Origin of the sequence: Streptococcus sp. FSL R7-0248, from assembly GCF_037967965.1 — a bacterium.
GTDB lineage: Bacteria > Bacillota > Bacilli > Lactobacillales > Streptococcaceae > Streptococcus.
Genome location: NZ_CP150201.1, coordinates 1,975,662 through 2,033,332, shown reverse-complemented (window position 1 = coordinate 2,033,332; position 57,671 = coordinate 1,975,662). Strand labels below are relative to the sequence as shown.

Sequence of the window (57,671 nt, the reverse complement as noted above, 5' to 3'; positions counted from 1 at the left end):
AGGCTTCCATTTTGGCAGCTGTCAAGGAGAATTATCAGGTTTCTGTTGATTTGTCCGCTGTCGGAGTTGCCAACCAGAAGAAATTAAAAAAAACATTGCATAAGTGGCATTCTGTCGGAGTAATCGTAGAAGGAGAATTATCATAGCAAAGAAAAAATCAACTTTTGTTTGTCGAGAATGTGGCTACAATTCACCCAAATATCTAGGGCGCTGTCCCAACTGTTCTTCTTGGTCCTCTTTTGAAGAAGAGGTTGAGGTGCAGGAGGTGAAAAATGCCCGTGTCAGTTTGACGGGTGAAAAGTCTAAACCAACTAAATTAAAAGAAGTATCCTCAATCAATTATGCCCGCATAAAGACTGATATGGACGAGTTTAACCGTGTTTTAGGTGGCGGTGTGGTTCCGGGCAGTCTGGTTCTTATTGGAGGAGATCCAGGGATAGGGAAATCAACCCTCCTCTTACAGGTGTCAATGCAACTGGCTAACAAGGGTACGGTCCTCTATGTATCTGGAGAAGAATCTGCCGAGCAAATCAAATTGCGGAGCGAACGTTTAGGTGATATTGATAACGAATTTTATCTTTATGCTGAGACCAATATGCAAGCGGTTCGCAGTCAAGTAGAGACCATCAAACCTGATTTCCTCATTATCGACTCTATTCAGACCATCATGAGTCCAGAGATTTCTGGCGTTCAAGGTTCTGTATCTCAGGTTCGTGAAGTCACTGCTGAACTCATGCAGATTGCTAAAACCAATAACATTGCCACTTTTATTGTTGGACATGTGACCAAGGAGGGACAACTGGCTGGGCCACGTATGTTGGAACACATGGTGGATACGGTACTCTATTTTGAGGGGGAACGTCATCATACCTTCCGTATTTTACGAGCAGTCAAAAACCGTTTTGGTTCAACCAATGAGATTGGGATTTTTGAGATGCAGTCTGGTGGTTTGGTAGAAGTGCTAAACCCTAGCCAGGTTTTCTTAGAGGAACGCCTAGACGGTGCCACAGGTTCTGCCATTGTTGTGACAATGGAAGGTAGCAGACCTATCTTAGCTGAAGTTCAAGCCTTGGTGACACCAACCGTCTTTGGTAATGCCAAGCGGACAACGACGGGACTGGACTTTAACCGTGTCAGCCTCATTATGGCTGTTTTAGAGAAACGTTGTGGCCTTCTTCTCCAAAATCAAGATGCCTATCTCAAATCGGCTGGTGGTGTCAAATTGGACGAGCCAGCTATTGACCTTGCTGTAGCCGTTGCGATTGCTTCTAGTTACAAGGAGCTTCCAACCAATCCACAAGAAGCTTTCATAGGAGAAATTGGGTTGACTGGAGAGATTCGCCGAGTAACTCGCATTGAACAGCGTATTAATGAGGCTGCTAAATTAGGTTTTACTAAGATTTATGCTCCTAAAAATTCGCTTCATGGCATGAAGATTCCAGAAGGTATCCAGATCATTGGGGTCACGACGGTAGGAGAAGTACTCAAAAAAGTCTTTTCTTAAAAAAATGCCTCAAAGCCAGAATTTGGAAGCGCTTGCAAAAATACCTGTTCGATGCTATACTTTTCTTAAGAATAGGGAGGTATTTATTATGCAATTTTTTACAGACAGCAACATGCAGTTCCCTTTAGTAGAGTTATCTCTTAATCAAGGTGAAACAGTCTTTATCCAGCGTGGCAGTATGGTATATCACACACCGAATGTGACACTGAGTACCAAATTAAATGCCAGTGGATCAGGTTTAGGTCGCTTTGTAAAAGCAGTTGGGCGTTCAATGGTTTCGGGCGAAAGTAGCTTTATTACTCAGGTTGTCTCGCAGTCCAATAATGGCTATATAGCCTTGGCCCCTGATTCTCCAGGTCAAGTGATTCCACTTTATTTAGGTGAAAAACAGTACCGACTCAACGACGGTGCCTTTCTAGCACTTGATGGCACAGCTTACTATACAATGGAGCTCCAGTCTGTTGGTAAGGCTCTTTTTGGTGGTCAGGGTGGTTTCTTTGTAATGACTACCCAAGGCCAAGGAACTCTCTTGGCAAATGCTTACGGCTCTATTAAAAAAATTGAGCTAAACAATCAAGAAGTGACTATTGATAATGCTCATGTCGTTGCCTGGAGTCAGACACTTGATTATAATATTCACCTGGAAAATGGTTTCTGGCAGTCTATTGGGACAGGAGAGGGTGTTGTTAATACCTTTAGAGGAACAGGTGAAATTTATGTTCAAAGTCTCAATCTTCAAACCTTTGCAGGCTTGCTTAATAGATACTTGCCAAAACGTTCATAATATAAATTGAAGGAGGATGGATGCTTGTTAGCATTTATTCTCCTTTTTTATGTTGCGGACTCAATAGCTGACAAGTTAATAAAAAGATGATAAGATAGTGTGTAAATAATTTGATAGTCAAATTATTTTCTTCATTAGAAAGTGAGTTATTATGTCTTATTTTGAAAACTTTCTCAATGCCAACAAAGCCTATGTTGACCTCCACGGGACAGCCCATCTTCCCTTGAAACCAAAGACTAAGGTGGCTATTGTGACTTGTATGGATTCACGCCTTCACGTTGCTCAGGCCTTGGGGTTGGCCCTAGGTGACGCTCATATTTTGCGTAATGCGGGTGGTCGTGTGACGGAAGATATGATTCGTTCTTTGGTCATTTCTCAACAACAGATGGGGACACGAGAAATCGTAGTTCTTCACCATACAGATTGTGGTGCTCAGACCTTTAAGAACGATGAGTTTACCGCCTATCTCAATAAAGAACTTGGTGTTGATGTTTCTGATCAAGATTTTCTTCCATTCACAGATGTAGAAGAGAGTGTTCGTGAAGATATGGCCATTCTTCGTCAGTCACCGCTTATCCCTGAGGATGTTATCATCTCCGGTGCGGTTTATGATGTAGATACTGGTCGAATGACTCAAGTTCAACCCTAATACCGAAAAGTTAAGCAGGCAAGGTTGCCTGCTTTTTTCATGGTTTGACATAAAAAACTCAGCACACAATAAATCTGCTGAGTTAATCTAGTTCTTAAGAAACAATAAAAATGAGAATCACGGTCCCCAAATAGAAAAGACTGGTGATAAAAAAGCTGATACGCCAGAACAACTTAAGAAAACGTTTAAATTTAAAGGATTGTGTTTTTCTCAGCATTTGAATCGTGATAATTATAGCCGCCAAGGATAATAAAATGGTGATGTAAGGCAAAAAGCTATGGGTAAAGAAACGGGCTGACACAGCAACTAGCTCAATAAAATAAAGAGGGAAGGTAAGGTCAGCAAAATTAAGCCCGAGGTATTTTAAACTGAAGAAGCGGTGGATAATAAAAGCAAAGATAGGTGTTAGAATCAAAAATGCTATAGCAAAGAATTTATATAGAATCATAAGTCTATTTTACCTCGAAAAGCCCTTTATGTAAATTTTTTCCTAAACTTAATAAGAAATTCTTGCATCTAAAAAGAATTTCTGTATAATAGATAAGGTATGTAAAAACATACTTGTGGGAGGTAACAAAACTTACTTACCGCCAAAACCACAATAGGAGGAAATTACAAAATGGCTAAAAAAGTCGAAAACATCGTAAAACTTCAGATTCCTGCTGGTAAAGCGACTCCAGCTCCACCAGTTGGACCAGCTCTTGGTCAAGCCGGAATCAACATCATGGGATTCACTAAAGAGTTTAACGCTCGTACAGCTGACCAAGCTGGTATGATCATCCCAGTTGTTATCTCTGTGTATGAAGATAAATCATTTGATTTCATCACTAAAACACCACCAGCTGCTGTTCTTTTGAAAAAAGCTGCAGGTGTTGAAAAAGGTTCAGGTACTCCAAACTCAGTTAAAGTTGCTTCAGTAACTCGTGCACAAGTACAAGAAATTGCTGAAACTAAAATGCCTGACTTGAACGCTGCAAACATCGAATCAGCTATGCGTATGATCGAAGGTACTGCACGTTCAATGGGATTCACTGTTACTGACTAATTCAGTTAACAAGAAAACCACAGACGTCGTCTCACTTCGCTGAGTGACGTGGAAGATGAAAGTCGTTATGACCACATTACACAAGGAGAAATAATTAACATGGCTAAAAAAAGCAAACAAATGCGTGCTGCTCTTGAGAAAATCGACAGCACAAAAGCTTACAGCGTAGAAGAAGCTGTAGCTCTTGCACAAGAAACTAACTTCGCAAAATTTGATGCTACTGTTGAAGTATCATACAACCTTAACATCGACGTTAAGAAAGCTGACCAACAAATCCGTGGAGCAATGGTATTGCCAAACGGTACTGGTAAAACTCAACGCGTTCTTGTATTTGCTCGTGGTGCTAAAGCTGAAGAAGCTAAAGCAGCAGGTGCTGACTTCGTTGGTGAAGACGAACTCGTTGCTAAAATCAACGGTGGATGGCTTGACTTTGACGTTGTTGTTGCAACACCAGACATGATGGCAATCGTTGGTCGTCTTGGACGTGTCCTTGGACCACGTAACTTGATGCCAAACCCTAAAACTGGTACAGTAACTATGGACGTTGCTAAAGCAGTTGAAGAGTCTAAAGGTGGTAAAATCACTTACCGTGCTGATAAAGCAGGTAACGTACAAGCTATCATCGGTAAAGTTTCATTCGAAACTGAAAAATTGGTTGAAAACTTCAAAGCATTTAACGATGCAATCCAAAAAGCTAAACCAGCTACAGCGAAAGGTGCTTACATCACAAACCTTTCAATTACTACTACACAAGGTGCTGGTATCAAAGTTGATCCTAACTCATTGTAAGAGTAGTAAAGGGCCTATCTTCGGATAGGCTTTTTTCTTGCTCTAAACACGAAATTTGAGTAGAAAATAAAAAATATTCAGAAAGTAGTGTTGCTTTTTCGAATTTATGGTATAATTTAAACGTATACACATAATTATTGATTTTTGAATTTTTTACGTTGCAAATTTAAGGAGGCAATGAATGAAAAAGAGTAAGGTATTTTTACTGGCAGCCGTAGGCCTGTTATCTGTAGGTGTTTTAACGGCTTGCTCGTCATCAAGTAAGACGTCTGGTAAGACTTATAATTATGTCTACGGTGGCGATCCTGCAACCCTAGACTATGTTTCTACAAATAAGAAAAATATGACGACAGCCGTTAGTAACGGTGTTGATGGTTTGTTTGAAAATGACCAATACGGGAATCTAAAACCTTCTGTCGCTGAAAACTGGTCTGTTTCTCAAGATGGTTTGACCTATACTTACAAGATTCGTAAGGGTATCAAATGGTACACTTCAGACGGCGAAGAATATGCCAATGTAACAGCTAAAGACTTTGTGACAGGACTTAAGCATGCTGCGGATACAAATTCTGAAGCGATTTATTTGCTACAAAACTCAGTTAAGGGCTTGAATGATTACCTTTCAGGTGCCAACAAGGACTTTTCAAATGTAGGTATCAAGGCTGTTGATGATTACACCTTGCAATATACGCTTAGTCAACCAGAACCTTATTGGAATTCAAAATTGACCTACTCTGTTACTTGGCCTGTTAATGGAGAATTCTTGAAATCTAAAGGTAAAGACTTTGGTAAGTCAACAGATCCGACTTCTATTCTCTATAACGGTCCATACCTTCTTAAATCTTTGACAACGAAATCATCTATTGAGTTCACCAAGAATGAAAACTATTGGGATAAGGATAATGTCTACTTTGATACAGTTAAATTGACTTATGATGATGGTACAGACCAAGAATCCTTGGAACGTAACTTCACAGATGGAGTCTATAACTTAGCTCGTCTATACCCAACTAGTTCAAACTATTCTAAAGTTGAAAAACAGTACAAAGACAATATTTTCTATACACAACCTGGAGCAGCTGTAGAAGGTGTCGGTATTAATATCGATCGTCAAACTTATGGTCATACATCTAAAGAAAATGACCAGCAAAAGACATCAACTAAGACAGCTCTTCTTAACAAAGATTTCCGTCAAGCATTAGGTTTTGCTATTGACCGTACGAATTATGCTGCACAACTTAACGGTAAAGAGGGTGGTAGTACTGCCGTTCGTAATATCTATGTTAAACCAGACTTTGTTCAAGCAGATGGTAAAGATTTCGGAACTATGGTAATGGATCAATTACCAAGCTATGGTGATGAGTGGTCTGGTGTGAATCTTGCAGATAGTCAAGATGGTCTTTATAATCCAGAAAAAGCTAAGGCTGAATTTGCTAAAGCTAAAGAAGCTCTTCAAGCAGAAGGGGTTCAGTTCCCAATCCATTTGGATGTTCCTGTCAATCAGTCAAATAAAATCTTTGTGAATCAAGTGCAGTCACTTAAACAATCTATTGAATCCGCTCTTGGAAAAGATAATGTTGTACTTGATCTTCACCAATTGTCAACTGATGATTTCTATAATATTACATACTCTGCTTCAAATGCAGCTGCAGAGGATTGGGACTTGTCAGTAGGTGTGGCTTGGGAGCCTGATTACCTTGATCCATCAACTTATCTTGATGTCTTGAAGACTACAAATAGTGAAAATACTAAATCTTTCATGGGTTATGATGATCCAAATAGTCAAGCGGTTCAAAAAGTAGGTCTTAAAGAATATGACCAATTGGTTGATGATGCTTCTAAGGAAACAACAGACTTGACGGCTCGTTATGAAAAATATGCAAAAGCTCAGGCATGGTTGACGGATAGTGCACTTTATATCCCAACGACTACTTATAATGGTGCAGCCGCTGTAATTTCTCGTATTAAGCCATTCTCAGGAGCATATGCTCAAGCTGGTGATAAAGGTTCTACATACTACTTCAAGTATCTTAAATCTCAAGATGATATTGTAACTAAGAAACAATACGACTCAGCTTATAAAGATTGGCTTAAAGAAAGAGCGAAATCTAATGACAAAGCTCAAAAAGATCTTGCCAAACACGTTAAGTAATCTATCGAAAACGTCTACCTTTAGGTAGTCGTTTTTTTAACAAAATTTCTCGAACCACCCCTAGATTGTGATATAATAAGAAAGATTGGTACTCGCTTCTAGATTTTTATTTGGAAAGTTTGGGGGATAGAGTTGCCTACTGGTACTTATCGTCTTAAGGTTGTTCCAAAGGGAAGGACTTTAGGCTTAATAGGTATCCAAAGACTGAAGAATGAAACATAAAAAGGAGATTTATCTTGGCTAAAGATATCCGCGTTCGTTACGCACCAAGTCCAACAGGACTTCTACACATTGGTAATGCCCGTACAGCATTGTTTAATTACCTCTATGCACGTCATCATGGCGGTACTTTCATTATCCGTATTGAAGATACTGACCGTAAACGTCACGTTGAAGATGGTGAGCGTTCACAGCTTGATAACTTGCGTTGGTTGGGGATTGACTGGGATGAAAGTCCTGAAACACATGCAAATTATCGTCAATCAGAGCGTTTGCCACTTTACCAAAAATATATTGATCAACTTTTGGCAGAAGGTAAAGCCTATAAGTCATATGTAACTGAAGAAGAGTTGGCTGCAGAGCGCGAACGTCAAGAAGCAGCAGGTGAAACACCTCGTTATATTAACGAGTTCCTTGGTATGACTGAAGAAGAAAAAGCTACCTACATCGCAGAACGTGAAGCGGCAGGTATTGTTCCTACAGTTCGTTTGGCGGTTAATGAGTCAGGAATTTATAAATGGCATGATATCGTTAAGGGAGATATCGAATTTGAAGGTGGCAATATCGGTGGCGATTGGGTTATCCAGAAGAAAGATGGTTACCCAACTTACAACTTTGCGGTAGTTATTGATGACCACGATATGCAAATCTCACACGTTATCCGTGGAGATGACCATATTGCCAATACACCAAAACAACTCATGGTTTATGAAGCTCTTGGCTGGGAAGCACCTGAGTTTGGACACATGACCCTTATCATCAATTCTGAAACTGGTAAGAAGTTGTCTAAGCGTGATACTAACACCCTTCAGTTTATCGAAGACTACCGTAAAAAAGGTTACCTTCCAGAAGCAGTCTTTAACTTCATTGCTCTTCTTGGTTGGAATCCTGGCGGTGAAGACGAAATCTTTTCTCGTGAAGAACTCATTAAACTTTTTGATGAAAACCGTCTAAGTAAGTCACCAGCGGCCTTTGATCAGAAGAAATTGGATTGGATGAGTAACGACTACATTAAGAATGCAGATTTCGATAAGGTCTTTGCTCTTTGCAAACCTTTCTTGGAAGAAGCTGGTCGTTTAACAGATAAAGCTGAAAAATTAGTGGAACTCTACAAACCACAAATGACAGCTGCAGAAGAAATTGTCCCTCTTACAGATCTCTTCTTTGAAGATTTCCCAGAATTGACAGATGCTGAAAAAGAAGTTATGGCTGGTGAAACAGTACCAACAGTACTTGAGGCTTTTAAAGCCAAACTCGAAGCTATGTCTGATGATGAGTTTGTTGTTGAAAACATTTTCCCTCAGATTAAGGCTGTTCAAAAAGAAACAGGAATCAAAGGGAAAAACCTTTTCATGCCAATCCGTATTGCTGTTTCAGGAGAAATGCACGGTCCAGAATTGCCAGACACTATTTTCTTGCTCGGTCGTGAAAAATCAATCAAACATATTGATCAAGTTCTTGCAACATTATAAAAACAAACCCAACAATTGTTGGGTTTTCGAATGCACATAAACAATGTATCAGCAATTAATGGGGTATTACTAAGAGTGTATTTGTAATATAATGATGATATTTCGTAATCATATCATCATTTTCAAAACTTTAAATTAGTTTTATAATAGATTGGTAATAAAAAGTAGGGAGGAGTGAGCATTATGAGAAGATTTGGTTGGTATTTCTACTACGTCATTGGCATGTACCCATAAAAAGAGGTAATGAGTCAGTTAAAGAGCTTAGAAAAACTAAGCTCTTTTTTATGTTTATGAAAAGTAAGGGATATGGGAAATGGTCTGACGCTCATATTAATAATTGATTGTTCTTAACCGAGAAAAATAAATTTATATTTTTAGCTTTTTCTAATAGGAATGACGCTAAATTATATATTTATGTTACAATAAAGTAGGTTGATTTTTGAAAGGAAAGGGGGAGTCTAGAGATGATCGTTTTGTTTACGGTTCTACGTCTATTGGCTATTTTAATTGTTAGTCACGATATGTCAGCTTTGCTCAAAACTTGGAAGAGTAAATGCTGGTTTATCGCAGGGAGTCTCTTACTCTCTCTATTTGTCGGAGGCATTACAGGGTCGCTCTTAGCACTTTTGTTCTGCTATCTTTTCTTAAATAAAATATCAAGTAGTGAAAAGAATTCTTTTCTTTTCACCTTTTTGCCGTGGGTTTTTGTTGAAGTCACCTCGAAACTGCTTCAACTTTACTTTTTCCCATGGATTTTTCAAATTAATTATTTACAGGTCAAGGACACCCCAGTACTTATTGCTTTGTCTTATCTCTTGATTTATCCAATTTTTCATCTGATTGTCAAAGTATTCTTTATTGACTTTGGTGCTCTCAATGTTATGGGAAATAACCATACTTACCAAGTTAGGCAACGCTTATTGGTTGGGGTTACTCTGGCTTATATTGTTTTATCTTTAATTATTTTCTATGCCAGTAACATCTTTCCTTACACAGGCCTCTTTATTTATTTAGCAGGCAGTATTACGATTGTTTACTCCATTCTCTTTATTTTGCTCTTTGCTCAGCTTAATATCTATTCTAAGAGAAGAGTGAAAAACCAGTTGGCCGAAGAAATGGCTAGACATGAGGAAAGTTTAGAGGAATATAGCCACCGTTTAGAAAATCTCTATAATGATATTTCTCAGGTGAAGAAGGATTATCTTGAAGGACTTAAGACAATGGAGGTTAGTATCCAACGTCGAGACTTACCTGCTTTGAAACAAGAGTATGCAGAGCTTTTAGAGAAATCTGGAAATAGCTTAACTTTGTCAAATTATGAATTGTCACGTTTGATCAACTTAGAAATCACGTCTCTCAAGAGTCTCTTTTCTGCTAAAGTGCTTGAGGCAGAGAACTTAGGAATTAAGGTCAATTTGGAGTTACCAGATGTTATATCGTCAACTCAGATAGAGGCCTTAGATTTGGTTGTGATTTCTTCTGTCTTCTTAAACAACGCTATTGAGTCGGCAGTGGATTCTGAAAATCCTACTTTAACCATATCCTTCTTTAAAAATCAAGGTTATCTTATCTTGGTTATTGATAATACAACCAGAGAAGAACGTATTCCTGTGTCAAGGATTTTTGATGAAGGGGTTTCTAGCAAAGGTGAAGGCCGAGGACTTGGTTTGTCTAAGGTCGCAGATATACTTAATCGCTATCCAAAAGTAAATCTTGAGACTCGTAGTTGTGACCATCATTTTACTCAGGTCCTCTCTTTTCAGGATAATTGATAAATCAAAGATAATATTTGTGGAGGATAAGGGAAAATAGAAAGGGGAAAAGCATATGCAACTTGCGATTGATGGTCTTATTGCTTTGGTTGTTGTCGTTTCACATCTTGTGATTTTAGCTAGAATGGCTTATCTAGATGTTTTTACTTACCGTTATATTCCTTATGTAATCGTAGTAACTGCCGTTAAGTGGTTAGCCAAGGTGCTATGGCAAATTGATATTCCAGATGCAATCTATCTCCTAGTCTTTATTTTTCTTGAAAAACCTCAGGCTTTACGGGAAGAAAAGTATTTTTATGCTTTCTTTGCCCCTGTCTTTTGGACCTTGATTACAAGTTTCTTTAGTTTTTATCTTTTCCGAGTTTTCTTTAATAAGCCGGTCGAGTTGGTTCCAAACCATTTAGGAATCTTGGCTGTAGATAGTGTTGTTCTTCCTTTCTTTCTAGGCTTGCAAAAAATGTTCGGTTTAGATAGCTTTTTTAAGGAACCATATCAGGACTTGCAGGGTAAATATAAGAGCATGCTCTTGCAAGTTGATCATATTTTAATTATCAGTTATCTGCTTATCCTCTTTAAACAGGAGATATTCTCCTTGCTCCTGAGTCAGACCTACCTCCCGGGTTACCCTCAAATTTATATTTGGGTTGGTTTTCTTATACACATGTATATTCTTGTTCGTTTTGTTTCCTACGGTAAAGATGTTCGTGATAGTAAAATTCTTAGAGAACAAGAGGAGCATTTGAGGAGTCTGGAAGCTTATAATGAAAAAATCGAAACTGCCTATAAGAGTGTACGCTCATTTAAACATGATTATGAAAACATACTCATTAGTATGCAGACAAGTATTGATAGTGGGGATTTTGACCTTATTGAACAAACCTATCAGGATATTTTGAAAAAGGCGGGTCAAGAACTCATTGAAGAAGATGACGAAAATGTCTCTTGAGTATAAACAGGAAATATTATCATGAACTTACAACTTTGGACCATGGTATCCCTTGAAAATAGTATTATTCAAATTATTAGTTTTCATATTACCTGGTTTATTTATAAAAAACTAACAAGGAGCAAACTAGCTTACTGGAAAGTATTTTGTTTAAGTCTCTTAGGTATAGTGGTATCACTTGGTAAAGGTGATGGCTTCTATTATCAAGTTCTTATCTTTTTAGCTTTGGCCTTAAAGGAACGTCGGGAACATCGTTTGACGCTCTGGGCAAGCCTCTTTTTTGGAGCTTTCTCGGTTATTTTTACAGATTTATTTGCGACTTTTACCCCATTTTATGTATTCAATAATCTGTTTACAAATATGACTTTGGGTGATATTCAAGAAAACTTCTTCCTCAAATTGTTATCTTTTGTACTGATTTACCCATTCTTTCTCTATATCAATTATCTTTCCAGTTCAGATGTTGATAAGGTCAAGGAATTGATTTATTCACGTGGTCGTGAACGTCTGTTGATAGCCGTTGATCTGACCTTTGCACTCTACATTACTTGTAGTACTATTTTGGTATCAACAGGTAGTAATGTGGGAGGGCCAATTTTTATTGCAATGGCAGTTTATCTCCTAATGGTAACAACCTTGAACCGCTATTCTCATAAATTTGTCAGAGAACGTAGTAAGGAAGCTGTGGAGACCTATGTCTATAACTTGGAAGTCTATAATAAACATATTGAGGATCTTTTTACAAAAGTAAAGCCTATTGAAAAAGACTTTGAGAGTCTTTTGGTAGCTCTTGAGACTCCATTGGCTAAAAATCAATTATCAGAGGTTTTATCCGTTTATCATGAGCATTTGAATCATCTTAAACTTGATAATTTGGACTTAAATGATAAGTTGGCTCCTCTGTTCGAGATTCCTTATCCGGTATTAAGAAGTTGGATTGTAAACCAAATCATTCCTTTGGAACAAAAGGGTATCACCGTTAGGTTGGATGTCAACGTTGATGCTTATCCTAACAATTTAAATATTGCAGTTCTTATTAGAGTTTTAGAACGTTGCATGAACTTAGCTGAAAAACTTTGGGCCAAGGAACCGGAGACAGATATTGGTTTCCTTATTCAACAGAATGAGGATGGCAATCTCAGCTTTATTCTTGAGAATACCAACCAGGAAGCTGATCCTAAACTAGACGATAGTCTGGCTATTAGTCGTGATTTTGCTCAGTTTTGCTGGTCAAACGGTATCGGTTTAACAAATAAAAAAGAATTATTTAAAACCTATCAAATTGTCACGGTAGGACTATAATCGTAGAAAGGAGGATAACTATGCTGGGTAACATCTTATTTCAAATTTTGATGTTTGTCATCATTTGGGATATCTACTTACGTATTGGTGGGCAAAACACTAATCTTAAAAATCGTATGCTTTATTTGTTATTTGATGTTGCTCTATGCATTTGGGGACAACTCATTGGACGCTACATAGGCATAGTACCTCCCTTAGTAGCCATTGTAACATTGACATTTAGTTATCAACTGAATAAAAGTGTCACTTCTGTAGAGCGCTTTTTTCTAGGTTTTTACCCGGTGGTACTAGTCGATTTGGCAAGACGTTTTTTGGCTACCTTCTTCTTCCCGCCGATACTTGGCATAACTGCTGCTACTTTAAACAACAATATTTGGTGGTCTATGGTACCACTTTCCTTTGTCATGTTGACGGTCAGAATAGTAGATTTTATTTTGCGTCTAGACTTTACAGATATCTTGAAAGTTGCGACCCAACAAGAAAAAAAGAACCGTCTGGGTTTGGTCAACATGCTTCTTTTGCTTTATTATTTAGTTATCTTTTTGGTGTCGACATTTGATACTTATTTTCCAGAGTTACATCTTGAGAGTAGGTTTCGTGTACCATTGGTAATGGGATATCTCTACTTACTCCTCTTTGTACTAGGAGCTGTGAACCAGTTTGCTAAGGAAAAAATAGAGCAGGATTTGGCCATGAAGCAAGCCAACTATCTTGATGATTTGAAGCACGAGAATACTAGGGTGGAAGGTTTGTATAGAGACTTGATGCATGTTCGCTCTAACTATAATTTTCTGCTTAATAATTTGAGAGATATCGAAAGAACAGGAGATATTCGTTCTTACAAAAAAGATTTAGTTGATCTTTATGTCAATCGAGATCAGCACAGCTTTTCGACTCAGGTCACAGATTTGGATAATATCCAAAACCCAAGTATTCATAGTCTACTTTCATCAAAATATCATGAAGCTCAGATGTATCGACTCAATATTCATGCAGAGATTCCAGATCCAGTGACTCATAACTATCTAACTGATTTAGATTTAGCTGTGGTTTTGGGTCACCTCATGGATAATGCTATTGATGGTGCTCGTAAAGCCAGTGAGGGTTTCATTAGTCTGGCCTATTTTGATGAAGAAGATTGCCAGAGTTTTATTATTGAAAGTACAATTGCAGATGAGCAAGTTCCACTTTCAATGATGAGTACCCAGACTCCTCATCCTGAGGGTGGTATAGGTGTTAATGCTGTTCAAGATATCTTGGAACGTTATCCGAATACGTCCTTCTCTGTCCGTAGTCAGAATCATAAAATGATGCAAATACTAGAAATGAGGCCCTAATATGAATATTTACATTTTAGAAGATGACTTAATGCAGCAAACACGTATTAGTGACATCATCAGAGAATTGGTTTCAGAGGGCACGTTTTCCGTACGAAAACTTGAAGTTTTTTCTAAACCCCACAAACTATTGTCCAGTATCAACGAGAAGGGTAACCATCAGGTTTTCCTTTTGGATATTGATATTGATGGTGAGCGAAAGAAGGGGCTAGAAGTCGCCTCAGAAATTCGCCAACAAGATGCTAATGCGGTTATTATTTTTGTGACAACTCACTCAGAGTTTGCACCGATTAGTTTTAAATACAAGGTTTCTGCGTTAGATTTTATTGATAAGACAGTTTCTAATGCAGAGTTCAAACAACAACTAAAACAAACATTGACTTTTGTAAATCAAAAAGTTGGAGATGTGGATGATGATGAGATATTTGTGTTTGAAACAGCACAGTCTCGAATCCAAGTCCCTATGAGAGATATTTATTATTTTGCGACTGCGGTAACACCTCATAAGGTGATGCTGATTACCAAAACAGAGCGTTTGGAGTTTTATGCCAATCTTGGAGATATTACTTCGGTGAATAAAAAACTCTTTTCTTGTCATCGTTCGTTTTTAGTTAATTTGGATAATATTTCTCGTATTGATAAGAGTCAGTTGATGATTTACTTTGAGAATGGCGATTCTTGTCCAGTTTCACGTTTGAAAATGAAGGCCTTGCTTAAAAAATGGTCAGATGTAAAAGAACATTAGTCATCGACTAATGTTCTTTTTAGTCTAAAAAAGCATGTGTTTATTTTATAGGTGATTGATTATCTTATAGGTGAGCAAATTCTGTAAAAACACAAAATAGATGTCCTTTAGTGATGGAATTTAGAGATTTATAAAAAAATAACTAAAAAAAAATGCAGTTCAGGATGAAAAAACGACATTCTATGAAATCGTGTAGACAATTAAATTGAAAAAAGTTATTATGTAATCAAGATATGTGATTCGGAAATGAGACATCGTCAATCTTATTGAAATCTACATACACTTTATGAAAATAAATAATGTACTTTTATATAACTTTTTCCTAATCCCCATTTTTTATTGGCCGCTCGTCCAATTACATATCTTTTTTATAGAAATTAATAGGCTTGAGAAATCAAGCCTTTTTTGTTTTTAAGGGGATTAGTGCAGATTAGGATAAAAAATACATTCTGTGAGTGAAATTCGACATTTTAGGAAATGAAGATATACATTTTGGGATTGCATGCTATAATGTAATCAAGGTTAGAGAGCAAGAAGAATGTATGGTTTAAGTTAGTCCCTTAAACATAATAATTTCCCTCATTCATTCTATCTAAAATTGCTGTTGTGTTCTCTACCGATGATGCTGTTGTTCAAAAGGTCTGTACTTTGTACAGGCCTTTTGGCATTTTAGAAGATAAATAGTTAAAGATGCTTTTGAATCTATTTGTATCGTTTCAAGAGTGTTTTTTTATTTTCCACCATTCTTTGCATAAAATTGAATAAAAATTAAGGATTACGCACTTTTTGGGTCGAAATAATAAATAAAAACAAATAAAAGCGAAATAAATATAAAAAAATAACAAAAAACTGTTGACAAGTGAATAAATATGCAATATAATAAATCTCGTAAGGTTGATAGAGATAGCAACCGCAAGAAAATATAAGAAAAGAGAAAATATTATGTCAAAAGAGAAAGTTATTCTTGCCTATTCGGGAGGTCTTGATACCTCAGTCGCTATTACATGGCTTAAAAAAGATTACGATGTTATCGCTGTTTGTATGGATGTCGGTGAGGGTAAAGATCTTGAGTTCATCCATGACAAAGCTTTGACAGTTGGAGCTATCGAGTCATACGTGCTTGATGTCAAAGACGAGTTTGCTGAAGACTATGTACTTCCAGCACTTCAGGCTCACGCTTACTATGAACAAAAATATCCTTTGGTTTCAGCGCTTAGCCGTCCAATCATTGCTAAAAAATTAGTTGAGATTGCTCATGAAACAGGAGCAACAACTATCGCTCACGGTTGTACTGGTAAAGGTAATGACCAAGTTCGTTTCGAAGTTGCCATTGCTGCCCTAGATCCAAGTCTTAAAGTAGTAGCGCCAGTGCGTGAATGGAAATGGTCTCGTGAGGAAGAAATTGAGTATGCTAAGGCTAATGGTGTTCCAGTTCCAGCAGACCTTGATAATCCTTACTCAGTCGATCAAAACCTTTGGGGACGTGCTAACGAGTGTGGTGTTCTTGAAAATCCTTGGAATCAAGCTCCAGAAGAAGCTTTTGGAATTACCAATTCACCAGAGTCTGCACCAGATGAAGCTGAATATGTCGATGTAACCTTTAAAGAAGGGAAACCAGTTGCCCTTAACGGTAAAGAAATGAAATTGGCTGACCTTATCCAAGAAATGAATGTTATTGCTGGCAAGCATGGTGTTGGACGTATCGACCACGTTGAGAATCGTCTTGTGGGTATCAAGTCACGTGAAATTTATGAATGCCCAGGAGCTATTGCGCTTTTGACAGCTCATAAAGAAATTGAGGACCTAACTTTGGTACGTGAAGTTTCTCATTTCAAACCAATTCTTGAAAATGAATTGTCAAACCTTATCTACAATGCTTTGTGGTTTAGCCCGGCAACACAAGCTATCATTGCTTATATTAAGGAAACACAAAAAGTTGTTAATGGTATCGCTAAAGTCAAACTTTATAAAGGGCATGCTCAGGTTGTAGCACGTCAATCAGCTAATTCATTGTATGATGAAAACTTGGCTACTTACACATCAGCGGACAGCTTTGATCAGGATGCTGCGATTGGATTTATCAAGCTTTGGGGGCTTCCAACACAGGTAAATTCTCAAGTTAACCATCCGTTTGACAATTAATGACAGATTTCATAAGAAAAGCAGGATATGAGAAGGAAAATTCTTAATATCAGATAAAAGTGGACAGGGAGCCACATCTGATACTCTTTTCTTATAACTTATATTATTATCGTTAAGGCGTTCTGAGAAGCGTCACGAGCCTAAATAAACTACGACTGAGATCGGGATTTAGGAAAACAAGTGTCCAGAGAGACAAATTAAGCTAGACAAATACTATCTAGCTTTTTTCATTTAAGTTATTGTGACCCAAGAGGTCGTTACTTGTTATAAGTATTAAGAAAGGATGGAAGATTATCTCAGTGTAGGGAAATCTTCAAAATAAAACTATGGCAGAAAATCATAAACTATGGGGCGGTCGGTTCGAAGCTAGTCTTGAAAAATGGGTAGAAGAATTTGGTGCTTCAATCTCCTTTGACCAAAAGATGGCAGAGTTTGACCTTAAAGGGTCTATTGCCCATGTCACTATGCTTGGTGAGACAGGAATTATTACCAAAGAGGAAGCTTTACAAATTAAACAGGGATTGGAAGAGCTGCTTGAGGAATATAAGGCTGGTAAACTAGAATTCGATGTTTCCAATGAAGATATTCATATGAATATGGAGAGCCTTTTAACAGCTAAAATTGGACCAGTAGCGGGAAAACTTCATACAGCACGTTCACGTAACGACCAAGTGGCAACGGATATGCACTTGTATCTGAAAGCTAAATTAGTGGAAGTTATTGAGAAGCTTGATAATTTACGTGGTACTTTAGTCAACCTAGCAGACAAACATACCTACACAATTATGCCAGGCTACACCCACTTGCAGCATGCACAACCGATTTCTTTTGGTCACCACTTGATGGCTTATTACAACATGTTTACACGTGATGCCGAACGTTTTGAATTTAATATCAAGCATACGGATATTTCTCCACTTGGAGCTGCTGCACTGGCAGGAACAACTTTCCCAATTGATCGTAATATGACATCTGACTTAATGGGCTTCGCAAATCCATATAGCAATTCCTTGGATGCTGTTTCTGATCGTGACTTTATTCTCGAATTCTTGTCAAACTCAAGTATTCTAATGATGCATATGACACGTATTTGTGAAGAAATCATTAACTGGTGTTCTAACGAGTTTAAGTTTGTGACTCTATCAGATACTTTTTCAACAGGCTCTTCCATTATGCCTCAAAAGAAAAACCCAGATATGGCAGAACTAATTCGTGGAAAATCAGGTCGTGTCTATGGCAATCTGATTGGATTATTGACTGTGATGAAGTCATTACCTTTAGCCTACAATAAAGATCTCCAAGAAGATAAAGAAGGTATGTTTGATACGGTAGAAACGATTACTGTTGCTATTGATATTCTCGCAGGTATGCTCAATACAATGACTGTTAACGACAAGCATATGGCAGAATCAACAGAGAAAGATTTTTCAAATGCTACAGAGTTGGCTGATTATCTTGCGTCTAAAGGACTTCCATTCCGTGAAGCACATGAGATTGTTGGAAAACTTGTCCTTGAGTGTACCAAAGCTGGTTATTATCTTCAGGATGTTCCTCTCGAACGTTATCAAGAAGTTTCGGATTTAATTGAAGAGGACATCTATGAGACGCTTAAATCTCATACAGCTGTTGAACGTCGTCATTCCCTTGGTGGAACTGGTTTTGACCAGGTTAAATGGCAAATCAAAGAAGCTCAAAAAGCTCTAAAAAAATAAGTCTCTAAGGCCCTAACCATAAGGTTTTGGGCTTTTTTGCTATTTATGATATAATAGTACTAATTTTGAGTTTGGAGTCGTATTTTGAAAAAATCTTATCGCGTTAAGAAAGAGAAAGACTTTAAAGCATTATTTGATGCGGGACACAGTGTTGCTAATCGAAAATTTGTTGTCTACTGTCTGGATCGTGATCTACCTCATTTTAGAGTAGGTTTGTCGGTCAGTAAGCGTCTTGGTAATGCGGTTACTCGGAATCGGGTAAAACGTCGTCTACGACATGCACTGATGGACATGTCATCTCAGTTAGAACATCAAGATTTTGTCGTTATTGCTCGTAAAGGTGTCGAAGACTTAAGTTATCAAGACATTTATAGCAATCTCGTTCATGTCTTAAAAATAGCAAAGTTATATAAGGACTAGAAAATTATTTTGCTTCTTTACATTGTAGGATAAACTAAGATCATTCCTGATTTTTGAGATAGTCTTAATGAATGGAAGCAAGCAGTTCTTTATCGTATTAAAAAGGAGTTTTTAGTGAAGAAAAAACTTAATTTATCTGTTTTAGGTGCAGGAGTTCTCTTACTTTTGTCCGCATGTGGACGAAGTGATGTTACAAGTCATTCTACAGGCCTTTGGGAACGTCTCATTTTAATGTTTGGGAAGGCTATTCAAGGGCTCTCATTCGGAGGTTCCATTGGATTAGGGATTATCATTTTCACGATCTTAATTCGTGCGGTAATGATTCCTCTTTATAATCGCCAAATTAAGTCAAGCCGTGAACTACAAGAGTTGCAGCCAGAGTTACGTCGCTTGCAGAGTGAGTATCCTGGACGCGAGAATCGTGAAGCTCTTGCTTATGCACAACAAGATCTTTATAAAGAGCATGGTGTAAATCCTTACGCAAGCTTTGTTCCTCTCTTGATTCAATTTCCTATTTTGATGGCTCTTTATGGAGCACTCACGCGAGTGCCAGAATTGCGAGAAGGAACATTCCTCTGGGTTGACCTAGGTCAGAAAGACCCTTACTTTATTCTTCCGATTTTGGCGGCTGCTTTCACCTTCCTTTCAACTTGGTTGACCAATAAGGCAGCTAAAGATCGTAGTGCAATGCTTCTTGTTATGAATATCATGCTTCCAATCTTTATTTTCTGGTTTGGAACTCAGATTTCTTCAGGGGTAGCACTTTATTGGGCGGTTTCAAACGCCTTCCAAGTTATTCAGATTTTGGTTTTTAATAATCCGTTTAAAATCATCGAAGAGCGTAATCGTTTGGAAGCGGAAGAAAAAGAACGTAAAGCTAAGATTCGTCGTGCCAAGAAAAAGGCGCATAAACGTAAATAAGGAGGCTTATTATGGTTGTCTATTCTGGACGAACAGTCGAACAAGCTATTGAAAAAGGTTTGAAAGATCTTAATTTACCCCGTATGAAGGCTCATATTAAGGTTATTTCTCGTGAGAAAAAAGGTTTTTTAGGGTTCGGAAAGAAGCCAGCTCGAGTTAGCGTTGAACCAATAAATGAAAAGATAGCTCATGAAGCAGATCAAAACACCGTTAAAGTGGCTCCTGATGCTATAAAACAATTCGACGATTCTGTCGCAAGTCCAAAAGACGAAACGATTGCTTTCAATAAAGTGACAAAACTCGTTACGGTTTCAGATAATAAGGAAATTACACAAGAAAACTTAAAGCAACCAGTGTCTACAGAGCACCTTGGTGAAGAGCTGCTAGATAAGAAACAGGAGCAACCAAAGGCAACAATTATTCCTCTATCTGTTAAACGTGAGTCATCAGAAGAGGATGCTACAGAATTTATGGCAAGTTCGCTTGAACCTCAACTAGAATCAATCGCTAAAGTTCAGACTTTGGAAACTCCAGAAGGAGATTTCAGTGATTTTGTGGCATCTGAGTTTAGTTCGGATGATTCTTCTGAAAATAATTTAGAAGATATTCAAGCAGCTGCAGATGATGTTTTATCTTATCTCGAAAAAATTATCTATGAAATGGATGTTGATGCTAGCCTAGAGGTTAGTCACAATCGTCGCAATATTATCATTCAGATTGAAACAGACCAGCCTGGTCGTGTTATCGGTTATCATGGCAAGGTTCTCAAGTCTTTACAACTTTTAGCGCAAAATTATTTGCACGATCGTCATTCTAAACGCTTTAGTGTTGTTCTTAATGTTCGTGATTATTTGGAGCAGCGCACAGAGACTTTGATTGATTTAGCAGAAAAAACAGCAGCTAAAGTAAAAGAAACAGGCCGAGAGTATGTTATGGATCCAATGACGAATAGCGAACGAAAAATTATCCATAAGGCACTTTCTCAAATTGAAGGGGTTGAAAGTCACTCGGAAGGGGACGATCCTAATCGTTACGTTGTTGTGACAAAAGTATAATTAGAATAGCGTTATTGCTTACAGAAACTAGTCTTAATTGAAGGCTAGTTTTTTTGACAATCAAAAGTAGACGGTGTATACTTTAATAAAAAGTAATCGCTGTCTACTAATATGCAAATAGGAGTCAAAATGAAACGTAATACTGCTGAATTGAAGGAAAAGTTAATCACAACTGGAATTGAGGAGATAAGAATAAGAGGGATTGATCAACTATCTATCCGAACGGTGGCTCAAAGATGCGGGATCACCCATGGAGCACCCTATAAGCACTTTGAAAATAAGGGTGTATATCTTCAGGTAGTTTTAGAGCGTTTATCCGAGATCTTTTTGAAGTATCTGACACAAGGAATAGACTCTCCTCTTGATGTAAGGGATCACTTAGTATTAATGGGGTGTAATTTTGTGGAATTTGCTCAAAAAGAAACAAACAGTTTTGAGGCCTTATTTATTAAGTTTCCTTTCAATTATATGGAACTAACCCAGAACAGTATCTCTGTTAATGCCCATTTACCAGGATTTGAGCACTTTAAGAGTGTGGTTTTGAAGCTAAAAAGTGAAATGAACATTTCTGGTAGTGAGACAGAAATATTAGTTCATATCTGGAGTTTTATTACTGGATTAGCTGTTTTGGTAAGGAGTCCTATTGGTGATAATTTCAATAGTAACACTATTAAAGAGACTGTTAGTACTATGTTAGACATCTACGTTAAAGGAGCTAAACAATGAAAACTTTAATTATCTACGCACATCCAAACGACAAGGGGTACAATGCCTCTATACTAGAGACAGTCAAGGAGAATTTATCGTCTAAACATGAGTTAAAGGTTCTAGATTTGTATAAAGAGCGGTTCGATCCTGTTTTACGCTTTGATACAACGCATAGGAGAAGAGACTTAGCGCACGATGTAGCTATGAAAGACTATCGAGATTTAATAATTTGGGCAGATCAGTTGATTTTTATTTTTCCAATTTGGTGGAGTGGAATGCCGGCTATCTTGAAAGGATTTATTGAACGCGTCTTTGTTGCTGGTTTTGCCTATGAAAATACACCCCGTGGATTGGATGGTTATCTGACTGGGAAAGCTTGGATTATTACAACCCACAATACACCGAAAATTATTCTACCTTTAGTTCAAGATTATAGCAAAGTTCTAAAATTTCAAGTCCTAAAACCTTGTGGTATTAAATCAGTCAAAGTTACCCAGGTTTCACCTGTTGAGTATATGGGTGACCATAAGCGAAAAGAGGTGCTCAAGAAAATAGCTAAAATAGCAAGAACGTTATGAGCAAGCGATGATATAGGGATAGTAATGTGGTCTACAATTATCACCAGCCTAAGGGTTTCAAAGATATAATAAAATTAATATCTAAGTAATTCTTGACAAGATTAAGCTATTGCTATAAAATAGTATGGTATGTTTAGTAACTGATCAAAAATAGCCGGCTAAACGAATACGAAAATCTATCAGGAGGTATTCAACGTGAAACGTACTTATCAACCAAGTAAAATCCGTCGTCAACGTAAACACGGATTCCGTCACCGTATGTCAACTAAAAATGGACGTCGTGTTCTTGCAGCTCGTCGTCGTAAAGGACGTAAAGTTCTTTCAGCTTAAGACATTATTGAAAGCAACAGTGCTCGAGACTGTTGTTTTTTTGTTTGCTATGAATGTTAGTGTTGATGTTTGATGCTATTCATCGAGAGTTTGAAAATATAGAGCTGACAATTCTTGTAATTTTTGATAAACTAAAGCGGTTGTGTATAATGACCACTGACTAAAAAATACTTAGGACTGTTTTTCCTAATGTAAGGAGTATAAATGACTGATTTTCCTATTAAATATCGTCTTATAAAGAAAGAAAAACACACAGGAGCACGCCTGGGGGAAATTATCACGCCTCATGGGACCTTTCCAACGCCGATGTTTATGCCTGTAGGCACCCAAGCTACAGTAAAAACGCAATCTCCTGAAGAATTAAAACAGATGGGTTCAGGGATTATTTTGGCCAATACCTATCATTTATGGCTAAGACCTGGTGATGAGCTCGTTGCTAAAGCTGGAGGACTCCATAAATTCATGAATTGGGACCAAGCGATTCTTACAGATAGCGGTGGTTTCCAAGTTTATTCATTGGCAGAAAAACGCAATATTTCTGAAGAAGGTGTAACATTTAAAAATCACCTTAATGGAAGTAAGATGTTTTTATCTCCTGAAAAAGCGATCTCGATTCAGAACAATCTCGGTTCAGATATTATGATGAGCTTTGACGAATGTCCTCAATTTTACCAACCATACGATTATGTGAAAAATTCTATTGAACGGACAAGTCGTTGGGCAGAACGAGGGCTAAAAGCACACCGTCGCCCACATGATCAAGGCCTATTTGGAATTGTGCAGGGAGCAGGTTTTGAAGACCTTCGTAGACAATCTGCACAGGATTTGGTTTCTATGGATTTTCCAGGTTATTCAATTGGAGGTCTTGCGGTTGGAGAAACTCATGAAGAGATGAATGCGGTTCTAGACTTTACTGTACCTTTGCTTCCTGAGAATAAACCACGTTATCTTATGGGTGTAGGAGCACCAGATAGTTTAATTGATGGTGTTATCCGTGGCGTTGATATGTATGATTGTGTTCTTCCAACTCGAATTGCTCGAAACGGAACTTGTATGACGAGTCAAGGGCGTCTCGTGGTTAAAAATGCGGCGTATGCAGAAGATTTTAGCCCTATAGATCCTGAGTGTGATTGTTATACATGTAAGAATTACACACGTGCTTATGTGAGACATTTGTTGAAAGCAGATGAAACGTTTGGAATTCGCCTGACAAGTTACCATAATCTCTACTTCTTGGTAAATTTAATGGCCAAGGTACGACAAGCTATTATAGATGACAATTTACTTGAGTTTCGCCAAGATTTCATTGAAAAATATGGTTATAATGCAAGTAAAAGAAATTTTTAAATAATTTATTTAGCAGTACATGATTGTACTGCTTTATTTTTTTCAAAAACCCTATTGACAAGAACTAAATTGGGTGTTAGAATATAAAAGTTGTCTTAACAGACTTGCCACAAACTTGAAAAGGTTCCAAAACTTTAAAAAAGTTATTGACAAGATAAGTCAGAGATGATATTATAAATAAGCTGTTTCGGAAGGGACGGCGGACACGAGAAGTAAAAAAACTTCAAAAAAGTGTTGACAAGGTATTCTAGATTTGCTAGAATATAGGAGTTGTCTTAAGAGAGACAAAGACCTTTGAGAACTGAATAAGAAACCAAGTGCAGGGTTATGATAGAAGAAATTATAACCTGTCAATTTACAAGAATAAATCGTCAGACGACGGTAATGAGTTAACGCTCGAACAATTATTAAATTTTTAATGAGAGTTTGATCCTGGCTCAGGACGAACGCTGGCGGCGTGCCTAATACATGCAAGTAGAACGCTGAAGAGAGGAGCTTGCTCTTCTTGGATGAGTTGCGAACGGGTGAGTAACGCGTAGGTAACCTGCCTTGTAGCGGGGGATAACTATTGGAAACGATAGCTAATACCGCATAACAATGGATGACACATGTCATTTATTTGAAAGGGGCAATTGCTCCACTACAAGATGGACCTGCGTTGTATTAGCTAGTAGGTGAGGTAACGGCTCACCTAGGCGACGATACATAGCCGACCTGAGAGGGTGATCGGCCACACTGGGACTGAGACACGGCCCAGACTCCTACGGGAGGCAGCAGTAGGGAATCTTCGGCAATGGGGGCAACCCTGACCGAGCAACGCCGCGTGAGTGAAGAAGGTTTTCGGATCGTAAAGCTCTGTTGTAAGTCAAGAACGAGTGTGAGAGTGGAAAATTCACACTGTGACGGTAGCTTACCAGAAAGGGACGGCTAACTACGTGCCAGCAGCCGCGGTAATACGTAGGTCCCGAGCGTTGTCCGGATTTATTGGGCGTAAAGCGAGCGCAGGCGGTTTGATAAGTCTGAAGTTAAAGGCTGTGGCTTAACCATAGTTCGCTTTGGAAACTGTCAAACTTGAGTGCAGAAGGGGAGAGTGGAATTCCATGTGTAGCGGTGAAATGCGTAGATATATGGAGGAACACCGGTGGCGAAAGCGGCTCTCTGGTCTGTAACTGACGCTGAGGCTCGAAAGCGTGGGGAGCGAACAGGATTAGATACCCTGGTAGTCCACGCCGTAAACGATGAGTGCTAGGTGTTGGATCCTTTCCGGGATTCAGTGCCGCAGCTAACGCATTAAGCACTCCGCCTGGGGAGTACGACCGCAAGGTTGAAACTCAAAGGAATTGACGGGGGCCCGCACAAGCGGTGGAGCATGTGGTTTAATTCGAAGCAACGCGAAGAACCTTACCAGGTCTTGACATCCCGATGCTATTTCTAGAGATAGAAAGTTACTTCGGTACATCGGTGACAGGTGGTGCATGGTTGTCGTCAGCTCGTGTCGTGAGATGTTGGGTTAAGTCCCGCAACGAGCGCAACCCCTATTGTTAGTTGCCATCATTCAGTTGGGCACTCTAGCGAGACTGCCGGTAATAAACCGGAGGAAGGTGGGGATGACGTCAAATCATCATGCCCCTTATGACCTGGGCTACACACGTGCTACAATGGTTGGTACAACGAGTTGCGAGTCGGTGACGGCAAGCTAATCTCTTAAAGCCAATCTCAGTTCGGATTGTAGGCTGCAACTCGCCTACATGAAGTCGGAATCGCTAGTAATCGCGGATCAGCACGCCGCGGTGAATACGTTCCCGGGCCTTGTACACACCGCCCGTCACACCACGAGAGTTTGTAACACCCGAAGTCGGTGAGGTAACCTTTTGGAGCCAGCCGCCTAAGGTGGGATAGATGATTGGGGTGAAGTCGTAACAAGGTAGCCGTATCGGAAGGTGCGGCTGGATCACCTCCTTTCTAAGGAAAAACGGAATGTACTTGAGTTTCTTATTTAGTTTTGAGAGGTCTTGTGGGGCCTTAGCTCAGCTGGGAGAGCGCCTGCTTTGCACGCAGGAGGTCAGCGGTTCGATCCCGCTAGGCTCCATTGAATCGAAAGATTCAAGTATTGTCCATTGAAAATTGAATATCTATATCAAATTCCATATGTAATTAATTACATATAGATAGTAACAAGAAAATAAACCGAAACGCTGTGAATATTTAATGAGTTAGGTCGAAAGACCAAAATAAGGTTAAGTTAATAAGGGCGCACGGTGGATGCCTTGGCACTAGAAGCCGATGAAGGACGTGACTAACGACGAAATGCTTTGGGGAGCTGTAAGTGAGCAATGATCCAGAGATGTCCGAATGGGGGAACCCGGCAGGTAATGCCTGTCACTCATTACTGTTAAGGTAATGTAGAGGAAGACGCAGTGAACTGAAACATCTAAGTAGCTGCAGGAAGAGAAAGCAAAAGCGATTGCCTTAGTAGCGGCGAGCGAAACGGCAAGAGGGCAAACCGAAGAGTTTACTCTTCGGGGTTGTAGGACTGCAACGTGGACTTAAAGATTATAGAAGAACTACCTGGGAAGGTAGGCCAAAGAGAGTAATAGCCTCGTATTCGAAATAGTCTTTATACCTAGCAGTATCCTGAGTACGGCGAGACACGAGAAATCTCGTCGGAATCTGGGAGGACCATCTCCCAACCCTAAATACTCTCTAGTGACCGATAGTGAACCAGTACCGTGAGGGAAAGGTGAAAAGCACCCCGGGAGGGGAGTGAAATAGAACCTGAAACCGTGTGCCTACAACAAGTTCGAGCCCGTTAATGGGTGAGAGCGTGCCTTTTGTAGAATGAACCGGCGAGTTACGATATGATGCGAGGTTAAGTTGAAGAGACGGAGCCGTAGGGAAACCGAGTCTTAATAGGGCGCATTAGTATCATGTCGTAGACCCGAAACCATGTGACCTACCCATGAGCAGGTTGAAGGTGAGGTAAAACTCACTGGAGGACCGAACCAGGGCACGTTGAAAAGTGCTTGGATGACTTGTGGGTAGCGGAGAAATTCCAAACGAACTTGGAGATAGCTGGTTCTCTCCGAAATAGCTTTAGGGCTAGCGTCGATGTTAAGTCTCTTGGAGGTAGAGCACTGTTTGGGTGAGGGGTCCATCCCGGATTACCAATCTCAGATAAACTCCGAATGCCAACGAGATATAATCGGCAGTCAGACTGCGAGTGCTAAGATCCGTAGTCGAAAGGGAAACAGCCCAGACCACCAGCTAAGGTCCCAAAATATATGTTAAGTGGAAAAGGATGTGGGGTTGCACAGACAACTAGGATGTTAGCTTAGAAGCAGCTATTCATTCAAAGAGTGCGTAATAGCTCACTAGTCGAGTGACCCTGCGCCGAAAATGTACCGGGGCTAAAACATATTACCGAAGCTGTGGATACCTTTATAGGTATGGTAGGAGAGCGTTCTATGTGCGAAGAAGGTGTACCGTGAGGAGTGCTGGAGCGCATAGAAGTGAGAATGCCGGTATGAGTAGCGAAAGACAGGTGAGAATCCTGTCCACCGTAAGACTAAGGTTTCCAGGGGAAGGCTCGTCCGCCCTGGGTTAGTCGGGACCTAAGGAGAGACCGAAAGGTGTATCCGATGGACAACAGGTTGATATTCCTGTACTAGAGTATATAGTGATGGAGGGACGCAGTAGGCTAACTAAACCAGACGATTGGAAGTGTCTGGCCAAGCAGTGAGGTGTGATATGAGTCAAATGCTTATATCTATAACATTGAGCTGTGATGGGGAGCGAAGTTTAGTAGCGAAGTTAGTGATGTCACACTGCCGAGAAAAGCTTCTAGCGTTAATTATACTCTACCCGTACCGCAAACCGACACAGGTAGTCGAGGCGAGTAGCCTCAGGTGAGCGAGAGAACTCTCGTTAAGGAACTCGGCAAAATGGCCCCGTAACTTCGGGAGAAGGGGCGCTGACTTATGGTCAGCCGCAGTGAATAGGCCCAAGCAACTGTTTATCAAAAACACAGCTCTCTGCTAAATCGTAAGATGATGTATAGGGGGTGACGCCTGCCCGGTGCTGGAAGGTTAAGAGGAGTGCTTAGCGTAAGCGAAGGTATGAATTGAAGCCCCAGTAAACGGCGGCCGTAACTATAACGGTCCTAAGGTAGCGAAATTCCTTGTCGGGTAAGTTCCGACCCGCACGAAAGGCGTAATGATTTGGGCACTGTCTCAACGAGAGACTCGGTGAAATTTTAGTACCTGTGAAGATGCAGGTTACCCGCGACAGGACGGAAAGACCCCATGGAGCTTTACTGCAGTTTGATATTGAGTATCTGTACCACATGTACAGGATAGGTAGGAGCCTATGACCTCGGGACGCCAGTTTCGAGTGAGGCGTTGTTGGGATACTACCCTTGTGTTATGGCTACTCTAACCCAGATAGGTTATCCCTATCGGAGACAGTGTCTGACGGGCAGTTTGACTGGGGCGGTCGCCTCCTAAAAGGTAACGGAGGCGCCCAAAGGTTCCCTCAGAATGGTTGGAAATCATTCGCAGAGTGTAAAGGTATAAGGGAGCTTGACTGCGAGAGCTACAACTCGAGCAGGGACGAAAGTCGGGCTTAGTGATCCGGTGGTTCCGCATGGAAGGGCCATCGCTCAACGGATAAAAGCTACCCTGGGGATAACAGGCTTATCTCCCCCAAGAGTTCACATCGACGGGGAGGTTTGGCACCTCGATGTCGGCTCGTCGCATCCTGGGGCTGTAGTCGGTCCCAAGGGTTGGGCTGTTCGCCCATTAAAGCGGCACGCGAGCTGGGTTCAGAACGTCGTGAGACAGTTCGGTCCCTATCCGTCGCGGGCGTAGGAAATTTGAGAGGATCTGCTCCTAGTACGAGAGGACCAGAGTGGACTTACCGCTGGTGTACCAGTTGTTCTGCCAAGAGCATCGCTGGGTAGCTATGTAGGGAAGGGATAAACGCTGAAAGCATCTAAGTGTGAAGCCCACCTCAAGATGAGATTTCCCATGATTTTATATCAGTAAGAGCCCTGAGAGATGATCAGGTTGATAGGTTAGAAGTGGAAGTGTGGTGACACATGTAGCGGACTAATACTAATAGCTCGAGGACTTATCCAAAGAAAGTAACTGAGACATATTGACAACGATTTGGTTTCTTGATACAGTATAGATATTCAATTTTGAGTTGAGAATACTCAGAGTTAAGTGACGATAGCCTAGGAGATACACCTGTTCCCATGCCGAACACAGAAGTTAAGCCCTAGTACGCCTGATGTAGTTGGGGGTTGCCCCCTGTTAGATACGGTAGTCGCTTAGCACAAAGGGAGTTTAGCTCAGCTGGGAGAGCATCTGCCTTACAAGCAGAGGGTCAGCGGTTCGATCCCGTTAACTCCCATAGGTCCCGTGGTGTAGCGGTTATCACGTCGCCCTGTCACGGCGAAGATCGCGGGTTCGATTCCCGTCGGGACCGTTCAAGTAGAAATATTTGAGACTCGTTAGCTCAGTTGGTAGAGCAATTGACTTTTAATCAATGGGTCACTGGTTCGAGCCCAGTACGGGTCATATATGCGGGTGTGGCGGAATTGGCAGACGCACCAGATTTAGGATCTGGCGCTTAACGGCGTGGGGGTTCAAGTCCCTTCACCCGCATTAGAAAAGTTAGCCGGCTTAGCTCAGTTGGTAGAGCATCTGATTTGTAATCAGAGGGTCGCGTGTTCAAGTCATGTAGCCGGCATAAAATGCGAACGTAGTTCAGTGGTAGAACATCACCTTGCCAAGGTGGGGGTCGCGGGTTCGAATCCCGTCGTTCGCTTGAGGAGCCGGGGTGGCGGAACTGGCAGACGCACAGGACTTAAAATCCTGCGAAAGGAAACTTTCGTACCGGTTCGATCCCGGTCCTCGGCATAATATAATATTGAGCACCCTTAGCTCAACTGGATAGAGTACCTGACTACGAATCAGGCGGTTAGAGGTTCGACTCCTCTAGGGTGCATTTTATCGGGAAGTAGCTCAGCTTGGTAGAGCACTTGGTTTGGGACCAAGGGGTCGCAGGTTCGAATCCTGTCTTCCCGATTTAGACCTTTGAAAACTGAATAAGAAACCAAGTGCAGGGTTATGATAGAAGAAATTATAACCTGTCAATTTACAAGAATAAATCGTCAGACGACGGTAATGAGTTAACGCTCGAACAATTATTAAATTTTTAATGAGAGTTTGATCCTGGCTCAGGACGAACGCTGGCGGCGTGCCTAATACATGCAAGTAGAACGCTGAAGAGAGGAGCTTGCTCTTCTTGGATGAGTTGCGAACGGGTGAGTAACGCGTAGGTAACCTGCCTTGTAGCGGGGGATAACTATTGGAAACGATAGCTAATACCGCATAACAATGGATGACACATGTCATTTATTTGAAAGGGGCAATTGCTCCACTACAAGATGGACCTGCGTTGTATTAGCTAGTAGGTGAGGTAACGGCTCACCTAGGCGACGATACATAGCCGACCTGAGAGGGTGATCGGCCACACTGGGACTGAGACACGGCCCAGACTCCTACGGGAGGCAGCAGTAGGGAATCTTCGGCAATGGGGGCAACCCTGACCGAGCAACGCCGCGTGAGTGAAGAAGGTTTTCGGATCGTAAAGCTCTGTTGTAAGTCAAGAACGAGTGTGAGAGTGGAAAATTCACACTGTGACGGTAGCTTACCAGAAAGGGACGGCTAACTACGTGCCAGCAGCCGCGGTAATACGTAGGTCCCGAGCGTTGTCCGGATTTATTGGGCGTAAAGCGAGCGCAGGCGGTTTGATAAGTCTGAAGTTAAAGGCTGTGGCTTAACCATAGTTCGCTTTGGAAACTGTCAAACTTGAGTGCAGAAGGGGAGAGTGGAATTCCATGTGTAGCGGTGAAATGCGTAGATATATGGAGGAACACCGGTGGCGAAAGCGGCTCTCTGGTCTGTAACTGACGCTGAGGCTCGAAAGCGTGGGGAGCGAACAGGATTAGATACCCTGGTAGTCCACGCCGTAAACGATGAGTGCTAGGTGTTGGATCCTTTCCGGGATTCAGTGCCGCAGCTAACGCATTAAGCACTCCGCCTGGGGAGTACGACCGCAAGGTTGAAACTCAAAGGAATTGACGGGGGCCCGCACAAGCGGTGGAGCATGTGGTTTAATTCGAAGCAACGCGAAGAACCTTACCAGGTCTTGACATCCCGATGCTATTTCTAGAGATAGAAAGTTACTTCGGTACATCGGTGACAGGTGGTGCATGGTTGTCGTCAGCTCGTGTCGTGAGATGTTGGGTTAAGTCCCGCAACGAGCGCAACCCCTATTGTTAGTTGCCATCATTCAGTTGGGCACTCTAGCGAGACTGCCGGTAATAAACCGGAGGAAGGTGGGGATGACGTCAAATCATCATGCCCCTTATGACCTGGGCTACACACGTGCTACAATGGTTGGTACAACGAGTTGCGAGTCGGTGACGGCAAGCTAATCTCTTAAAGCCAATCTCAGTTCGGATTGTAGGCTGCAACTCGCCTACATGAAGTCGGAATCGCTAGTAATCGCGGATCAGCACGCCGCGGTGAATACGTTCCCGGGCCTTGTACACACCGCCCGTCACACCACGAGAGTTTGTAACACCCGAAGTCGGTGAGGTAACCTTTTGGAGCCAGCCGCCTAAGGTGGGATAGATGATTGGGGTGAAGTCGTAACAAGGTAGCCGTATCGGAAGGTGCGGCTGGATCACCTCCTTTCTAAGGAAAAACGGAATGTACTTGAGTTTCTTATTTAGTTTTGAGAGGTCTTGTGGGGCCTTAGCTCAGCTGGGAGAGCGCCTGCTTTGCACGCAGGAGGTCAGCGGTTCGATCCCGCTAGGCTCCATTGAATCGAAAGATTCAAGTATTGTCCATTGAAAATTGAATATCTATATCAAATTCCATATGTAATTAATTACATATAGATAGTAACAAGAAAATAAACCGAAACGCTGTGAATATTTAATGAGTTAGGTCGAAAGACCAAAATAAGGTTAAGTTAATAAGGGCGCACGGTGGATGCCTTGGCACTAGAAGCCGATGAAGGACGTGACTAACGACGAAATGCTTTGGGGAGCTGTAAGTGAGCAATGATCCAGAGATGTCCGAATGGGGGAACCCGGCAGGTAATGCCTGTCACTCATTACTGTTAAGGTAATGTAGAGGAAGACGCAGTGAACTGAAACATCTAAGTAGCTGCAGGAAGAGAAAGCAAAAGCGATTGCCTTAGTAGCGGCGAGCGAAACGGCAAGAGGGCAAACCGAAGAGTTTACTCTTCGGGGTTGTAGGACTGCAACGTGGACTTAAAGATTATAGAAGAACTACCTGGGAAGGTAGGCCAAAGAGAGTAATAGCCTCGTATTCGAAATAGTCTTTATACCTAGCAGTATCCTGAGTACGGCGAGACACGAGAAATCTCGTCGGAATCTGGGAGGACCATCTCCCAACCCTAAATACTCTCTAGTGACCGATAGTGAACCAGTACCGTGAGGGAAAGGTGAAAAGCACCCCGGGAGGGGAGTGAAATAGAACCTGAAACCGTGTGCCTACAACAAGTTCGAGCCCGTTAATGGGTGAGAGCGTGCCTTTTGTAGAATGAACCGGCGAGTTACGATATGATGCGAGGTTAAGTTGAAGAGACGGAGCCGTAGGGAAACCGAGTCTTAATAGGGCGCATTAGTATCATGTCGTAGACCCGAAACCATGTGACCTACCCATGAGCAGGTTGAAGGTGAGGTAAAACTCACTGGAGGACCGAACCAGGGCACGTTGAAAAGTGCTTGGATGACTTGTGGGTAGCGGAGAAATTCCAAACGAACTTGGAGATAGCTGGTTCTCTCCGAAATAGCTTTAGGGCTAGCGTCGATGTTAAGTCTCTTGGAGGTAGAGCACTGTTTGGGTGAGGGGTCCATCCCGGATTACCAATCTCAGATAAACTCCGAATGCCAACGAGATATAATCGGCAGTCAGACTGCGAGTGCTAAGATCCGTAGTCGAAAGGGAAACAGCCCAGACCACCAGCTAAGGTCCCAAAATATATGTTAAGTGGAAAAGGATGTGGGGTTGCACAGACAACTAGGATGTTAGCTTAGAAGCAGCTATTCATTCAAAGAGTGCGTAATAGCTCACTAGTCGAGTGACCCTGCGCCGAAAATGTACCGGGGCTAAAACATATTACCGAAGCTGTGGATACCTTTATAGGTATGGTAGGAGAGCGTTCTATGTGCGAAGAAGGTGTACCGTGAGGAGTGCTGGAGCGCATAGAAGTGAGAATGCCGGTATGAGTAGCGAAAGACAGGTGAGAATCCTGTCCACCGTAAGACTAAGGTTTCCAGGGGAAGGCTCGTCCGCCCTGGGTTAGTCGGGACCTAAGGAGAGACCGAAAGGTGTATCCGATGGACAACAGGTTGATATTCCTGTACTAGAGTATATAGTGATGGAGGGACGCAGTAGGCTAACTAAACCAGACGATTGGAAGTGTCTGGCCAAGCAGTGAGGTGTGATATGAGTCAAATGCTTATATCTATAACATTGAGCTGTGATGGGGAGCGAAGTTTAGTAGCGAAGTTAGTGATGTCACACTGCCGAGAAAAGCTTCTAGCGTTAATTATACTCTACCCGTACCGCAAACCGACACAGGTAGTCGAGGCGAGTAGCCTCAGGTGAGCGAGAGAACTCTCGTTAAGGAACTCGGCAAAATGGCCCCGTAACTTCGGGAGAAGGGGCGCTGACTTATGGTCAGCCGCAGTGAATAGGCCCAAGCAACTGTTTATCAAAAACACAGCTCTCTGCTAAATCGTAAGATGATGTATAGGGGGTGACGCCTGCCCGGTGCTGGAAGGTTAAGAGGAGTGCTTAGCGTAAGCGAAGGTATGAATTGAAGCCCCAGTAAACGGCGGCCGTAACTATAACGGTCCTAAGGTAGCGAAATTCCTTGTCGGGTAAGTTCCGACCCGCACGAAAGGCGTAATGATTTGGGCACTGTCTCAACGAGAGACTCGGTGAAATTTTAGTACCTGTGAAGATGCAGGTTACCCGCGACAGGACGGAAAGACCCCATGGAGCTTTACTGCAGTTTGATATTGAGTATCTGTACCACATGTACAGGATAGGTAGGAGCCTATGACCTCGGGACGCCAGTTTCGAGTGAGGCGTTGTTGGGATACTACCCTTGTGTTATGGCTACTCTAACCCAGATAGGTTATCCCTATCGGAGACAGTGTCTGACGGGCAGTTTGACTGGGGCGGTCGCCTCCTAAAAGGTAACGGAGGCGCCCAAAGGTTCCCTCAGAATGGTTGGAAATCATTCGCAGAGTGTAAAGGTATAAGGGAGCTTGACTGCGAGAGCTACAACTCGAGCAGGGACGAAAGTCGGGCTTAGTGATCCGGTGGTTCCGCATGGAAGGGCCATCGCTCAACGGATAAAAGCTACCCTGGGGATAACAGGCTTATCTCCCCCAAGAGTTCACATCGACGGGGAGGTTTGGCACCTCGATGTCGGCTCGTCGCATCCTGGGGCTGTAGTCGGTCCCAAGGGTTGGGCTGTTCGCCCATTAAAGCGGCACGCGAGCTGGGTTCAGAACGTCGTGAGACAGTTCGGTCCCTATCCGTCGCGGGCGTAGGAAATTTGAGAGGATCTGCTCCTAGTACGAGAGGACCAGAGTGGACTTACCGCTGGTGTACCAGTTGTTCTGCCAAGAGCATCGCTGGGTAGCTATGTAGGGAAGGGATAAACGCTGAAAGCATCTAAGTGTGAAGCCCACCTCAAGATGAGATTTCCCATGATTTTATATCAGTAAGAGCCCTGAGAGATGATCAGGTTGATAGGTTAGAAGTGGAAGTGTGGTGACACATGTAGCGGACTAATACTAATAGCTCGAGGACTTATCCAAAGAAAGTAACTGAGACATATTGACAACGATTTGGTTTCTTGATACAGTATAGATATTCAATTTTGAGTTGAGAATACTCAGAGTTAAGTGACGATAGCCTAGGAGATACACCTGTTCCCATGCCGAACACAGAAGTTAAGCCCTAGTACGCCTGATGTAGTTGGGGGTTGCCCCCTGTTAGATACGGTAGTCGCTTAGCGTTTATCCGCCATAGCTCAGTTGGTAGTAGCGCATGACTGTTAATCATGATGTCGTAGGTTCGAGTCCTACTGGCGGAGTATAATTCTTATTGCTAGACGCAGGTCTAGCTTTTTTTTGTTAAGTTATTTACTTGTTAAAAGTTTAAATTTCAGATATGATAATACTATATTTTAAATTGAGAGGTATTCTATGTCAAATTTTGCATCTGCTTTTACACCTATTTCTGTTTCTTCGGCTAAGGAGAATATTGATACAGCTGAAAAATTTATTTTATTTATTGGACGTCCTTCTTGTCCATATTGTCAACTTTTTGAACCTAAATTATCAAATGTGGCACGTAATTCAAATCTTACTATTTTCTATATTAATAGCGAAAATAGTGAAGAATTAGAAGATATTCAAGCTTTACGTAAAAGATATGGTATTGCTACAGTTCCTGCTCTCTTTGTTTCAGAAAATGGTGCTGCTAAGGTTGTATGTGACTCTTCTCTTTCTGAGGATGATATTTTAGATTTTATTTCTTAGTCTTTTTGGAGGTTCTTATGTTTATTTGTAAACACGAGGTCCAGTATTATGAAACAGATCGAATGGGTATTACTCATCATTCTAATTATGTTCGATGGATGGAAGAGGCGAGAACTTTTTTTCTAAGAGAGATAGGTTGGCCTTATGAAAAAATTGAAGAGGAGGGAATTATCTCTCCTGTTACTTCAATTTCCTGTGACTATAAAGCTACTTCTACTTTTGCAGATGTAATTTCTATCGAGATTAATGTTAAAAGAGTTAAATCTGCTAAACTTACTTTTGTATACAATATGGTAAATCAAAACGGAATCCTTGTTTGTACAGCTGTTTCTGAACATAGTTTCTTGTCTAAGGACGGTGGTTTTGTCAATCTTAAAAGAGATTACTCGTCATTTTTTAATCTTTTAAAAGAGCATTCAGTTATGTAATAAAAAAGAAGAAAATCAAATCGATTTTCTTCTTTTATTCGGCAAGGAGTTTTTGATAAATAGCTAAATTTTCATCATCAAATACGTTAAATATTACTTTTTTTATTATACTTGATTCGTCAATAAAGGTTTTGACTGTTTGAATGGCGATTTTGGCAGCTTCTTGTTTTGGAAAATTGAAATCTCCAGTTGATAGACATGGTATAGCAATTGATTCAATGTTATTTTTCTCAGCTAGTGCTAATACTGAAAGATAACTTTTTGCTAAAAGATCTTCATCAATTTGTGTCGGTTGGTCTACTATTTTTGGACCTACTGTATGAATGACAAAGGCAGAAGGAAGATTGTAAGCTGGGGTGATTTTAGCCATGCCAACGGGTTCTTCATATCCTTGTTCTAAGATGAGCTCGAAACAAGCTTGGCGTAACTGAACACCTGCGTATGTATGAATAGCGTTATCTACACAATCATGAAGTGGTTTCATACATCCAAGTAAGGTTTTATTAGCTGCATTTACGATTGCATCTACTTCGAGTCTTGTAATATCACCTTTCCAGAGGTAGATTCGATCATCTTGTGGAATGGGCTGGAGCGAACTGAGTTGTACAAATCCTCTTTCCCCTTTTCTAACTTGTAGGTAAAGGTCTTGGATTGTTAAGAATTGTGTTGATGCTGCCATTGGTTTACGTGTATTAAAGAGTGCTCTGAGAAGTTTTTGTTTTTCCTCGAGTTCTTCTGGGATAATCAAATCATGTAATTCTAGATTTTCTTTTTTGAGTTCACCTATGAGATAGGTAATCATTGCATCTTTATCCATATTTACTCATTTCTATTTTTATAGTTTGTTATTATTATACTCCTAAGACTGCCTGTGGGCAAGTGATGTCTATGATAGGTAATGACTAATATTTGATAAGAATTTTTTATGTATGTGTCAAATTCTTGCAATAGCCTTTAGAATCATATAGAATAGGTCTACAAAAGTTTTATAATGTCTAGGAGGATGATTAAATGACACAAGTAGTAACAGATGCTACATTTGAACAAGAAACAGCTGAAGGCCTCGTTTTGATTGATTTTTGGGCAACTTGGTGTGGGCCTTGCTTGATGCAAGCACCAATTCTTGAGCAACTTTCTGAAGAAATTTCAGAAGATGAACTTAAGATTGTTAAAATTGATGTTGATGAGAACCCAGAAACAGCTCAGAAGTTTGGAATTATGTCTATTCCAACTTTACTCTTCAAAAAAGATGGTGAGGTTGTTAAGCAAGTAGCAGGTGTACATACAAAAGAACAAATTAAAGCTATCGTTGCCGAGCTTAGCTAACTAATCGTCACAGTCCCGTTTGGGGATTTTTATTTTTAGTTTATTCAAACGACGAGGAGAATCATATGTCTTATTCATTTCAAAATCCTAGTGATGAGGTTATAGAATCTTATTTAAAATCTGCAAAGACGATTGCAATTGTTGGTTTATCTCATCGCAAGGAGGCAGCATCTTATCAGGTTGCTCATTTTCTACAAGCTGCTGGTTATCGTATTATACCAGTAAATCCCAAACTAGAAGGTCAGGAGCTTCTAGGAGAGCATGTTTATGCTCATCTTAAAGATATCCCATTTTCGATTGATATTGTTGATGTATTTAGACGAAGTGAGCTTTTACCAGATGTTGCCTATGATTTTCTTGAAACGGATGCAACAGTTTTTTGGAGTCAAATTGGTCTTGAGAATGAGGAGGCTGAGACTATTCTTCGTCAAGCGAATAGACAGGATATTGTAATGAATCGTTGTACAAAGAGAGAATATATGCGACTCTTTGTTTAATAAAATGAAAAGGTGAGTGAGCTATGCTCGCTCGTTTTTGTTATAATAGAGCTATGATTGAAATTTTTGATACGCATACCCATCTTAATGTGGATAATTTTGCAGGAAAAGAACAAGAAGAAATAGATTTTGCAGCTGAACTAGGTGTTGTTAAAATGAATATTGTTGGTTTTGATAAACCAACAATAAATAAATCTTTAGCACTATCAGAGAGATATGATCAATTATATAGTACGATTGGATGGCATCCTACGGAAGCGGGGTCCTATTCTCAGGAAATTGAGGATATGATTGTATCACAATTAGATAATCCGAAAGTAGTGGCACTTGGGGAAATCGGTTTGGATTATTATTGGATGGAAGATCCTAAAGAAACTCAGATTGATGTCTTTAAGCGTCAAATAGCTTTGTCAAAGGAACACAATTTACCTTTTGTTGTCCATACACGTGATGCACTTGAGGATACTTACGCTGTTATTAAAGAAGTTGGTGTTGGTCCTCGTGGGGGGATTATGCACTCATACTCAGGATCCCTAGAAATGGCTCAAAAATTTGTTGATCTTGGAATGATGATTTCATTTTCAGGTGTTGTAACTTTTAAGAAGGCTTTGGATGTCCAAGAAGCTGCTCAGAAGTTACCTTTAGATAAGATTCTGGTTGAAACGGATGCACCGTATTTGGCACCTGTTCCCAAACGTGGTCGTGAGAATCGTACAGGCTATACACGTTACGTAGTAGACAAGATTGCTGAGCTTCGTGGTTTAACGAGTGAAGAAGTGGCTAGGGCTACTTATGACAATGCGATGAGGATTTTTGGTCTGGATGAATAGAATAAAGATTCAAGAAGTCATCGTCGTAGAAGGTAAGGATGATACGGCAAATTTGAGACGTTTTTATGAGGTGGATACCTATGAGACTAGAGGATCCGCTATTAATGAGGATGACTTAGAGCGTATCGATAAGCTTAATGACTTACGCGGAGTGATTGTTTTTACTGATCCAGACTATAATGGTGAACGTATCCGTAAAATCATTATGGAAGCTGTTCCGACAGCAAAGCATGCTTTTTTAAACCGTGGGGAAGCAACACCAAAATCTAAGACTAAAGGTCGTTCATTGGGTGTTGAGCATGCGAGTTTTGAGGATCTTCAAAAGGCCTTATCTGTAGTTTTAGGTAGTTACGATGATGATAATCAGTTTGATATTAGTAAATCAAATCTTATGAAGTTAGGGCTACTAATGGGAGCAGATAGTCGAAAGCGTCGAGAATATTTGGGCGAGGTGCTCCGTATTGGTTATTGCAATGGGAAGCAGCTTTTAAAGCGTTTGGAATTGTTTGGAATCACATTAGAGGAGCTAGAAGAGGCTATGTCAAATTACTAGATTACCAGTGATTTTAACATCAAATCGCTACTAAGTAGCTTATTATTGAGGTTGGGATAATTAAGGGTTTGGACCTGTTTTGTGTCCAAGTATAAAAATCGTGAAAATAATAAGAAAAGAGAATAAATGAGAATTGCAGATTATAGCGTGACCAAGGCTGTCCTTGAACGCCATGGCTTTACCTTTAAGAAGTCTTTTGGACAGAACTTCTTAACAGATACAAATATTTTACAAAAAATTGTTGATACGGCAGAGATCGATAAAAATGTCAATGTAATCGAAATTGGACCTGGTATCGGAGCATTAACAGAATTCTTAGCTGAAAATGCTGCGGAAGTTATGGCTTTTGAAATTGATGATCGGTTGGTTCCGATTTTAGAGGATACATTACGTGATCATGAAAATGTTAACGTAATTAATGAAGATGTTCTCAAGGCGGATTTACAGACACGTGTCAAAGAGTTTAAAAATCCAGAACTACCAATTAAGGTAGTCGCCAATTTGCCATATTATATTACGACGCCAATCTTGATGCATTTGATTGAGAGTAAGATTGCTTTTGCAGAATTTGTTGTTATGATGCAAAAAGAGGTTGCTGACCGCATTTCTGCAGAGCCTAATAGCAAGGCTTATGGTTCTCTATCAATTGCTGTGCAGTATTATATGACTGCTAAAGTGGCATTTGTTGTCCCTCGTACAGTCTTTGTACCAGCCCCGAATGTTGACTCAGCAATTTTGAAGATGACGCGCCGTGAACAACCGTTGGTTGAAGTTAAAGATGAGGATTTCCTTTTCCGAGTGGCTAAGGCTAGCTTTGTCCATCGTCGTAAGACATTGTGGAATAATTTAACAAATCATTTTGGTAAATCTGAAGAAGTGAAAACCAAACTTGAGCAGGCTTTGGAAATTGCTGATATAAAACCTTCTATTCGTGGAGAGGCTCTATCTATTTCTGATTTTGCACACTTATCAGATGCTTTGAGTGAAGCAGGTCTATAATTCAAAAATCCCACTGAATTTCAGTGGGATTTTTAGCTATGCGGAGAAAGGGATTTGAACCCTCACGCTTGAAAAAGCACATGCGCCTGAAGCATGCGTGTCTGCCATTCCACCACCTCCGCAGTGATAGGATTATTATACTGCAAATTACTAAAAATGCAAGGAGCTTAAGGAAATGGAAATGTGGTTTGTTTTGGATCAGAAAAGCGTGTTGTTTTGTGGTATAATAGGGCTATTAAACGATTGAGGAGTTCACTTGCAAGGAAGAATTATCAAAGCACTGGCAGGTTTCTATTATGTAGAGCATGATGGTGTTGTATACCAGACGCGTGCGCGAGGAAATTTTAGAAAAAAAGGACAAACACCTTACGTTGGGGATTTTGTCGAATTTTCAGCAGAGGAAAATTCAGAAGGCTATATCCTTAAAATTGGTCAACGAATCAATAGCTTAGTGCGCCCACCCATTGTCAATATAGATCAGGCTGTGGTCATTATGTCTGCTAAGGAACCGGATTTCAATAGTAATCTTCTGGACCGTTTTTTGGTTTTACTAGAGCATAAAAATATAAAACCTGTAATTTATATTTCTAAGATGGATTTGGTTGAAGATGATTCAGAAATGAAGGCTATTCAAAAACAGTATCAAAAAATTGGTTTTGATTTTGTCTTCAGTTTGGAAGAACTATTGCCGCTCTTGACTAATAAAATAACAGTCTTTATGGGACAGACAGGTGTTGGAAAATCAACCTTGTTGAACCGTATTGCCCCAGAGTTGAAGTTGGAAACAGGTGAGATTTCAGACAGTTTAGGTCGTGGACGTCATACTACAAGGGCTGTAAGTCTTTATGATGTTCATGGAGGGAAGATTGCTGATACACCAGGATTCTCTTCGCTAGATTATGAAGTGGATAATGCCGAGGACTTGAGTGAAGCTTTTCCGGAAATCCGTCAAGCTAGTCATGGCTGTAAATTCCGTTCTTGTACCCATACCCATGAGCCTTCTTGTGCTGTTAAGGATGAGGTTGAAGATGGCCAAATTTGGCAAGTCCGTTATGATAATTACCTTCAATTTTTAAGTGAAATTGAAAACCGTCGTGAAACATATAAAAAAACTGTAAAAAGAAAGTAGGTCTCTCATGTCTTATAAAATTGCTCCGTCTATCCTAGCTGCTGACTATGCTAATTTTGCTTCAGAACTAGCTCGTATTGATGCATCAGGTGCGGAATATGTTCACATTGATATTATGGATGGTCAATTTGTCCCTAATATCAGTTGGGGAGCAGATGTGGTCGCTAGCATGCGTAAACATAGCAAGTTGGTTTTTGATTGCCACCTTATGGTTGTTGATCCTGAACGTTATGTGGATGCCTATGCACAAGCAGGTGCAGATATCATGACTATTCATGTTGAAGCCACTAAACATATCCATGGTGCCCTCCAGAAAATCAAAGCTGCTGGTATGAAAGCAGGTGTTGTGATTAATCCTGGAACCCCAGTCGAGGCACTTATTCCTGTACTTGATTTAGTGGATCAAGTACTTATTATGACTGTAAATCCAGGTTTTGGTGGTCAGGCGTTCATTCCAGAAATGATGTCTAAAGTAGAGCGTGTTGTGGAGCTTCGCGAAAAAGGTGGCTATTCATTCGATATTGAAGTTGATGGTGGTGTAGATAACAATACTATTGCAGCATGTGCCAAGGCGGGGGCTAATGTTTTTGTAGCAGGCTCTTACCTCTTCAAAAATCCTGATTTGACAGCCCAAGTTCAAACGCTTCGTGATGCTATTGATGCCTAAAATAGCTTTATTTGTCGGTGGTGAGCTAGAGTGGTTCACTACCGATTTTGATTATTTTGTTGGGGTGGATCGTGCTTGCTTACGTTTGTTGGAGTTAGGTTTGCCGCTTAATCTGGCTGTCGGAGACTTTGATTCAGTATCTCGGTCAGAGTTAGAGATGATTCAATCAGCTGCTAAAGAGTGTAGGATTGCTCCAGCTGAAAAGGATGACACGGATACAGAGTTAGCCCTAAAAATTGTATTTCAATTATATCCTGAGGCGGAAGTAACTATTTTCGGTGCTTTTGGTGGCAGAATTGATCATATGTTATCAAATCTATTTTTGGTCAGTGATCCTGAATTAGCTCCTTTTATGAGGCATATCTGTTTGCAGGATAAGCAAAATAAGATTACTTATTATCCAGAAGGAAGTCATAACTTGTTACCAGAACCTGGAATGACATATGTTTCTTTTTTACATGAAGGTGATGGAGAACTGACGATTTTGGGAGCAAAATACGAATTAACTAGTATGAATTATTTTCAAAAGAAAATTTACTCTAGTAATGAATTTGTTGATGGTCCAATTCAAGTGATTGTGCCAAATGGATATGTGATTGTCATCCAGACTAAAGATAGGAGTTAGTATGATCTATCTACTTACACTTTTAACTTTATTAAGTTTTGGGATTCTTATTGTTCTTTTCTTGAGAAATATGGAGTTAAAAGAACAGATTAATAAGGGTTTGGAAGAAAATGCAGATAATCTTTCAGATCAAATTTCGTTTCAATTGGAAAGTTTTGCTAAGACAAACCAACTGGAAACGACAAAGCAATTGAACCAATTGCAGATGGAACTATACCAACAGTTGACAGATATCCGAGAGGTTTTACATCAAAATTTGTCTGATAATCGAGACCGCTCCGACCAACGCCTTGAGCAAATAAACCAAAGCTTAACCAAAGCGGTTAAAGATATGCAAGATTCCAATGAGAAACGTCTGGAACAAATGCGTCAGACAGTTGAAGAGAAACTTGAGCAAACCTTACAAACACGTTTACAAGCCTCTTTTGAGACGGTTTCAAGACAATTAGAGTCGGTTAACCAGGGCTTGGGGGAAATGAAAAATGTAGCCAAGGATGTTGGAAGTCTTAACAAGGTCCTTTCAAATACAAAAACACGAGGTATTTTGGGAGAGCTTCAATTAGGGCAAATTATTGAAGACATATTGACTGTTAATCAGTACGAGCGAGAATTTCCTACGGTATCAGGTTCAAGTGAACGAGTTGAATATGCAATCAAAATGCCAGGAAACCATAAAGACGAATATATCTACCTTCCCATTGATTCTAAGTTTCCTTTGGAAGATTACTATCGTCTGGAAGATGCTTATGAGTCTGGTAATAAAGAGGAAATTGAGAATCACCGTAAGTCTCTTTTGACTAGTATTAAGCGATTTGCCAAGGATATTAACAAGAAGTATCTTAACCCACCTGAAACCACAAATTTTGGTATATTATTTTTGCCGACGGAAGGACTTTATGCTGAGGTAGTACGCCAACCAGCCTTCTTTGACGCCCTTCGTCGTGAGGAAAATATTGTTATCGCAGGGCCGTCAACTTTATCAGCACTCTTGAATTCATTGTCCGTAGGATTTAGAACTTTGAATATTCAAAAGAATGCAGATGATATTAGTAAGGTTTTAGGCAATGTCAAACTAGAATTTAGCAAGTTTGGAGATATGTTAGCTAAAGCTCAGAGACAATTGAATACAGCAAGTAAAACAGTCGATAGTCTTCTCAACACAAGGAGTAGGGCAATTGTTAGAGCTCTTGATACAATTGAAACCTATCAAGACAGTGCGACACAAAGTTTGTTAGATTTACCACGATTAGAAAACGAGGACAAGCATGAAGATTAATCAAATGAAAAAAGACGAGTATTTTGAAGGTTTTTATCTGATTAAGCGTGCAGAGGTACGTAAGACAAGAGCAGGAAAGGATTATATTGCCTTTACTTTTCAGGATGATACTGGAGAGATTTCAGGAAACCTGTGGGATGCTCAGCCTTATAATGTCGAAGAATTTACCGCAGGTAAAGTAGTGCATATGGAGGGGCGTCGAGAAGTTTATAATAATACTCCTCAGGTAAACCAAATAACCTTACGCTTGCCTACATTTGGTGAGCCAAATGATCCAGCTGATTTCAAAGAGAAACCACCAGTAAATCCTTCTGAAGTACGCGAATACCTAGAGCAAATGATTTTTAAGATTGAGGAAGCAACTTGGCAGCGTGTTGTTCGTGCTCTTTATCGAAAGTATAATAAAGAGTTTTTCACTTTTCCAGCTGCTAAAACAAATCACCATGCTTTTGAAAGTGGACTAGCCTATCATACGGCTACTATGGTTCGCCTAGCGGACAGCATTGGAGATATTTACCCAGAGCTCAATAAGAGTCTACTTTTTGCAGGGATTATGCTTCATGATTTAGCTAAGGTTATTGAACTTACTGGTCCTGAAAATACTGAGTATACGGTTCGTGGAAACTTGATTGGTCATATTGCTTTGATTGATGAAGAAATCACTAAGGTGCTCATGGAGCTCAATATTGATGATACGCGTGAGGATGTCGTTGTTTTGCGTCATGTCATTCTCAGCCACCACGGACAACTAGAGTATGGTAGCCCAGTGCGACCTCGTATTATGGAAGCAGAAATTATTCATATGATTGATAATCTTGATGCCAGTATGATGATGATGACGACAGCCCTTAACCTAGTAGGTCCAGGAGAAATGACAAATCGTCTCTTTGCTATGGATAATCGTTCTTTCTACAAGCCAAAATTTGATTAAAATCGAAATTAAGCGAGCATTTCATATGAAAATGTTCGTTTTTTGCTGTATTATGGTATAATAGTTAAAAAGTACAGAAAATATAGGTAACATATGAAATTAAAACGAAGTGAGCGCATGGTAGTGATTTCAAACTACCTGATTAATAATCCTTATCAATTGACAAGCCTCAACACCTTTGCAGAACGTTATGAAGCTGCAAAGTCTTCAATCTCAGAAGATGTTGCTATCATTAAAAAAGCTTTTGAGGAAAGTCAAATAGGAGAAATCGAAACAGTAACTGGTGCATCTGGTGGCGTTATGTTTACACCGACTATTTCTGATGAAGATGCAAGAAGTCTGGTTGAAGATCTTTGTAAACGTCTTTCCGAGAGTGATCGTATCTTACCAGGTGGTTATCTCTACCTATCTGATTTATTGAGTACACCGTCTATTTTAAAAAATGTTGGTCGTATCATTGCCAGTGCCTTTAAAGGACAAAAAATTGATGCCGTTATGACAGTTGCAACCAAAGGAGTTCCTTTAGCAAATGCAGTAGCAGATGTCTTGAACATTCCATTTGTTATCGTTCGTCGTGACTTGAAAATTACAGAAGGTTCAACCGTATCGGTAAACTACGTTAGTGGTTCAAGTGATCGTATTGAAAAGATGTTCCTTTCAAAACGTAGTTTGAAACCAAATAGCCGCGTCCTTATTGTTGATGATTTTCTTAAAGGTGGCGGTACCATTACGGGTATGATTAGCTTGCTTTCAGAATTTGATAGTGAGTTAGTAGGTGTAGCTGTATTCGCAGAAAATGCTAAAGGCGATCGTGATATCCATGAATATAAATCATTACTTACTGTTTCTGACATCGATGTAAAAGCACAGAAGGTAGAAGTTGAAGTCGGTAATATTTTTGATAAATAATTAATCTACGATAGTATTCCTAATTTAACGATTAGGAATTTTTCTTTTTAACAAGAAAGTCTTGACAATAATCATCAAAAAATGATACTATATTAGACAGTACTTTTTACTTTTGGTCTCTCAAAAGTGTACAGAGACGTGCTGACATAAGTTGCAAAAGTACACAAAGATATGGGCTGTCACCAAGTGCCATATCAACCAAAAATAAAAAAACACAGGAGAATGTAGATGCCTACAATTAACCAATTGGTTCGTAAACCACGTCAATCAAAAGTTGTTAAATCTAAATCACCAGCTTTGAACGTTGGTTACAACAGCCACAAAAAAGTTCAAACTAACGTATCTTCACCACAAAAACGTGGTGTTGCAACACGTGTTGGAACAATGACACCTAAGAAACCTAACTCAGCCCTTCGTAAATTCGCTCGTGTACGTTTGAGCAACCTTATCGAAGTTACTGCTTACATCCCAGGTATCGGACACAACCTCCAAGAACACAGCGTTGTTCTTATCCGTGGTGGACGTGTAAAAGACCTTCCAGGGGTACGTTACCACATCGTCCGTGGTGCACTTGATACTGCAGGTGTAGCTGATCGTAAACAAAGCCGTTCTAAATACGGTGCTAAACGTCCTAAAGGATAAGAAGGGAGATAAGATAAAATGAGTCGTAAAAATAGAGCGCCTAAACGCGAAGTATTGGCAGATCCATTGTACAATTCAAAAATCGTTACACGTCTTATCAACCGTGTAATGCTTGACGGTAAACGTGGTACTGCTGCAACAATCGTATACGATGCTTTCGAGCAAATCAAAGAAGCAACTGGAAACGATGCTCTTGAAGTATTTGAAACAGCTATGGACAACATCATGCCTGTACTTGAAGTACGTGCACGTCGTGTCGGTGGTTCAAACTACCAAGTCCCAGTTGAAGTTCGTCCAGAACGTCGTACAACTCTTGGTCTTCGTTGGTTGGTTAACGCATCACGTGCGCGTGGTGAACACACTATGAAAGATCGTCTTGCAAAAGAAATCATGGATGCTGCAAACAACACTGGTGCATCAGTTAAGAAACGTGAAGATACTCACAAAATGGCTGAAGCAAACCGTGCCTTTGCACACTTCCGCTGGTAATCATAAGTTTCAAGCTGAATTACAGTCATATATTCATAAGCTAAGATTATGGATTTGTAATAGGCTGACTCTGAATTTAAATAATATTATTCATATCATTTGAAAACCAGTTAAATATTAGTGAAAAAACGGGTAGGTCCTGCCTATCCGTTTTTTGACAATAATGTTATAATAAATAAGTAAACTAAAATATTTATAGGAGAATAAACCTAATGGCACGCGAATTTTCACTTGCAAAAACTCGTAATATCGGTATCATGGCCCACGTCGATGCCGGTAAAACAACTACAACAGAGCGTATCCTTTACTACACTGGTAAAATCCACAAAATCGGTGAAACTCACGAAGGTGCATCACAAATGGACTGGATGGAGCAAGAACAAGAGCGTGGTATCACAATCACATCTGCCGCTACAACAGCACAATGGGATGGTCACCGCGTTAACATCATCGATACACCAGGACACGTGGACTTCACAATCGAAGTACAACGTTCACTCCGTGTATTGGATGGTGCCGTAACCGTTCTTGACTCACAATCAGGTGTAGAACCTCAAACTGAAACAGTTTGGCGTCAAGCAACTGAGTATGGTGTTCCACGTATCGTATTTGCCAACAAAATGGATAAAATCGGTGCAGACTTCCTTTACTCAGTAAGCACACTTCACGATCGTCTTCAAGCAAACGCACACCCAATCCAATTGCCAATCGGTGCTGAAGATGATTTCCGTGGTATCATTGACTTGATTAAAATGAAAGCTGAAATCTATACTAATGACCTTGGTACAGATATTCTTGAAGAAGATATTCCAGCTGATTACGTTGATCAAGCAAACGAATACCGTGAAAAATTGATCGAAGCAGTTGCTGAAACTGACGAAGATTTGATGATGAAATACCTTGAAGGTGAAGAAATCACTAACGAGGAATTGAAAGCAGCTATCCGTCGTGCAACAATCAACGTTGAATTCTTCCCAGTTCTTTGTGGTTCTGCCTTCAAGAACAAAGGTGTTCAATTGATGCTTGATGCGGTTATCGATTACCTTCCAAGTCCACTTGATATCCCTGCAATCAAAGGTATCAACCCAGATACAGACGAAGAAGAAACTCGTCCAGCATCTGATGATGAGCCATTTGCAGCTCTTGCCTTCAAGATCATGACTGACCCATTTGTAGGTCGTTTGACATTTATCCGTGTTTACTCAGGTATCCTTCAATCAGGTTCATATGTAATGAACACATCTAAAGGTAAACGTGAACGTATCGGACGTATCCTTCAAATGCACGCTAACAGCCGTCAAGAAATTGAACAAGTATACGCTGGTGATATCGCTGCTGCTATCGGTTTGAAAGATACTACAACTGGTGACTCATTGACTGATGAAAAAGCTAAAGTTATTCTTGAGTCAATCGAAGTTCCAGAACCAGTTATCCAATTGATGGTTGAGCCTAAGACTAAAGCTGACCAAGATAAGATGGGTATCGGTCTTCAAAAACTTGCTGAAGAAGATCCAACATTCCGTGTTGAAACTAACCCTGAAACTGGTGAAACAGTTATCTCTGGTATGGGTGAACTTCACCTTGATGTCCTTGTTGACCGTTTGAAACGTGAACACAAAGTTGAAGCAAACGTTGGTGCTCCACAAGTATCTTACCGTGAAACATTCCGTGCTGGAACACAAGCACGTGGATTCTTCAAACGTCAATCTGGTGGTAAAGGTCAGTTTGGTGATGTTTGGATTGAATTTACTCCAAATGAAGAAGGTAAAGGTTTCGAATTCGAAAATGCTATCGTCGGTGGTGTGGTTCCACGTGAATTCATCCCTGCAGTAGAAAAAGGATTGGAAGAATCTATGGCTAACGGTGTCCTTGCTGGATACCCAATGGTTGACATCAAAGCTAAGCTTTACGATGGTTCATACCACGATGTCGATTCATCTGAAACTGCCTTCAAGATTGCTGCGTCTCTTGCACTTAAAGAAGCTGCTAAGACTGCACAACCAACTATCCTTGAACCAATGATGCTTGTAACAATCACTGTTCCTGAAGAAAACCTTGGTGATGTTATGGGTCACGTTACAGCTCGTCGTGGACGTGTTGATGGTATGGAAGCACACGGTAACAGCCAAATCGTTCGTGCGTATGTTCCACTTGCTGAAATGTTCGGTTATGCAACAACACTTCGTTCTGCAACTCAAGGTCGTGGTACATTCATGATGGTATTTGACCACTATGAAGATGTTCCTAAATCAGTTCAAGAAGAAATCATCAAGAAAAATTCTGGTGAAGCTTAATTAGAACTTATAAAGTTAAGGTACTTATGAAAGTAAGTGCCTTTTCTATTTGCAATTTTTTGAAAAAAATTATATAATATGACTGTTGAAAGGTTGAATTGAAAGCGCTCAAGTTAATCTTTTCACAATAGGGAGAGCTTGCTCTCAAAATTATATTTATTTGATTTTCATAAGGAGGAAATCACTAATGGTAGTTAAAGTTGGTATTAACGGTTTCGGTCGTATCGGTCGTCTTGCTTTCCGTCGTATCCAAAACGTAGAAGGTGTTGAAGTTACACGCATCAACGACCTTACAGATCCAGTTATGCTTGCACACTTGTTGAAATACGACACAACTCAAGGTCGTTTCGACGGTACTGTTGAAGTTAAAGATGGTGGATTTGAAGTTAACGGTAAATTCGTTAAAGTTTCTGCTGAACGTGACCCAGAACAAATTGACTGGGCTAACGACGGTGTAGAAATCGTTCTTGAAGCAACTGGTTTCTTTGCTAAGAAAGATGCTGCTGAAAAACACTTGCACGAAGGTGGAGCTAAGAAAGTTGTTATCACTGCTCCTGGTGGAAACGATGTTAAAACAATCGTATTTAACACTAACCACGATATCCTTGATGGTACTGAAACAGTTATCTCAGGTGCTTCATGTACTACAAACTGCTTGGCTCCAATGGCTAAAGCATTGCAAGATAACTTCGGTGTTAAACAAGGTTTGATGACTACTATCCACGCTTACACTGGTGACCAAATGATCCTTGACGGACCACACCGTGGTGGTGACCTTCGTCGTGCACGTGCTGGTGCTGCAAACATCGTTCCTAACTCAACTGGTGCTGCTAAAGCTATCGGTTTGGTTATCCCAGAATTGAACGGTAAACTTGACGGTGCTGCACAACGTGTTCCAGTTCCAACTGGATCAGTTACTGAATTGGTAGCAGTTCTTGAAAAAGACGTTACTGTTGATGAAGTGAACGCAGCTATGAAAGCAGCTTCAAACGAATCATTCGGTTACACTGAAGATCCAATCGTATCTTCAGATATCGTAGGTATTTCTTACGGTTCATTGTTTGATGCAACTCAAACTAAAGTACAAACTGTTGATGGTAAACAATTGGTTAAAGTTGTTTCTTGGTACGACAACGAAATGTCATACACTTCACAACTTGTACGTACTCTTGAATACTTCGCGAAAATCGCTAAATAATTCAATTGTATAAAAAGAAGAGCTTCGGCTCTTTTTTTATTTTCCAAAATAATAAAACATCCGTATAAATAGGCTGTTATAATCTCAGTAGGATTGTGATTTATGAATAAGCTAGAAGGCATTCCAAATGAGTAGAAAGAGCATGACACAACCCCAGGCGTTTTTATTATGTTTTTGTATAGCTAGCATACCATAAATAAGTATAAAAACGGTAAGTGATTCAAATAGGGTATAGACATCAAAACCAATGATTCCATGGATAAGGAGGCAAAAAATCGCACAAGTTATTGCCCCACTATCTAACCAAATGTAAGGAGATGGAAAACGTATGCGTATCTTTTCAGCGATGACTACATAGTTAAATCCTTCCCAGAATCCCCAAATAAGACAGATGAATAGGTATGCCAGGATATTACTAGGAAATGATTGGCTCATTACTTCTTTTGTTAATTGTATTGATTGAAGAGGTAGATAGGAATGAATCTGATGAGTAATTCCTTTAAATATGATAAGTGGTAGGGCTACAAGAAGAGATTGAAAAAGGGTGGTAACTAGATTTTTGGTGATTAATCCAAAGTGTCTGAAAGATTCTTTGCGATAAAGCATAACAGTGCTGGTTCCTAAGCCTGCGATGGCAAATTGACAACTAGCTAATAAGATTAATCGCAGCCATAGCGGTACTGAGGTTTGGTTAGTGTATGAAAAAAGAGTTGGTTTAAGAGTAAGAAAGAGGAGCAGAGGAACAAGGGTAAGAATAAGGATTACATTTAGATCATGGTCAGCTTGTTTCTGCTTCTTGTTTAGCGGTTTTTTCATGGATATTCGACCTTTCTATTTCGATTATATGCTAAATGTTTTATACTGGCAATAAGCCAGAAATCCTTCTGATTTTGCTATCTCTTTTATGCATTTTGTGATATAATGAAAACGTATTAAAAAATTAAGGAGTCTGATCAAATGGCTAAATTGACTGTTAAAGACGTTGACTTGAAAGGGAAAAAAGTTCTCGTTCGTGTTGACTTCAACGTACCTGTAAAAGATGGCGTGATCACTAACGATAACCGTATCACTGCTGCTCTTCCAACTATCAAGTACATTCTTGAACAAGGCGGACGTGCAATCCTCTTCTCTCACCTTGGACGTGTAAAAGAAGAAGCTGATAAGGAAGGAAAATCACTTGCTCCTGTAGCCGCTGACTTGGCTGCGAAATTGGGTCAAGACGTTAAATTTATCCCAGGTGTTACACGTGGTGCAGAATTGGAAGCAGCTGTTAACGCTCTTGAAGATGGACAAGTTCTCTTGGTTGAAAACACTCGTTTTGAAGATGTTGATGGCAAGAAAGAATCTAAAAACGATCCTGAACTTGGTAAATACTGGGCATCACTTGGAGATGGTATCTTCGTAAACGATGCATTCGGTACAGCTCACCGTGCACACGCATCTAACGTTGGTATCTCAGCAAATGTTGACAAAGCTGTTGCTGGTTTCCTTCTTGAAAACGAAATTGCTTACATTAAAGAAGCAGTTGAAACTCCAGAACGTCCATTCGTAGCTATCCTTGGTGGTTCTAAAGTATCTGATAAGATTGGTGTTATCGAAAACCTTCTTGCAAAAGCTGATAAAGTTCTTATCGGTGGTGGTATGACTTACACGTTCTACAAAGCACAAGGTATCGAAATCGGTAACTCACTTGTAGAAGAAGATAAACTTGATGTTGCTAAAGCTCTTCTTGAAAAATCAAACGGTAAATTGATCTTGCCAGTTGACTCAAAAGAAGCTAATGCATTTGCTGACTACACTGAAGTGAAAGACACTGAAGGTGAAGCAGTAGACCCAGGTTTCCTTGGTTTGGATATCGGTCCTAAATCAATTGCTGAATTCGATAAAGCCTTGACTGGTGCGAAAACAGTTGTATGGAACGGACCTATGGGTGTATTTGAAAACCCTGACTTCCAAGCTGGTACAATCGGTGTGATGGATGCTATCGTGAAACAACCAGGCGTTAAATCAATCATCGGTGGTGGTGATTCAGCTGCCGCAGCTATCAACCTTGGTCGTGCAGACAAGTTCTCATGGATCTCTACTGGTGGTGGTGCTTCTATGGAACTTCTTGAAGGTAAAGAACTTCCAGGATTGGCTGCACTTACTGATAAATAAGTCTATTAGAATGAAAAGAGTTGGGAAACCAACTCTTTTTTGTGTCATCTTATTGGGTGTTTGATAGAGGCTAAAACTATTATTTGTTTGAACTTTGCAGTAATATACTGTATAAGTAGCCAAATGGTTCATAATCATGTTAAAATGGTAAAATGGGATTGAAATTTGAACCGAAAAAATTTAAATTTGGTATGCGTACACTTAAGACGGGACTTGCTGTCTTTCTTGTTTTAGGTCTTTTTTCTGCTTTAGGTTGGGAAGGGCTTCAGATTGGTTGTTTGACAGCAGTCTTTAGTCTTCGAGAAAACTTTGATAGAAGTATTCAGTTTGGTAAATCACGTATTTTTGCGAATACGGTTGGAGGTCTTTTGTCGCTATTATTTTACTTTGTGAATATGTGGTTTCATCATTCAGTTTGGGTGACCTTGCTATTGGTTCCAATTTTGACAATGTTAACGATTGTCATTAATGTGTCTTTTAATAATGCTTCTGGTGTTATTGGAGGGGTGGCTGCACTTTTGATTATTACCTTGTCTATTCCGCCTGATAATACTTTTACTTATGTTATTGCTAGAGTCTTTGAAACATTCTGTGGAGTCTTTATAGCAATCCTTGTCAATTATGATTATGATTGGCTACTTAAACATTTAAAATAAGAATGATAGGGTTCTATTGGACTCTATTTTTTATGATTTTTCGATAAAATCCTTAAATTAGAGCGAATATACAATGTAATGTTCGGTAATTGCTCATTGTGTAAGAAAAAGTGACATAAACTGTTGACATGTAGAAATATTCAGAATATAATTGTTAGGAAAGGAGGATGATCATGGCAAGAGAGAAAGAATTAAGGCGTTCTCTAGCTGTTTTTCCGATTGGAACAGTTATGAAGTTGACGGATTTAACCGCTCGTCAAATTCGTTACTATGAAGATCAAGGTTTAATTCAACCTGAACGTACAGCTGGAAATCGTCGGATGTACTCATTAAATGATATGGATCGTTTATTGGAAATCAAAGATTTTTTGGATGATGGTTACAATATTGCAGCGATTAAACATGAGTACGAAGAGCGTGAAGTTCGTGCCCAACAAAAACAAGTGGCTTTAACAGATGCGGACGTTCGACGTATCTTGCATGATGAACTCCTTCAGCAAGGCCGTTTTACGACCCCGTCACAACAATTTGGTAACTTGCGTATCTAATTACGCTTTGAACTTTTATTTTTGGTTTTTATAAAGGAGACCCCTATTATGGCAATCACAGCAGCTGATATTCGTCGCGAAGTCAAAGAGAAGAATGTTACTTTCTTGCGTTTAATGTTCTCTGATATCCTTGGTGTTATGAAGAACGTTGAAATTCCTGCGACAGATGAACAGTTGGATAAGGTACTTTCAAATAAAGCTATGTTTGATGGTTCATCAATCGAGGGATTTGTTCGTATCAACGAATCTGATATGTATCTTTACCCAGATCTTGATACGTGGACAGTTTTCCCTTGGGGCGATGAAAATGGTGCAGTAGCTGGTCTTATTTGTGATATCTATACTTCTGCGGGTGAACCATTTGCTGGTGACCCTCGTGGTAACTTGAAAAAAGCTTTGCGTCATATGGAAGAAGTTGGTTATAAATCATTTAACCTTGGACCAGAACCAGAATTTTTCCTTTTCAAATTAGATGAGCAAGGTAATCCTACGCTTGAAGTTAACGATAAAGGTGGTTATTTTGACCTTGCTCCTACTGACCTTGCAGACAACACACGTCGTGAAATCGTTAATGTGTTGACAGAAATGGGATTTGATGTTGAGGCATCTCACCATGAAGTGGCGGTTGGTCAACATGAAATCGACTTCAAGTATACAGATGTTTTGAAGGCTTGTGATAATATCCAAATTTTCAAATTGGTTGTTAAGACAATCGCTCGTAAACATGGTCTTTATGCGACATTTATGGCGAAACCTAAATATGGTATTGCTGGTAGCGGTATGCACTGTAACATGTCTCTCTTCACTGAAGAAGGAAATGCATTCTTTGATCCAGAGGATCCACGTGGTATGCAATTGTCTCAAGACGCTTACTACTTCCTTGGTGGTTTGATGAAACATGCATATAACTATACTGCAATTATTAACCCAACAGTTAACTCTTACAAACGTTTGGTTCCTGGATATGAAGCTCCTGTATATATTGCATGGGCAGGTAGCAACCGTTCACCATTGATCCGCGTTCCTGCGTCTCGTGGTATGGGTACACGTTTGGAATTGCGTTCAGTAGACCCAATGGCAAACCCATACTTGGCCCTTGCTGTTCTTTTGGAAGCTGGTCTTGATGGTATTATTAACAAGATTGATGCTCCAGATCCAGTTGAAACAAACATTTACTCAATGTCTCCTGAAGAACGTAAAGAAGCAGGTATTATTGATTTGCCATCAACACTTCGTAACGCTCTTAAAGCATTGGAAACAGATGAAGTGGTTCGTCAAGCTTTGGGTAATCATATCTATACAAACTTCCTTGATGCGAAACGTATGGAATGGGCAAGCTATGCTACCTTTGTTTCACAATGGGAAATTGATAACTACTTGGATATTTATTAAGAAATTAAATTTGAAAATCAGGTTATGCCTGGTTTTCTTTTTCTTTTAAATTTATTAAGTTCTTGGACAAATTACGTAGTTTTAACTGAGCTGTTTTCTTTTGTCATATTTCTTTATTCCTCCTTAATCGCATTAAAATATGAGAGTGTTAAACTAATTTCATATTAATCTTATTCAGGGGGAAATATGAAAACTACAAAAAAAGCTGCTTTGGCAGCAGCCTCAAGTGCATTATTGCTCGGTCTTACAGTCGCACAAACAGTTAATGCTGATACTTATACAGTTCAAAATGGAGATTCATTCTTCGGGATTGCTAGTCAGTATGGTGTAGATCCTTATCAATTAGCAGCTGAAAATGGCATGACTATTTGGTCAACAATTGTTCCTGGTGGAAGCTTGGAAGTTTCAGGAGCTACTACGGCAGTTGAAGAAACAACAGAAGTTTCTTCTTCAGAGGTAACAGCTACTGATTCAGATGCTACTTGGAATCGTTATCCAGTTGGTCAATGTACATGGGGTGTTAAGGAAGTCGCTCCATGGGCAAGTAACTGGTGGGGTAATGGTGGCGATTGGGCCGGAAGCGCTGCTAGCCAAGGTTATGCTGTAGGTTCAACACCTGTGACAGGATCAATTGTATGTTGGACTGATGGTGGTTATGGTCACGTTGGTTATGTAACACAAGTTGGTCAAGATGGTCAAATTCAAATCTTGGAGTCAAACTATAACAACCAGCAACAAATCAATAACTATCGTGGTTGGTTTGATCCACAAAACTCAACTACACCAGGTTCAGTATCTTACATTTATCCAGGTGCATAAAACGAAAAGAAGCGCTTATAGCGCTTTTTTACTTGCTGGAAGAGTTGTGCTCAGACTGGATTTAAACTTAAAAAATGGTAGCTAGATGGCTACCATTTTTTTATTTATCAGGTGTGAGAATCATTGGAATAATGATTGGTTCACGTTCTGTTTTTTCATATAGGAATGGGCGTAAAGCATTGACGATAGCTCCGTTAACAGATTGGATGCTAGCATCTTTATTCTTAAGAGCGATACGAATAGCATTGAATAGAATGCGTTGGCTTTCGCGGATAAGATCGCCAGATTCACGCATATAGATGAAGCCACGACTGAGGATGTCTGGACCAGCTAGAATCATCTTAGACTTGAAGTCAACAGTAGCTACGGCAAGTACGACACCATCTTCAGAAAGATCACGACGGTCACGAAGAACCGCGGCTCCGATATCCCCAATACCATTACCATCAACATAGATATCTTGGGCATTGAAGTGACCTGCACGACGCGCAGAGTCTTTTGTTAGGGCTAAGACATCACCATTTTCCATAATGAAGATATTATCTTTTGGAACGCCACAATCAACAGCAAGACCTGCGTGGACTTTCTGCATGCGGTATTCACCGTGAACAGGCATGAAGAATTTTGGTTTGATCAAACGAAGCATTAGTTTTTGCTCTTGTTGACCACCGTGTCCAGAGGTATGGATATTGTTGATTTTACCGTGGATAACATCAACACCAGCTTCTTGAATGGTATTAATCAGACGGTTAACGCTAGTGGTGTTCCCTGGAATAGGACTAGATGAGAAGATGACAGTGTCACCAGGTTGTAGTGTCACTTGGCGGTGCATCCCATTGGCGATACGTGCAAGGGCCGCCATAGGCTCCCCTTGAGAACCGGTACACATGATAAGAATCTCACTGGCATGATAGTTTTTCATCTCACTAGGATCAATGATAGTCCCTTTTGGAACCTTGATGTAACCTAGTTCGACCCCGTTGACAATGGCTTTTTCCATAGAACGTCCGAAGACAACAATCTTACGGCCAGTTTTTACAGCGGCTTCGGCAGCTTGTTGAAGACGGAAAATGTTTGAGGCAAATGAGGCGAAAATAATACGTCCGTGGATGCCTTCAATAATTTTCATAATGGATTGGCCAACAACCTTCTCGGAATTAGTGAAAGTTGGTACTTCAGCATTGGTTGAGTCTGAGAGGAGGCAAAGAACGCCTTCCTCACCAAGTGCAGCCATACGGTGAAGGTCTGCTGGTTCCCCTACTGGGGTGAAGTCAAACTTAAAGTCACCGGTACACACAATTTTACCTTGAGGTGTATGGATGACAATACCGAGAGGTTCTGGAATTGAGTGAGTAGTGCGGAAGAAGGTCACGCTCATATTTTTGAAAGTAAGCTCTGTATTAGCATTAATTTCGTAGAGTTGTGCGTCACGAAGTAGTCCGTGTTCTTCCAATTTTCCTTTGATAAGAGCAAGAGCAAGCGGTCCTGCATAAATTGGGATATTTGCCTGTTTAAGAAGGAAGGGAATCCCACCAATATGGTCTTCGTGACCGTGGGTAATGACAAGTGCCTTTACACGATCAACGTTTTCAACGATGTAAGAATAGTCTGGGATGACATAGTCGATTCCGAGAAGATCGTCTTCGGGGAATTTAATACCCGCATCGACGATGATAATCTCATCTTGGTATTCAATACCATAGGTGTTTTTA

The 57,671-nt window shown here is 40.2% G+C and carries 48 protein-coding genes, 13 tRNA genes and 6 rRNA genes (2 of these 67 cut by a window edge); 62 read left to right on the top strand and 5 right to left on the bottom strand.

Annotation, left to right across the window (positions count from 1 at the left end; translation table 11 throughout):
- The 4 genes from NYE32_RS09360 to NYE32_RS09345 form a co-directional block, all read left to right on the top strand.
- Window positions 1–146: the 3' end of an isochorismatase family protein gene (locus tag NYE32_RS09360; protein ID WP_060973054.1), read on the top strand. Its footprint begins 322 nt before the window's first position; 146 of the gene's 468 nt are visible here — the last part of the coding sequence; the start codon falls outside the window, past its left edge; its stop codon occupies window positions 144–146.
- A complete protein-coding gene (gene radA / locus NYE32_RS09355) occupies window positions 143–1,504 on the top strand; it encodes a DNA repair protein RadA (RefSeq protein WP_156685148.1) in 1,362 nt (453 codons plus the stop codon). Before NYE32_RS09360 ends, radA begins: the two co-directional genes overlap by 4 nt.
- Window positions 1,505–1,592: 88 nt before the next feature.
- Complete coding sequence (locus NYE32_RS09350) at window positions 1,593–2,288, top strand: TIGR00266 family protein (RefSeq protein ID WP_037598509.1); 696 nt, start codon at window positions 1,593–1,595, stop codon at window positions 2,286–2,288.
- Window positions 2,289–2,439: 151 nt separating this feature from the next.
- Complete coding sequence (locus tag NYE32_RS09345; protein ID WP_002886981.1) at window positions 2,440–2,937, top strand: carbonic anhydrase; 498 nt, start codon at window positions 2,440–2,442, stop codon at window positions 2,935–2,937.
- Between the two features lie 94 nt (window positions 2,938–3,031).
- On the opposite strand, the gene NYE32_RS09340 is transcribed toward NYE32_RS09345, so the two are convergent.
- On the bottom strand, window positions 3,032–3,385 hold the full coding sequence (locus tag NYE32_RS09340) for a DUF3397 domain-containing protein (RefSeq protein WP_060973052.1): 354 nt from the start codon (window positions 3,383–3,385) through the stop codon (window positions 3,032–3,034).
- 171 nt (window positions 3,386–3,556) lie between these two features.
- Between NYE32_RS09340 and rplK the strand changes: the two genes are divergently transcribed.
- The 38 genes from rplK to NYE32_RS09150 all read left to right on the top strand — a co-directional run bounded on the left by rplK (window position 3,557) and on the right by NYE32_RS09150 (window position 36,022).
- Complete coding sequence (rplK, locus tag NYE32_RS09335) at window positions 3,557–3,982, top strand: 50S ribosomal protein L11 (protein ID WP_002885648.1); 426 nt, start codon at window positions 3,557–3,559, stop codon at window positions 3,980–3,982.
- Window positions 3,983–4,081: 99 nt separating this feature from the next.
- Entirely contained in the window at window positions 4,082–4,771 is a 690-nt protein-coding gene (rplA, locus tag NYE32_RS09330) for a 50S ribosomal protein L1 (RefSeq protein WP_037598508.1), read from the top strand.
- A 181-nt stretch (window positions 4,772–4,952) separates the two neighbouring features.
- Window positions 4,953–6,923, top strand: a complete 1,971-nt coding sequence (locus NYE32_RS09325; protein ID WP_073689646.1) for a peptide ABC transporter substrate-binding protein — start codon at window positions 4,953–4,955, stop codon at window positions 6,921–6,923.
- A gap of 236 nt (window positions 6,924–7,159) precedes the next feature.
- A complete protein-coding gene (gene gltX / locus NYE32_RS09320; protein WP_049545214.1) occupies window positions 7,160–8,614 on the top strand; it encodes a glutamate--tRNA ligase in 1,455 nt (484 codons plus the stop codon).
- 464 nt (window positions 8,615–9,078) lie between these two features.
- On the top strand, window positions 9,079–10,386 hold the full coding sequence (locus NYE32_RS09315; RefSeq protein ID WP_049545215.1) for a GHKL domain-containing protein: 1,308 nt from the start codon (window positions 9,079–9,081) through the stop codon (window positions 10,384–10,386).
- A 55-nt stretch (window positions 10,387–10,441) separates the two neighbouring features.
- Window positions 10,442–11,332: a hypothetical protein gene (locus NYE32_RS09310; protein WP_037600066.1), complete on the top strand. Its 891-nt coding sequence runs from the start codon at window positions 10,442–10,444 to the stop codon at window positions 11,330–11,332.
- 21 nt (window positions 11,333–11,353) lie between these two features.
- Window positions 11,354–12,634: a hypothetical protein gene (locus tag NYE32_RS09305; RefSeq protein ID WP_049545216.1), complete on the top strand. Its 1,281-nt coding sequence runs from the start codon at window positions 11,354–11,356 to the stop codon at window positions 12,632–12,634.
- A 20-nt stretch (window positions 12,635–12,654) separates the two neighbouring features.
- Entirely contained in the window at window positions 12,655–13,971 is a 1,317-nt protein-coding gene (locus NYE32_RS09300; RefSeq protein WP_073686079.1) for a GHKL domain-containing protein, read from the top strand.
- Window position 13,972: 1 nt separating this feature from the next.
- Window positions 13,973–14,716, top strand: coding sequence for a LytTR family DNA-binding domain-containing protein (locus NYE32_RS09295; RefSeq protein ID WP_049545218.1), 744 nt, complete (start codon window positions 13,973–13,975; stop codon window positions 14,714–14,716).
- A gap of 942 nt (window positions 14,717–15,658) precedes the next feature.
- Complete coding sequence (locus NYE32_RS09290; protein WP_037598503.1) at window positions 15,659–16,858, top strand: argininosuccinate synthase; 1,200 nt, start codon at window positions 15,659–15,661, stop codon at window positions 16,856–16,858.
- Between the two features lie 326 nt (window positions 16,859–17,184).
- Window positions 17,185–18,570 (top strand): argininosuccinate lyase, encoded by a 1,386-nt coding sequence (gene argH, locus NYE32_RS09285; RefSeq protein WP_037600057.1) that lies wholly within the window; start codon window positions 17,185–17,187, stop codon window positions 18,568–18,570.
- Between the two features lie 84 nt (window positions 18,571–18,654).
- Window positions 18,655–18,990, top strand: a complete 336-nt coding sequence (rnpA, locus tag NYE32_RS09280) for a ribonuclease P protein component (protein WP_002891957.1) — start codon at window positions 18,655–18,657, stop codon at window positions 18,988–18,990.
- 114 nt (window positions 18,991–19,104) lie between these two features.
- The gene (locus NYE32_RS09275) at window positions 19,105–19,911 is read left to right on the top strand and encodes a membrane protein insertase YidC (protein ID WP_064523431.1); all 807 of its coding nucleotides are present in this window, start codon (window positions 19,105–19,107) and stop codon (window positions 19,909–19,911) included.
- Window positions 19,912–19,922: 11 nt separating this feature from the next.
- Window positions 19,923–20,966, top strand: a complete 1,044-nt coding sequence (jag, locus tag NYE32_RS09270; protein WP_073690049.1) for an RNA-binding cell elongation regulator Jag/EloR — start codon at window positions 19,923–19,925, stop codon at window positions 20,964–20,966.
- A 129-nt stretch (window positions 20,967–21,095) separates the two neighbouring features.
- Window positions 21,096–21,692: a TetR/AcrR family transcriptional regulator gene (locus NYE32_RS09265; protein ID WP_073690050.1), complete on the top strand. Its 597-nt coding sequence runs from the start codon at window positions 21,096–21,098 to the stop codon at window positions 21,690–21,692.
- Window positions 21,689–22,252 (top strand): NAD(P)H-dependent oxidoreductase, encoded by a 564-nt coding sequence (locus tag NYE32_RS09260; RefSeq protein WP_073690051.1) that lies wholly within the window; start codon window positions 21,689–21,691, stop codon window positions 22,250–22,252. Before NYE32_RS09265 ends, NYE32_RS09260 begins: the two co-directional genes overlap by 4 nt.
- A 195-nt stretch (window positions 22,253–22,447) precedes the next feature.
- Complete coding sequence (rpmH, locus tag NYE32_RS09255) at window positions 22,448–22,582, top strand: 50S ribosomal protein L34 (protein ID WP_002885866.1); 135 nt, start codon at window positions 22,448–22,450, stop codon at window positions 22,580–22,582.
- A 204-nt stretch (window positions 22,583–22,786) separates the two neighbouring features.
- The gene (tgt, locus tag NYE32_RS09250; RefSeq protein ID WP_037600045.1) at window positions 22,787–23,929 is read left to right on the top strand and encodes a tRNA guanosine(34) transglycosylase Tgt; all 1,143 of its coding nucleotides are present in this window, start codon (window positions 22,787–22,789) and stop codon (window positions 23,927–23,929) included.
- 414 nt (window positions 23,930–24,343) lie between these two features.
- Window positions 24,344–25,891 (top strand): 16S ribosomal RNA (locus NYE32_RS09245).
- 54 nt (window positions 25,892–25,945) lie between these two features.
- Window positions 25,946–26,018, top strand: a tRNA-Ala gene (locus NYE32_RS09240).
- Window positions 26,019–26,164: 146 nt separating this feature from the next.
- Window positions 26,165–29,064: ribosomal RNA gene (locus NYE32_RS09235) — 23S ribosomal RNA — on the top strand.
- A gap of 83 nt (window positions 29,065–29,147) precedes the next feature.
- Window positions 29,148–29,263 (top strand): 5S ribosomal RNA (gene rrf, locus NYE32_RS09230).
- A gap of 5 nt (window positions 29,264–29,268) precedes the next feature.
- A tRNA-Val gene (locus NYE32_RS09225) sits at window positions 29,269–29,341 on the top strand.
- Window positions 29,342–29,343: 2 nt separating this feature from the next.
- A tRNA-Asp gene (locus NYE32_RS09220) sits at window positions 29,344–29,416 on the top strand.
- 19 nt (window positions 29,417–29,435) lie between these two features.
- Window positions 29,436–29,508: transfer RNA gene (locus tag NYE32_RS09215), tRNA-Lys, on the top strand.
- 5 nt (window positions 29,509–29,513) lie between these two features.
- A tRNA-Leu gene (locus NYE32_RS09210) sits at window positions 29,514–29,595 on the top strand.
- A 12-nt stretch (window positions 29,596–29,607) separates the two neighbouring features.
- Window positions 29,608–29,680: transfer RNA gene (locus NYE32_RS09205), tRNA-Thr, on the top strand.
- 6 nt (window positions 29,681–29,686) lie between these two features.
- Window positions 29,687–29,758, top strand: a tRNA-Gly gene (locus NYE32_RS09200).
- A 6-nt stretch (window positions 29,759–29,764) separates the two neighbouring features.
- Window positions 29,765–29,850, top strand: a tRNA-Leu gene (locus NYE32_RS09195).
- Window positions 29,851–29,864: 14 nt separating this feature from the next.
- Window positions 29,865–29,938, top strand: a tRNA-Arg gene (locus NYE32_RS09190).
- Between the two features lie 6 nt (window positions 29,939–29,944).
- Window positions 29,945–30,018, top strand: a tRNA-Pro gene (locus NYE32_RS09185).
- A 129-nt stretch (window positions 30,019–30,147) separates the two neighbouring features.
- Window positions 30,148–31,695 (top strand): 16S ribosomal RNA (locus NYE32_RS09180).
- 54 nt (window positions 31,696–31,749) lie between these two features.
- Window positions 31,750–31,822: transfer RNA gene (locus NYE32_RS09175), tRNA-Ala, on the top strand.
- A gap of 146 nt (window positions 31,823–31,968) precedes the next feature.
- Window positions 31,969–34,868: ribosomal RNA gene (locus tag NYE32_RS09170) — 23S ribosomal RNA — on the top strand.
- A gap of 83 nt (window positions 34,869–34,951) precedes the next feature.
- Window positions 34,952–35,067 (top strand): 5S ribosomal RNA (gene rrf, locus NYE32_RS09165).
- The 16S, 23S and 5S rRNA genes sit together here with 12 tRNA genes alongside, the layout of an rRNA operon.
- 5 nt (window positions 35,068–35,072) lie before the next feature.
- A tRNA-Asn gene (locus tag NYE32_RS09160) sits at window positions 35,073–35,146 on the top strand.
- A gap of 112 nt (window positions 35,147–35,258) precedes the next feature.
- A complete protein-coding gene (traF, locus tag NYE32_RS09155; protein WP_060971720.1) occupies window positions 35,259–35,594 on the top strand; it encodes a conjugal transfer protein TraF in 336 nt (111 codons plus the stop codon).
- Window positions 35,595–35,611: 17 nt separating this feature from the next.
- A complete protein-coding gene (locus NYE32_RS09150; RefSeq protein ID WP_073689893.1) occupies window positions 35,612–36,022 on the top strand; it encodes an acyl-CoA thioesterase in 411 nt (136 codons plus the stop codon).
- Between the two features lie 34 nt (window positions 36,023–36,056).
- Here NYE32_RS09150 and NYE32_RS09145 read toward each other — a convergent pair whose 3' ends face one another.
- Window positions 36,057–36,839 carry a protein-ADP-ribose hydrolase gene (locus NYE32_RS09145; RefSeq protein WP_073689894.1) on the bottom strand — a complete coding sequence of 261 codons (783 nt, stop codon included), beginning with the start codon at window positions 36,837–36,839 and terminating at the stop codon, window positions 36,057–36,059.
- A gap of 194 nt (window positions 36,840–37,033) precedes the next feature.
- Here NYE32_RS09145 and trxA point away from each other — a divergent pair, with 194 nt between their 5' ends.
- From trxA to rsmA, 5 genes are all read left to right on the top strand, one after another.
- A complete protein-coding gene (gene trxA, locus NYE32_RS09140; RefSeq protein WP_002884315.1) occupies window positions 37,034–37,348 on the top strand; it encodes a thioredoxin in 315 nt (104 codons plus the stop codon).
- Window positions 37,349–37,413: 65 nt separating this feature from the next.
- A complete protein-coding gene (locus NYE32_RS09135) occupies window positions 37,414–37,845 on the top strand; it encodes a CoA-binding protein (protein WP_002891932.1) in 432 nt (143 codons plus the stop codon).
- Window positions 37,846–37,898: 53 nt separating this feature from the next.
- A complete protein-coding gene (locus NYE32_RS09130; protein WP_037599169.1) occupies window positions 37,899–38,675 on the top strand; it encodes a TatD family hydrolase in 777 nt (258 codons plus the stop codon).
- On the top strand, window positions 38,668–39,228 hold the full coding sequence (gene rnmV, locus NYE32_RS09125) for a ribonuclease M5 (RefSeq protein WP_156685214.1): 561 nt from the start codon (window positions 38,668–38,670) through the stop codon (window positions 39,226–39,228). The genes NYE32_RS09130 and rnmV overlap by 8 nt, the downstream gene beginning before the upstream one ends.
- Window positions 39,229–39,354: 126 nt before the next feature.
- Window positions 39,355–40,227: a 16S rRNA (adenine(1518)-N(6)/adenine(1519)-N(6))-dimethyltransferase RsmA gene (gene rsmA, locus NYE32_RS09120; RefSeq protein WP_061652507.1), complete on the top strand. Its 873-nt coding sequence runs from the start codon at window positions 39,355–39,357 to the stop codon at window positions 40,225–40,227.
- Window positions 40,228–40,266: 39 nt separating this feature from the next.
- On the opposite strand, the gene NYE32_RS09115 is transcribed toward rsmA, so the two are convergent.
- Window positions 40,267–40,349 (bottom strand) — tRNA-Leu (locus tag NYE32_RS09115).
- Window positions 40,350–40,483: 134 nt separating this feature from the next.
- On the opposite strand from NYE32_RS09115, the gene rsgA reads away from it, so the two are divergent.
- The 10 genes from rsgA to gap all read left to right on the top strand — a co-directional run bounded on the left by rsgA (window position 40,484) and on the right by gap (window position 50,387).
- Entirely contained in the window at window positions 40,484–41,356 is an 873-nt protein-coding gene (gene rsgA / locus NYE32_RS09110) for a ribosome small subunit-dependent GTPase A (RefSeq protein ID WP_073689895.1), read from the top strand.
- Window positions 41,357–41,363: 7 nt separating this feature from the next.
- Window positions 41,364–42,023, top strand: a complete 660-nt coding sequence (gene rpe / locus NYE32_RS09105) for a ribulose-phosphate 3-epimerase (protein WP_002884311.1) — start codon at window positions 41,364–41,366, stop codon at window positions 42,021–42,023.
- Entirely contained in the window at window positions 42,016–42,648 is a 633-nt protein-coding gene (locus tag NYE32_RS09100) for a thiamine diphosphokinase (protein WP_037598492.1), read from the top strand. Before rpe ends, NYE32_RS09100 begins: the two co-directional genes overlap by 8 nt.
- A 1-nt stretch (window position 42,649) precedes the next feature.
- Entirely contained in the window at window positions 42,650–43,924 is a 1,275-nt protein-coding gene (locus NYE32_RS09095) for a DNA recombination protein RmuC (RefSeq protein ID WP_037598490.1), read from the top strand.
- Window positions 43,914–44,855, top strand: coding sequence for a 3'-5' exoribonuclease YhaM family protein (locus NYE32_RS09090; protein ID WP_002884679.1), 942 nt, complete (start codon window positions 43,914–43,916; stop codon window positions 44,853–44,855). The genes NYE32_RS09095 and NYE32_RS09090 overlap by 11 nt, the downstream gene beginning before the upstream one ends.
- A gap of 93 nt (window positions 44,856–44,948) precedes the next feature.
- Window positions 44,949–45,764, top strand: a complete 816-nt coding sequence (gene purR, locus NYE32_RS09085; protein WP_002891918.1) for a pur operon repressor — start codon at window positions 44,949–44,951, stop codon at window positions 45,762–45,764.
- Window positions 45,765–45,992: 228 nt separating this feature from the next.
- Entirely contained in the window at window positions 45,993–46,406 is a 414-nt protein-coding gene (gene rpsL, locus NYE32_RS09080) for a 30S ribosomal protein S12 (protein WP_002884809.1), read from the top strand.
- Window positions 46,407–46,424: 18 nt separating this feature from the next.
- Window positions 46,425–46,895 (top strand): 30S ribosomal protein S7, encoded by a 471-nt coding sequence (gene rpsG, locus NYE32_RS09075; RefSeq protein WP_002884746.1) that lies wholly within the window; start codon window positions 46,425–46,427, stop codon window positions 46,893–46,895.
- Window positions 46,896–47,107: 212 nt separating this feature from the next.
- Window positions 47,108–49,189: an elongation factor G gene (fusA, locus tag NYE32_RS09070; protein ID WP_002884537.1), complete on the top strand. Its 2,082-nt coding sequence runs from the start codon at window positions 47,108–47,110 to the stop codon at window positions 49,187–49,189.
- Window positions 49,190–49,376: 187 nt separating this feature from the next.
- A complete protein-coding gene (gene gap, locus NYE32_RS09065) occupies window positions 49,377–50,387 on the top strand; it encodes a type I glyceraldehyde-3-phosphate dehydrogenase (protein ID WP_002884461.1) in 1,011 nt (336 codons plus the stop codon).
- A gap of 111 nt (window positions 50,388–50,498) precedes the next feature.
- Here gap and NYE32_RS09060 read toward each other — a convergent pair whose 3' ends face one another.
- A complete protein-coding gene (locus tag NYE32_RS09060) occupies window positions 50,499–51,203 on the bottom strand; it encodes a hypothetical protein (RefSeq protein ID WP_022495961.1) in 705 nt (234 codons plus the stop codon).
- 141 nt (window positions 51,204–51,344) lie between these two features.
- Here NYE32_RS09060 and NYE32_RS09055 point away from each other — a divergent pair, with 141 nt between their 5' ends.
- The 5 genes from NYE32_RS09055 to NYE32_RS09035 all read left to right on the top strand — a co-directional run bounded on the left by NYE32_RS09055 (window position 51,345) and on the right by NYE32_RS09035 (window position 55,959).
- On the top strand, window positions 51,345–52,544 hold the full coding sequence (locus NYE32_RS09055; protein WP_002884739.1) for a phosphoglycerate kinase: 1,200 nt from the start codon (window positions 51,345–51,347) through the stop codon (window positions 52,542–52,544).
- Window positions 52,545–52,696: 152 nt separating this feature from the next.
- Window positions 52,697–53,200, top strand: coding sequence for an aromatic acid exporter family protein (locus tag NYE32_RS09050; protein ID WP_037602725.1), 504 nt, complete (start codon window positions 52,697–52,699; stop codon window positions 53,198–53,200).
- A gap of 173 nt (window positions 53,201–53,373) precedes the next feature.
- Window positions 53,374–53,748 carry a MerR family transcriptional regulator gene (locus NYE32_RS09045; RefSeq protein ID WP_008535631.1) on the top strand — a complete coding sequence of 125 codons (375 nt, stop codon included), beginning with the start codon at window positions 53,374–53,376 and terminating at the stop codon, window positions 53,746–53,748.
- A gap of 48 nt (window positions 53,749–53,796) precedes the next feature.
- Window positions 53,797–55,140, top strand: a complete 1,344-nt coding sequence (gene glnA, locus NYE32_RS09040; protein WP_002884322.1) for a type I glutamate--ammonia ligase — start codon at window positions 53,797–53,799, stop codon at window positions 55,138–55,140.
- Between the two features lie 186 nt (window positions 55,141–55,326).
- Window positions 55,327–55,959, top strand: coding sequence for a CHAP domain-containing protein (locus tag NYE32_RS09035; RefSeq protein WP_008535629.1), 633 nt, complete (start codon window positions 55,327–55,329; stop codon window positions 55,957–55,959).
- 100 nt (window positions 55,960–56,059) lie between these two features.
- Here the strand turns inward: NYE32_RS09035 and NYE32_RS09030 are convergent, their stop codons facing one another.
- On the bottom strand, window positions 56,060–57,671 hold the 3' portion of the coding sequence (locus NYE32_RS09030) for a ribonuclease J (RefSeq protein WP_002884294.1). It continues 71 nt past the right edge of the window; the window shows 1,612 of its 1,683 coding nt (coding positions 72–1,683); its start codon lies off the right edge, out of view; it ends in the stop codon at window positions 56,060–56,062.

Excerpts from the sequence above, each read along its gene's own strand:
- NYE32_RS09350 (WP_037598509.1), top strand. The coding sequence starts at position 1,593 with ATGCAATTTTTTACAGACAGCAACATGCAGTTCCCTTTAGTAGAGTTA.
- NYE32_RS09345 (WP_002886981.1), top strand. The coding sequence starts at position 2,440 with ATGTCTTATTTTGAAAACTTTCTCAATGCCAACAAAGCCTATGTTGAC.
- NYE32_RS09340 (WP_060973052.1), bottom strand. The coding sequence starts at position 3,385 with ATGATTCTATATAAATTCTTTGCTATAGCATTTTTGATTCTAACACCT.
- rplK (WP_002885648.1), top strand. The coding sequence starts at position 3,557 with ATGGCTAAAAAAGTCGAAAACATCGTAAAACTTCAGATTCCTGCTGGT.
- rplA (WP_037598508.1), top strand. The coding sequence starts at position 4,082 with ATGGCTAAAAAAAGCAAACAAATGCGTGCTGCTCTTGAGAAAATCGAC.
- NYE32_RS09325 (WP_073689646.1), top strand. The coding sequence starts at position 4,953 with ATGAAAAAGAGTAAGGTATTTTTACTGGCAGCCGTAGGCCTGTTATCT.
- NYE32_RS09315 (WP_049545215.1), top strand. The coding sequence starts at position 9,079 with ATGATCGTTTTGTTTACGGTTCTACGTCTATTGGCTATTTTAATTGTT.
- NYE32_RS09310 (WP_037600066.1), top strand. The coding sequence starts at position 10,442 with ATGCAACTTGCGATTGATGGTCTTATTGCTTTGGTTGTTGTCGTTTCA.
- NYE32_RS09305 (WP_049545216.1), top strand. The coding sequence starts at position 11,354 with ATGAACTTACAACTTTGGACCATGGTATCCCTTGAAAATAGTATTATT.
- NYE32_RS09300 (WP_073686079.1), top strand. The coding sequence starts at position 12,655 with ATGCTGGGTAACATCTTATTTCAAATTTTGATGTTTGTCATCATTTGG.
- NYE32_RS09295 (WP_049545218.1), top strand. The coding sequence starts at position 13,973 with ATGAATATTTACATTTTAGAAGATGACTTAATGCAGCAAACACGTATT.
- NYE32_RS09290 (WP_037598503.1), top strand. The coding sequence starts at position 15,659 with ATGTCAAAAGAGAAAGTTATTCTTGCCTATTCGGGAGGTCTTGATACC.
- argH (WP_037600057.1), top strand. The coding sequence starts at position 17,185 with ATGGCAGAAAATCATAAACTATGGGGCGGTCGGTTCGAAGCTAGTCTT.
- jag (WP_073690049.1), top strand. The coding sequence starts at position 19,923 with ATGGTTGTCTATTCTGGACGAACAGTCGAACAAGCTATTGAAAAAGGT.
- NYE32_RS09265 (WP_073690050.1), top strand. The coding sequence starts at position 21,096 with ATGAAACGTAATACTGCTGAATTGAAGGAAAAGTTAATCACAACTGGA.
- NYE32_RS09260 (WP_073690051.1), top strand. The coding sequence starts at position 21,689 with ATGAAAACTTTAATTATCTACGCACATCCAAACGACAAGGGGTACAAT.
- tgt (WP_037600045.1), top strand. The coding sequence starts at position 22,787 with ATGACTGATTTTCCTATTAAATATCGTCTTATAAAGAAAGAAAAACAC.
- traF (WP_060971720.1), top strand. The coding sequence starts at position 35,259 with ATGTCAAATTTTGCATCTGCTTTTACACCTATTTCTGTTTCTTCGGCT.
- NYE32_RS09150 (WP_073689893.1), top strand. The coding sequence starts at position 35,612 with ATGTTTATTTGTAAACACGAGGTCCAGTATTATGAAACAGATCGAATG.
- NYE32_RS09145 (WP_073689894.1), bottom strand. The coding sequence starts at position 36,839 with ATGGATAAAGATGCAATGATTACCTATCTCATAGGTGAACTCAAAAAA.
- trxA (WP_002884315.1), top strand. The coding sequence starts at position 37,034 with ATGACACAAGTAGTAACAGATGCTACATTTGAACAAGAAACAGCTGAA.
- NYE32_RS09135 (WP_002891932.1), top strand. The coding sequence starts at position 37,414 with ATGTCTTATTCATTTCAAAATCCTAGTGATGAGGTTATAGAATCTTAT.
- NYE32_RS09130 (WP_037599169.1), top strand. The coding sequence starts at position 37,899 with ATGATTGAAATTTTTGATACGCATACCCATCTTAATGTGGATAATTTT.
- rnmV (WP_156685214.1), top strand. The coding sequence starts at position 38,668 with ATGAATAGAATAAAGATTCAAGAAGTCATCGTCGTAGAAGGTAAGGAT.
- rsmA (WP_061652507.1), top strand. The coding sequence starts at position 39,355 with ATGAGAATTGCAGATTATAGCGTGACCAAGGCTGTCCTTGAACGCCAT.
- rpe (WP_002884311.1), top strand. The coding sequence starts at position 41,364 with ATGTCTTATAAAATTGCTCCGTCTATCCTAGCTGCTGACTATGCTAAT.
- NYE32_RS09100 (WP_037598492.1), top strand. The coding sequence starts at position 42,016 with ATGCCTAAAATAGCTTTATTTGTCGGTGGTGAGCTAGAGTGGTTCACT.
- NYE32_RS09095 (WP_037598490.1), top strand. The coding sequence starts at position 42,650 with ATGATCTATCTACTTACACTTTTAACTTTATTAAGTTTTGGGATTCTT.
- NYE32_RS09090 (WP_002884679.1), top strand. The coding sequence starts at position 43,914 with ATGAAGATTAATCAAATGAAAAAAGACGAGTATTTTGAAGGTTTTTAT.
- purR (WP_002891918.1), top strand. The coding sequence starts at position 44,949 with ATGAAATTAAAACGAAGTGAGCGCATGGTAGTGATTTCAAACTACCTG.
- rpsL (WP_002884809.1), top strand. The coding sequence starts at position 45,993 with ATGCCTACAATTAACCAATTGGTTCGTAAACCACGTCAATCAAAAGTT.
- rpsG (WP_002884746.1), top strand. The coding sequence starts at position 46,425 with ATGAGTCGTAAAAATAGAGCGCCTAAACGCGAAGTATTGGCAGATCCA.
- fusA (WP_002884537.1), top strand. The coding sequence starts at position 47,108 with ATGGCACGCGAATTTTCACTTGCAAAAACTCGTAATATCGGTATCATG.
- gap (WP_002884461.1), top strand. The coding sequence starts at position 49,377 with ATGGTAGTTAAAGTTGGTATTAACGGTTTCGGTCGTATCGGTCGTCTT.
- NYE32_RS09060 (WP_022495961.1), bottom strand. The coding sequence starts at position 51,203 with ATGAAAAAACCGCTAAACAAGAAGCAGAAACAAGCTGACCATGATCTA.
- NYE32_RS09055 (WP_002884739.1), top strand. The coding sequence starts at position 51,345 with ATGGCTAAATTGACTGTTAAAGACGTTGACTTGAAAGGGAAAAAAGTT.
- NYE32_RS09050 (WP_037602725.1), top strand. The coding sequence starts at position 52,697 with ATGGGATTGAAATTTGAACCGAAAAAATTTAAATTTGGTATGCGTACA.
- NYE32_RS09045 (WP_008535631.1), top strand. The coding sequence starts at position 53,374 with ATGGCAAGAGAGAAAGAATTAAGGCGTTCTCTAGCTGTTTTTCCGATT.
- glnA (WP_002884322.1), top strand. The coding sequence starts at position 53,797 with ATGGCAATCACAGCAGCTGATATTCGTCGCGAAGTCAAAGAGAAGAAT.
- NYE32_RS09035 (WP_008535629.1), top strand. The coding sequence starts at position 55,327 with ATGAAAACTACAAAAAAAGCTGCTTTGGCAGCAGCCTCAAGTGCATTA.